The organism is Pseudomonas sp. FG86 (genome assembly GCF_057808775.1).
In genome coordinates, this window is record NZ_JBMDIS010000050.1 from 1 (window position 1) to 45,516 (window position 45,516).

Genomic DNA, 45,516 nt, shown 5'->3' on the forward strand with positions numbered 1-45,516 from the left:
TCTTACTGGGGCTGCTGCGCAGCCCAACGCGGGGCAAGCCCGCTCGCCACAAAAAATAGCCCGCCTCCCACAAAAATGCGGTCATCCAGCTGGAGCCCATAATCCTTAACAATCAATAAGTTATTTTGTTTTTTATATGAGGGGGCTTGCCCCCTCCCACAGCGGATCTTCATTGTTTTTGGGAATTTCATTCATGCAAGCCACCTTCGACTTCACCCACCAGCGCATCCTCGTCACCGGCGCCAGCAGCGGTATCGGCCGCGAAATCGCCCTGCAACTCATCAACAGCGGCGCCGAAGTGATTGCCCTTGGCCGCGACGCCCAAGCCCTGTCTCAACTCGGCTGCCAAACCCTGTGCCTGGACATCGCCGACAGCGCCGCCCTGGATACCGCGCTGCAAGACCTGCCGCCCCTGCACGGCCTGGTCAACTGTGCCGGTATTTCACGCCTGGAACCCGCCGCGGCCATCAGCGCCGACGCCTTCGACCAGGTGATGCAGGTCAACGCCCGTGCCGCGGCCCAGGTCGCCAGCCGCGTGGCGGCGAAGATGATCGCGGCGAAGATCGCCGGCAGTATCGTCAATGTGTCCAGCCAGGCGTCGCTGGTGGCGCTGGACGACCACCTCGGCTACTGCGCCTCCAAGGCCGCACTGGATGCGATCACCCGCGTGCAGTGCGCCGAATGGGGCTGCTTCGGTATTCGCGTCAACAGCGTCAACCCCACGGTGACGCTCACGCCAATGGCGACCATGGCCTGGTCCGAGCCGGCCAAGCGCGACCCGGCGCTGGCGGCGATCCCCTTGGGGCGGTTTGCGCAAACCGTGGAAGTGGCGTTGCCGGTGCTGTTCCTGTTGAGCCGCGCGGCCAGCATGATCAGCGGTGTCAGCCTGCCGATCGACGGTGGCTACACCAGCCGCTAGCCGTTCTCCAGCCGGCCGGCGATAACCACCTTGTCCCGTGGCTTGTATGGGTCTTCCAGGCGGTCGAGCAGCAGGCGTACCGCGCTGCTGCCGGCCAGGGAGGCGTCGTGGGCGACGCAGGCGATCGGCACGCCGAAGATATCGGCGAAGGGCAGCCGGTCGATGCCGCAGATGGTCAGGCTGTCATGGGGGATGTTGTGCATGCGCAGCGCACGCAGGGCGCCGAGGGTGATCAATTGGTTGAAGCCCATGATCGCGTCCGGCGCCGAATGTTCGGCGAGGTAGTCGAGGGTGTGCAGGTAGGATGGCATCAGCGTGTAGTCGCCGGCCTGCACCTCGACCTGCACCTGCGGGTGTTCGGCCAGCACTTCGCGCAGGCCCTTGAGGCGCTCGACGGTGATGCGTGAATGCTCGGGGCCGGTCAGCACCAGCAGGCGCTTGAGGTCAGGGGTCTGGCGCAACAGGTAATGCGCGGCCTGGATGCCGCTGTGGTAGTTGTCGAGCACCACACGGCTGAACGGGCTGTCGTGGATCGTGCGATCGAGCAGCACCACCGGGGTCTTGCCGTTGCCCAGGCGCTCCAGGTAGTCGGGTTGGTAGCTCGGCTCATCGGACACCGGCGACAGGATAATCCCCGCCACGCGGTAGCCGAGCAGGGTGTCCACCGCCTTGCTTTCCAGCTCTGCCAGCTCATCGGTGTCCACCAGCATGATCGTATAGCCGTGCTGTTTGGCCTCGCGGGAAATCGCCTTGATCATCTCGCTGTAGAACGGGTTGTCGACCGACGCCGTGATCACGCCGATGATCAGGCTTTCACTGCGCTTGAGCCCGCGGGCGAAGGCGTTGGGCACGTAGTCCAGCTCCCGCGCCACTTCGAGAATGCGCGCCAGGGTCGCGGGCTTGACCTGGTCGGGTTTGTTCAGCGCCCGAGACACCGTGATGGTCGTCATGTTGACCCGTTTGGCGATGTCGCTGATGGTGACGGACTTTTTCTTGTTCATCGGTAAGGCTGCAAAAGGAAACACCCGCAGGCTAGCATGCACGGCGGTGGTTGGTGACTCAAATCAACGGGTCCCAGCGTTGCGACCAGTCGCTTTCGGCCTTGACCACCTCACGCAGCAACCCCAGCGCCTGCTGCAATACGGCCGAATCCCGCGCTCGCGAGTACACCAGGAATGTCGGGAAGCTGAACTCCGGCGCCTTCGGCACGCGTTGCATCACGCCGCTGTCGAGGTAGCTCTGCACCACCCGCGTGCGGAAGTACCCCGCGCCGCCGTGCTCCAGGATGTACTGCAACGCCAGCGGCCCCAAGTTGAAACTCAAGGCGGCGCGGGCCTTGTCGGGCAGGGCGGCGTCATGCTGCTGGCGAAAACCCGGGCCCCAGTCGATATACACATACGGGTCCGGCTGACTCACCCGTTGCACCAGGATCAGTTTTTCCTCCAGCACCTGCTCCACCTGCAACCCCGGCCAGTATTGCGGCTGGAACACCAGCGCGGCGTCGAGTACGCCCAGCTCCAGCTGGCGCAACAGGTACTCGCCTTCGCGGATTTCGGTGCGCAGCGCATACCCGGGGATGTGTTCGCGCAGGGCCTGGGCCCAGCCGAGCATCAATGGGTTGCACAGGCTGACTTCGCCACCGATATGCAACACGTTGCGGTAGCCATCCGGCAACGGCAGATCGCGCCGCGCGGCTTCCCAGGTTTGCAGCAACTGGTTGGCATACACCACAAACGCCTCGCCATCGGCGGTCAGGCGCGCGCCGGCGCGGTTACGTACAAACAGCGTACTGCCCAGCTGGCTTTCCAGGTTTTTCACGCGGGCGGTGATGGCGGTCTGGGTGACGTGCAGTTTCTCGGCGGCGGCGGCGAGGCTGCCGCAGCGGGAGATTTCGAGGAAGGTGCGTGCCAGTTCGATGTCCATGAAGCCCCCAGGGATGAATGGGGGCCTATTGTAGTGGAATGCGATCAAGAACTGTGGGAGGGGGCTTGCTCCCGATTGCAGTGTGTCAGTTGACCGATCGGCTTCTGGCACACCCTCATCGGGAGCAAGCCTCCTCCCACAGTTGGATCTACGCTACTCCGGTGATCGGGGCTGGCAGATGATCGGTAGGGAATGCCTTGGCATATGCCTGGCAAACCCGCAACACCGTCTCATCGGCAAACCGCGCCGCCACCACGTGCAACCCCACCGGCAGGCCATTCGCCGCCAGCCCGCACGGCACCGACGCGGCTGGTTGCTGCGTCAGGTTGAAGGGGTAGGTGAAGGGCGTCCACTGCGTCCATGCCTGCATCCCGGAGCCTGGCGGTACGTCGTGCCCGGCCTCGAACGCGGTGATCGGCATCATCGGCGACACCAGCACATCGTAGTGCTGGTGGAACGCTGCCATCCTTGCCACCAGCGCCGCCCGGGCTTCGAGCGCGGCGTTGAAGTCCTCCAGGCTCAACTGCGCGCCGCGTTGCGCGATACGCAGCAGGCCGGGGTCCAGCAGCTGTTTTTGCGCATCGCTCATCGAGCCGGTCAGGCGGGCGGCGCCAGCCGCCCATAAAGTGCTGAACACCTCCAGCGGATCACTGAAACCCGGATCGATCTGCTCGACATGGGCGCCCAATTGCTCCAGGCCTCGAACCGCCTGGGCGACCAAGCTGGCCACCTGGGGATCGACGTTCACATAGCCGAACGTGGGGCTGTAGGCCACGCGCAGGCCCTTCAAGTCCATCGCCCCCGCCAACCATGGCGTGGTCCTCGGCGCGCCGATCAGGCCATCCCGCGCATCCGGCTGCGCCACGGTTTGCAGCATCAGTACGCTGTCTTCCACGGTGCGGGTCATCGGCCCCAGGTGGGACAAGATCGTCATGGAACTGGCCGGCCACTGCGGCACGTAGCCGAAGGTCGGCTTGATCCCGAACGTCCCGGTAAATGCACAGGGAATGCGGATCGAACCGCCCGCATCGCTGCCCTGGTGCAGCACGCCCAGGTTCAACGCCGCCGCCGCGCCCGCGCCGCCGGAAGACCCGCCCGCCGTGGTGCGCGTGTCCCACGGGTTGCGTGTGATGCCGTACAGCGAGTTGTCGGTGACGCCTTTCCAGCCGAATTCCGGGGTGGTGGTCTTGCCCAGCAGCACCGCGCCGGCCTTGCGCATAAAGGCCGGGAAGGGCGCGTCGACGTCCCACGGTCCCTCGGCGCTAGACGTACGCGAGCCCTTGCGGGTGGGCATGCCGATCGTCAGCGTGAGGTCCTTGATCGACGCCGGTACGCCGTCCAGCGCGCCGCAGGGTTCGCCCTTGAACCAACGTTCTTCCGAAGCCCGCGCTGCATGCAGCGCGCCCTCGGGGTCGACATGGCAGTAGGCGTTCACCACCGGGTTGTAGCGCTCGATGCGCAGCAGCGCGTCTTCGGTCACTTCAACCGGTGACAGGCTCTTATCGCGAAAATGCGCCAGCAGTTGCACCGCCGTCAGTTGGCCCATCTCACTCATGGCTGATCCCCCTGTGCCGCATTGACCATGGCGCGTAGCAACACCGCGCAGCCCGCTGCCAGGTCATCCGGCGCGGCGTTTTCGATTTCGTTGTGGCTGATGCCGCCTTCGCACGGCACGAAAATCATCCCGGCCGGGCCGAGTTCGGCGACAAAGATCGCGTCATGCCCGGCACCGCTGACGATGTCCATATGGCTCAGGCCCAAGGCGCTGGCGGCGTCGCGCACGGCGTTGACGCAGGCCGGGTGGAAGTCCAGGGGTGGGAAGTCGGCGGTGGGGGTCAACTCGTAGCTCAGGCCGTGTGTGGCGGCGGTGGTTTCGATCACGCCACGCACTTCATCGACCATGGCTTGCAGCTTGTCGGCATGCAGGTGGCGCAGGTCGATGGTCATCTGCACCTGGCCGGGAATCACATTACGCGAACCGGGGTGCAGGCTCAGGCAACCGACCGTGCCGCAGGCGTGGGGTTGTTGTTGATGGGCGATGCGGTTGACTGCGCTGACGACCTCGGCGGCGCCCACCAGGGCGTCCTTGCGCAGGTGCATGGGCGTCGGGCCCGCGTGGGCTTCGACGCCGGTGAGGGTCAGGTCGAACCACTTCTGGCCCAGGCAACCCATCACCACGCCAAGGGTAATGGCCTGGTCTTCCAGCACCGGGCCCTGTTCGATATGCGCTTCGAAATACGCACCGACCGGGTGACCCGACACCGCGCGGGCACCGGCATAGCCGATGCGCTGCAACTCGGCGCCCACCGACAGGCCTTGCTCGTCCTGCTTGTCGAGGGTGTCCTGCAAGTCGAACTTACCGGCAAATACCCCGGAGCCCATCATGCACGGCGGAAAGCGCGAGCCTTCTTCGTTGGTCCACACCACCACTTCAATCGGCGCTTGGGTTTCGATCTTCAGGTCATTCAGGGTGCGGATCACTTCAAGGCCCGCCATCACCCCGTAGCAACCATCAAACTTGCCACCGGTGGGCTGGGTGTCGATATGGCTGCCGGTCATCACCGGCGGCAGGGCGGGATTGCGGCCAGGGCGACGCGCGAAAATATTGCCGATGGCGTCGACACTGACGCTGCACCCACCCGCCTCGCACCATTGCACGAACAGGTCACGGGCCTGGCGATCCAGGTCGGTGAGGGCCAGGCGGCAGACGCCGCCCTTGACGGTGGCGCCGAGCTGGGCCAGGTCCATCAGCGATTGCCACAGGCGGTCGCGGTTGATCAGCGGGGCATTGCTCTGGAGCGGTTGGGCAAAGCTATTCATCTTCGTACTCCGGTCAGGCGCTCAGGGCCAGGTAGCGATTCTTGATTGTCGGGTCGGCGCGGAAGTCTGCAGCGCTGCCTTCGTACACCACGCGGCCTTGTTCGAGCACGTAATGGCGGTCGGCGAGCTTGTCGCAGACCATCAGGTTCTGTTCCACCAGCAGCACCGGCAGGCCGTCGTCCTTGACCTTGCGCAGGATCTTCACCAGCTCGTCGACGATCACCGGGGCCAGGCCTTCGGTGGGCTCGTCGAGGATCAGCAGCTTGGGGTCGTTAAGCAGGGCGCGGGCGATGGCGAGCATTTGTTGCTCGCCGCCGGACAAGGCGTGGCCGGCGTTTTTGCGCCGTTCCTTGAGGCGCGGGAACATGCCGTACACATCTTCCAGCTGCCAGCGGCTGGTCTTGCGCGTGGCGATGCGCAGGTTTTCCTCAACGCTGAGCAGGCGAAAGATCCCGCGGTTTTCCGGCACCAGCGCCAAGCCCTGGCGCGCGATTTCAAAGATCTTCTGCCCCACCAGCGCCTGGCCATTGAAGTGGATCTGGCCCTGGCGCGGGCAAATGATGCCGAGGATGCTGCGCAAGGTGGTGGTCTTGCCGGCGCCGTTGCGGCCCAGCAGGGTCACCAGTTCGCCGGGGTTGACCCTCAGCGACACGCCTTCGAGCACGTGGCTTTTGTCGTAGTAGGAATGGATATTCTCGACGATCAGCATCAGGCAGCCTCCCCCAGGTAAGCGGTGCGTACACGTTCATCGGCGCGCACGAACTCCGGCGTGCCTTCCACCAGGATCTGGCCGTGGCTCATCACGGTGATGCGTTGGCTGATGGACATGACGATGCTCATGTTGTGTTCGATCAACAGCACCGTATGGTCGCGGCCCAGGTCGCTGATCAGTTGGGTCATGATCGGGATATCGTCGATGCCCATGCCCGAAGTGGGTTCGTCGAGCATCAACAGTTTGGGTTTGGAGCAGATCGACATGCCCACTTCCAGCACCCGTTGCTGGCCGTGGGACAACTCGCCGGCCAAGGTCTCGGCGCGCGCGGTGAGTTGCAGGCGTTCGAGCACCTGGTCGGCCATCTCCCGGTGTTCGCGCTGGTTGTCGACGTGGCGCCAGAAGTTCAAGGCGCGCGCACCGTCGCGGCCTTGGGCGGCCAGGCGCAGGTTTTCGCGCACGCTGAGGTTCTGGAACAGGCTGGTGAGCTGGAACGAGCGCGCCATGCCCAGGCCGACACGGGCGTGGGCCGGTTTGCGCATCAGGGGGTGGCCGTCGAAGTGGATGGCCCCGGCGGTGGCCTGGCGTTCGCCGGTCAGGCAGTGGAACAGGCTGGTCTTGCCCGCGCCATTGGGGCCGATGATGGTATGGATGGTGCCGGCTTCGACCTTGAGGTTGACGCCGTTGACCGCATGGAACGCGCCGTAGGCCAGCTCCAGGTCCTTGGTTTCCAACAGGATGCTCATAGCCCTTGCTCCTTGGCGACGATGGCCGCTTTGCGACGGCCGCGCACTTTCTCGAACAGCGACGCCAGGCCGCCCCACAACCCCCCGCGCATGAAGATCACCACCAGGATCAGGATCACCCCCAGCAGCATCAGCCAGCGCGGCCACAAGTCGGAAAGGAAGTCCCCCAGCAGCACGATGGAGCCGGCACCCAGCAATGAACCGAACAGCGAGCCGGTACCGCCGACGATGGTCATGATCAGGATGTTCTCGGACATCGCCAGGTCGATGTTCGACAGCGGCACAAAGTGCAGCAACATGGCGTACAGCGCCCCGGCAATCCCGGTGACCGCGCCGGACAGCACGAACACCAGGATCTTGAAGTGGCGGGTGTCGTAGCCGATGGCCGAGGCACGGGTTTCGTTTTCGCGGATCGCCATCAGCGTGCTGCCGAACGGTGAGGCGATCACTCGGCGCGCGCCGATAAAGATCAGCAGGAACAGCACCGCGACGAAGGCGTAGAACGCTCGCGCGTCAGCCAATGACAGCAGCACGGTGTCACCGATACGGATCTCCGGGCGCGGCACGCTGAGCAGGCCGTTGTCGCCGCCGGTCCAGTCGCTCAAGGTGTAGGCAACGAAGTAGGCCATCTGGCTGAAGGCCAACGTCAGCATCACGAAGTAGATCCCGGTGCGCCGGATCGCCAGGGCGCCCACCAGCAACGCGAGGAAACCACCGGCGATGGCAGCCCCCAGCAGGGCGACGAACAGGCCCAGGTGCAAGTGGATCATCAGCAGCGCCGCGCAATAGGCGCCGGCCCCGAAGAAGATGCCTTGGCCAAACGACAACAGGCCGGTGTAGCCGAGCAACAGGTTGCAGGCCAGGGCCGCCATGGCAAAGATCAGGATCTCGGTGGCCAGGGTCGCCGAAGGTAGGATCAACGGCAGGCCGATCAACACCGCCAGCACCCACAGGAGCATGGCGCGTGACTGGGTCTTGGCAAACGGCAGGGGGTTTTTCTCGCTCATGTCAGGCTCTCCCGAACAGGCCGTAGGGGCGCACCAGAATCACCGCGGCCATGGCGCCGTAGATCATCAGGCTCGCACCCTGGGGCCAGAGTGTGGTCATCAGGCTTTGCACCACGCCCACCAGCAAACCGCCGACCAGCGCACCGCTGAAGGAACCCATGCCGCCGATGACCACCACCACAAAGGCGATCCCGAGAATTTCCGGCCCGACAAAGGGTTGGGCACCGCGCAACGGTGCGAACAGGACGCCCGCCATGCCCGCCAGGCCTACGCCTAAGGCAAAGGTCATGGAGAACAGCCGGAAGATATTGGTGCCCAGCAGCGACACGGTTTCGGTGCTCTCGCTGCCGGCGCGCACCAGGGCGCCAAAGCGCGTGCGTTCCAGCAGCAGCCACAGGCCCAGGCCGACCAGCCCGGAAAACAGGATGAGGAACAGGCGGTAGTAGGGGTAGACGAAATCACCCACCACCAGCACCCCACGCAGCAGTTCCGGCACGGCCACGCTCTTGCCCACCGGGCCCCAGATCATCACGCTGGCCTCCTGGATGATCAGCGCAATCCCTAGGGTCACCAGGATCTGGAACATGTGCGGCAGGTGATAAATCCGCTGGATCAATAATCGCTCGATCACCCACGCCAGCGCGGCCACCACCAGCGGCGCGAGCAGCAGCGCCAGCCAGAAGTTGCCGGTGAGGCTCACGGCGGTGTAGCAGATGTACGCGCCCAGCAGGAAGAACGCGCCGTGGGCGAAGTTGACGAAGTTGAGCAAGCCGAAAATGATCGTCAGCCCGACCGCGATCAGGAAGTAGATCATCCCCAGGCCAAGGCCATTGAGTATCTGGAACAGGTAAAGATTAAGCATGCACAAACCCTCGAACAGGTGGCCGCGCGAGCGGCCCTGCCGTGTACAACCGGTGATGTTTTAGCGGATCAGGCGAGCGTGCAGCCCGTGGCGTCCACCGGCGGGAACGACTGGCCGGCGCTGAGTACCTTGGCCAGGTCATCCTTGTCGGCCATCTCGCCAGCGGCCTTGCCAACCAGCAGGTAGTAATCCTTGATCACCTGGTGGTCGTCGGCGCGGATCGATTCCTTGCCGGTCGGGCCTTCGAAACTCAGGCCCTGCATGGCCTTGGCCACGGTCGGCCCGTCGAAGCTGCCGGTGGAAACAATGGTGTCGAGCATGACCTTGGTGCTGATGTAGTCGGCGGCCAGCGGGTAGGTGGGGTTGATGCCGTACTTGGCCTGGGTCAGCTTGACCAGTTCGCGGTTGAGCGGGGTATCGACCTGGTGCCAGTACTGCGCGCCGAGGTACACGCCTTCCAGCACGTCGCTGCCCAGCTCCTGGAACTGGTCGAGGCCGGCGGACCACACCAGCAGGATTTTCATGCGTTCCTTGATGCCGAAGTTCACCGCCTGGCGCAGGGTGTTGGACGACTGGCTGCCGAAGTTGAGCAGCACCAGCACGTCGGGCTTGGTCGAGATGGCGTTGGTCAGGTAGCCGGAGAATTCCTGCTCCTGCAACGAGTGATAGCTGTTGCCGACATGTTCCAGGCCGTGCTCCTTGAGCACGTTTTTGGCGCCTTCGAGCAACGCTTCACCGAACACGTACTGTGGGGTGATGGTGTACCAGCGCTTGGCGTCCGGCAGCAACTTGATCAACGGCACCAGGGTTTCGCGGATCGCGCCGTAGGTGGGCACCGACCAGCGGAACGTGGCGGCGTTGCAGTCCTTGCCGGTGACCTCATCGGCGCCCACCGGTGTCATGAACACGCCGCCGGCCTTGTCGACTTCCTTGGCCACCGCCAGGGCCGACGATGACAGCGTGCAGCCCTGGAAGAACCGCGCGCCGTCCTGCTGGATGGCTTCCTGGACCTTGCGCACGGCCTTGCCGGCGTTGCCTTCGGTATCGATGACTTTGTAGTTCAGCGGGCGGCCGAGGATTTCGCGATGTTGTTCCACCGCCAGGCGCGAACCCATGTCGGCAAATTTGCCATAGCTGGCAAAGGCGCCAGACATGGACTTGAGGCCGTAAAAGGTAAAGGGCTCGGCGGCAAATGCCGAACGCACACTCAGCGGGAGGCTGAGGGCGGCGGCTGCGGTGAGGCTGGCTTTCAATAACGTACGACGCTGCATGGGGTGACTCCCTGGTTTAGTTATTGGCAGGAGTAGCAATGGCGATACGGTGGAGCAGGGCCTGTGGGCAGGCCTGTTATTGGGGCGACGCGGTAGCTGGGTTGGAACAGGGTCAAACGCTGGGAGGAGGGTCTTAAGAGTGATCGAACTCCAGTAGAAAATGCGGGCTGACCTGGCCTTCGAGGGCGGTCATATGGTGTTCGGCGTCGCACATGTGTTCATGCATCAGGCTGCGCACCGCGCCTTCGTCGCCGGCACGAAAAGCGCTCAGCAGCTGCTTGTGATAGTCGAGGTTGGCCGCGTCGAACTGTTTGCGCTTGGGCTTGTAGGCTTTTTTCAGCACCACCAGGTCGCGCAGCAGGTCGTTGAGAAACTGCGCCATAAAGCTCAGCAACGGGTTAGGGCAGGCCTTGGCCAGCAGGTTATGGAACTCCAGTTCCGCCAGGCGCTGTTCGCGCTGGCCGGCTTCGCTGTCTTCCGGAGCGCTGCAAAAATCCACGTTGTCCTGCAGGGCCTGGTAATCGGCTTCACTCAGGCGCCCGAGTACCGACACTGCCAGTTCCACCTCGATCACCTTGCGCAGTTGATACACCTGCTCGCCATCCAGGTGCTGGAAGTGCAGGTAATTGCGTAAGGCGCGGCTGGCCGGTTCAGTGCCGGCCTGGTTCAGATACGCCCCGCCACTGGGGCCGGTGCGCGTACTCACCAGGCCCTCGACCTCCAGCGCCTTGAGCGCCTCACGGGCCGAGCCCTTGGAGCATTGGAAGCTTTCCATCAGCTCGCGCTCGGTGGGCAGGCGGTCGCCGGGCTTCAGCGCATCGGTGACGATGGAGCGCTTGACCGACTCGACAATCACATCGGACAGCTTCTGGCGTTTGCGGCGTAGCGGGCGAGTCAGCATGGGTTCGATTTATCGTATTAATGAGGATAAATAGCACTTAATAACGATTGGGCCGGGGCGTCAACGCGAGGTGTCGTTTCTGGTGCGAAGGGGTCGCAAACGGGTGCGGGGAAGCTCACTGCAAGGTGGCATCGGTGCACACCGTCGAACGGGGTGGCTTGGTGCCGTGCATCAGGTAGTCCCCGACCCAGCGGTTCACGCAGGCACTCACGCCGCTGAACGAAACCCCGTGGACATAGGCGTCCTTGAGCTGCACGCGACTGGCCGGGAAGGTGCGTTCAAAGGCCCAGGCGGCACCGGTGGACGGGGCATGGTCGTCGAATTCGGCTTGCACCATCAGCAGGCTGTCGAGCTGTGCCAGTGCCTTGTGCGGCAGCGGGGCGGCGGTTTTGCGTGGCCAGGTCGTGCATTGGCGAGCTTCGAGGGCACTGCCGGCGACGGGGTGCTTGGCGAGGGATTCGGACTCTTTCTGCTGCCACTGTTCTTCGCTGGAGTAGACCGAGTCATTGCACAGGATGGCGGTTTTTACCGAGTCGGCAGCCGACATGCGCAGCGGCCCCGGCTTCGGCACATTGGCCTGCAGCGGTTCGCGCACGCGCTGCAGCAGCAGGCTGAACATTGCCTTGGCCCGCTGTTCGATCTCGGCGTCGGGGCTGAATAGATACGCGCGTGCCCGAGCCTCCAGCGTCAGGTCATCGCTGTCGGGGGCTTCCCGCAGCCAGCGGCTGAGCACGTGGGCCCCCATCAAACCGGCGGGGTCGCTGTAGTAGCGGTTGTTGGAGCGCAGGGCCGTGCGCACACTGGGCAGCAGCTCCATGAAGACCCTGCGCACCGCCACCGGTGAATCGCCCAATTGGTAGAGCCCTGGGTAAAGGGCGGCGGGGGTGGCGACGAAGCGATCGAAGATCTTTTCCTTTTCGCTGGCCACGATAAAACTGGCGTGCTCGAAGGTGGACGTCCAGTTCAGGTTCGAGTCGAGCACCATGCGCCCGACATGGGCCGGGAACAGGCCGCCGTACCAGGCGCCGAGCCAGGTGCCGTAGGCGTTACCCAGGTAGTTGAAGCGCAGTTCGCCCAGTTGCTTGCGTACAAACTCCAGGTCGCGGGCCGTCTGCTCGGTGGTGATGTAGGGCGTCAGCGGATGGCTGGCGCAGGCTTGGGCGATCAACCGCGCGTTGTGGCGCACAGCGGCCAGGTTGGCCTCGCTGCGGTCTTCACTGACGTCCCCTTGCGGCACGATCTTGCGCTCGGACTGACACTCCAGGCGCGACCCTGGCAGGCTGCCCAGGCCCCGAGGGGTGACTTCGACCACGTCATAGGTGTCGGCCAGCTCGCGGTAGGTATCGCCCCAGTCGGGTTGCCGGGCGTAATGCTTCCACACCGTCGCCAGGTGCACGGCGAAGGCTCCGCCCGCATCGAGCCCCGGCCCGCCAGGGTTGGCAAACAGCGCGCCCTGGCGAGACAGCGGTTGCTTGGCGCCGACGCGCGTGATGTCAAAACTGATGCTGCCGCGCTCAGGGGCGGCGTGGTCGAGGGGCGCGGTGACGATGCCGCATTGGGTGCGTTCGATGACCTCCGGGTCCAGGCGTTCAAGCGCGGGCTGCGGGCAGTCGAGCAACCATTCGATACCGAAGGCGGAGGGCTGTGCCTGGGGGTGGCCGACGGAGGGTATGAGGGTGGCCATCAGGACCAGGCAACGGAAGGTGATGGCGCTGGCAGTGGTCAGGGATTTCATCTGCGGTCCTGGTCAGTCGGGAGAGTGACTTTTTTACCAAGGACCGCACGCTTAAAAATGTAGGAGGAAAAAACAGCGCGTGTATGAAATGCGAATTTTGTTTATCGGATGTCGGAGTGCCAGCCGCCCCCCAACGCTTTGTACAGCGCAATACTGGCCTGCAGGCGTGACAGCCGCAGTTGTACGTCCAGGTCCTGGGCCGTGTACAGAGTGCGCTGGGTTTCCAGCACCGTGAGCAGGTCTTCGGCGCCCGCCTGGTAACGGCTTTCGGCGATCTGGAAGGCGGTCTGCGCCTGTTGCAGCTCTTCGCGTTGCCATTGGCGTTGCTGGTCCAGGCGCGTGATGCTGCTGAGGGTTTTTTCCACATCGGCAAAGCCGTTGATGATTGCGCCGCGATAGGTTTGCAGCAGTTCATCCTGGCGCGCGCGGGCCTTGTCGCGTTCAGCCCTTAAACGGCCGTGGTTGAAAATCGGCCCGACCAGCCCGGCGGTCAGCGTGTAGTACGGGCTGCGCAGCATATCCGCGGCCTTGTAGGCGTCTGAGCCGAGCGTAGCGCCAAGGGTCACCTTGGGCAGCAAGGCCGCGCGGGCGATGGCCACATTGGCTTGCGCGGCGGCCAATTCGGCCTCGGCCTTGGCCAGGTCGGGGCGACGGCTCAGCAATTGGCTGGGCACACCCGCACCGATACTCGGCCAGGTCAGCGTCGCGAAAGACTCTGTGCCCAGGTCCAGGGCTTGCACGGGTTGGCCAAGCAGGGTCGCGAGGGTGATGCGCGACTCTTCGGCGACTTGCTGGATCAGCGGCAGTTGCCGTTGCTGGCTGGCGACCAGGCTTTTCTGTTGCGCCAGCTCCAGGGCGGTGGCAGAGCCGGCGTCGTAGCGAGTCTGCACCAGGGCCAGCACGTTGCGCGCATTGGCCAGGTTCAGCTCGGCGATCTGCTCGCGTTGGCGGGCGGCGAGGGTCTGGGCATAACGGTCGGCGACGTTGCCGAGCAGGGTCAATTCCACTGTGGCCTGGTCCGACTCGCTCGCGCGCAGGCTGTACAGCGCGCTGTCCCGGGCGGCGGCGCGGCCTCCCCAGAAGTCCACTTCATAACTGGCGGTGAAATTGGCGCCGAAGTTCTCCACGGTATCGTCGCTTTGCGAGGCATCCAGGTCCGGCCCACCCTGGCCGCGCAACAATTTCTGGCGGCTGGTGGTGAGGTTCAGATTCACCTCGGGCAGCAGCGGCGCACCGGCAATCACCGCCGTCGCCTGGGCCTGGCGCACCCGTGCCATGGCGGCGGCGACATCGAAACTGTCACGCCGGGCCTGGTCGATCAGGCGGTTGAGTTGCGGGCTGCCAAACTGGGTCCACCAGCGTTGGTCGATGGCCTGGGCGGCGTTTCGCTCGGCGTATTGCCAGGCAGCCGGTGCTGCGATACCGCTGTCCACGGCGGGGGCAGGGCCGGTGCAGGCGTTGAGCAACAGGCACAGGCTGATGACTGACACGTGCGGCAGGGGGGAGGGTTTATTCACTGGTCAATGCCTTAACCGGATCGAGCCGGGCAGCTTTACGGGCCGGCATAAAGCCGAAGACGACGCCGGTGACCAGCGCACAGCCAAACGCGCCGAGCACCGCCACCAGGGAAAACTGCACCGCGACCTGGGCCAGCAGCAACAGGCCGCCCACCAGCAGCGCCAGGGCGATACCACACAAGCCGCCGACCACCGAGAGCATCACCGCCTCGGTGAGGAACTGACGCAGGATGTCGCGCTGGCGTGCGCCGGTGGCCATGCGGATGCCGATTTCGCGGGTGCGCTCGCGCACCGTCATCAACATGATGTTCATCACGCCGATGCCGCCCACCAACAGGGAAATCGCCGCAATCGAACCGAGCATCAGCGACAGGGTGTTCTGGGTGTGGGCTTCGGCCTGGATCATCGCGGCGTTGTTGGTCAGTTCATAATCGCGCTTGCCGTTGTGCAGTTTCTGCATCAATTGGTCGATGGCCACTTCGGCGTCATGCACCTTGCGCGCATCGGCGGCGGCAATCACCACGTATTCGGGGTTGTAGCTGCCGAACAGGCGCACGCTGGCGGCGCTATAGGGAATCGCGATGCGGTCGTCACTGTCCTTGTTTCCGGAGGTGGCGCCTTTTTCCGCCAGCACGCCGACCACCTGGAATGGCACGTTTTCGATCAGGATGTACTGCCCGACCGGATTGACCTGGCCCTTGAACAGCTTTTCGCGGATGCGATGGCCGATCACCGCCACGGTGGCGGCGGCCTGTTCGTCGGCGGCGGTGAAGTAGCTGCCCTCGACCACGGGCCAGTTGAAGATCTCCGGGAAATTGGTGTCGTTGCCGCCCACATAAGCCATGTAGTCGACGTTGCCGTAACGCACCCCGGCCTCGGTGCCGTTGACCGGCATGATGCGCTTGACCTGGGGCAGGCTGGCCAGGGCCGCGACGTCGTTGAGGGTCACGATCCCCAGCGGTGTGCGTGGGTTGGGTGACGAGCCGCTCAGATACAGAATGTTGGAACCGAACGCGCCCATCTGCGCCATGACCTGGCGCTTGCTGCCTTCGCCGACCGCCAGCATCACCACCACCGAGGCCACGCCGATGATGATCCCGAGCAACGTCAGCGCGGTGCGGAAGCGGTTGATCCACATCACCCGCCATGCGGCTTGCACCGCGTCCAACAGTTCAGCCTTCCACGCGCCGTTGTGTTCGGCACCGTCGATCAAGCGTTGGCGCAGGTCCACGGCTTGCAATGCGTCGCGGCTGGCGGTGGCCGCGACGTAATGTTCATCGGCGGCAGAGTCGCTGATGATCAGGCCGTCGCGAATCTCGATGATGCGGTTGGCGCGCGCGGCCACTTCGCGATCGTGGGTGATCAGGATCACCACGTGGCCCTGGCTCGCCAGTTCGTCGAGCAGGGCCATGACCTCGGCGCCGCTGTGGCTGTCGAGGGCGCCGGTGGGTTCGTCGGCGAGGATGATATGCCCGCCGTTCATCAGTGCGCGGGCAATCGAGACGCGCTGTTGCTGGCCGCCGGACAGCTGGTGCGGACGGTTGCCGGTGCGCTCGGCCAGGCCCAGGCGCGTGAGCAGGGCGTTAGCGCGGGCGTGGCGTTCGGCGGCGCTGAGGCCGGCATAGATCGCCGGCATCTCGACGTTTTCCTGGGCCGTGCCCGACGGGATCAGGTGGTAGCCCTGGAACACAAAGCCGAACGCCTCGCGACGCAGCCAGGCCAGTTCGTCGCTGCCCAGGTGCGCGACGTTTTCCCCGGCGAACAGGTAGTCGCCTGTGCTGGGGCGGTCGAGGCAGCCGAGGATATTCATCAGCGTGGACTTGCCGGAACCGGAGGCGCCGACGATGGCGACGAACTCCCCGGCATGGATCGACAGGTCGATCCCGCGCAGCACGTCGACCTGCGGGCTATCGCCGCCGCCGTAGGATTTGCGGATGTGCTTGAGTTCGATCAGGGGCGTGGTCACGTCAACCCCCACTGCCGTCGAGCGGGCCGATCAGCAGGTGATCGCCTTCGTTGAGGCCGTCGAGCACCTCGACCCGCAAGCGATCGCTGAGGCCCAGGCGCACTTCGCGCTCCTCGATACGCCCCTTTTTCGTGACCACGCGCGCGATCTGCCTGTCGGCGCGCGACGTTCCCTGCAATGCCGCGACGGGCACGGTCAGCGCATCCCGTGCCTGGCCGGCGACAAAGAACACCTGGGTGGTCATTTCAGCCATCAGCGCGTTGTCGGGGTTATCCACATCCAGCAGCACCGTGTACAGCACAACGCGGCCGGTCCCGTTTTTGCTGGAGCTGGTCGGGCTGCCACTGCCCTGGGTCTCATTCAGCGGTTTGGGTGGAATCGGCAGGATTTGCCGCACGGTGCTGGTCCAGCGGCGGTTGCCGCCGCTCAGGGTGGTGAAATAGGCCGTCATGCCGGGTTTGACATGGCCGATATCGGCTTCCGAGACTTCAGCCCACACCGTCATCGGCGACAACTTGGCGATGCGCAGGATCAACGGCGTCTGCTGCTGCGCGTTGAGGGTCTGGCCGACGCGCGCATCCACGGCGACCACGGTGCCGGTCATCGGCGCATAGATGCGCGTATAACCCAACTCGGCTTCGTCACTGCGCAGGCTGGCCTGGGCCTGGAGAATCTGCGCCTGGAACATCGCGACCCGGGCCTGGGTGGCGCTCAGTTCGGCCTTGGCGGTTTGCACGTCTTCTTCGCGGGTGGCATTGCCGGCGGCCAGGCGCTGCTGGCGCTGGTACTTCTGCTGCGCCAGTGCGTGCTGGGCCTTCTGCTCCTGCAATTGGGCCTTGAGGTTTTCGATGGCGTAGCGGCTGGCGTCGAGCTTGGCCTTTTGCGTCGAAGGGTCGATCTCCACCAGCAACTGGCCTTCCTGGACCTGGTCGCCGGCCTCGACATGGATCTTGCGGATCTGCCCGGACGCCTGGGCGCCCACATCCACGTAGCGCCGCGGTTGCAGGGTGCCCAGGGCGGTGACGCTGTTTTCGATATTGCCGCGCGTGACGGTGACGGTCGTCAGGTTGTCGGCGCCCTGGGGCAGCACCTGCCAGGCGGCCACGGCGATGATGGGAAGCAGGCACGCGGCAGCGAGCAGGGCGCGTCGGGCGGGGCGAGGGCGTTTCATGCTTTGGTTCCAGCCAGGGAAGTTCGGGCCGCGATTGCGGGGAGCTGACAGTTAAACGAGGGAATTGCCCGAAGATTTAGGCGGTTACACACGCAAATAGCGCTGTGGCGAGTAAAAAAATCGCCGATGGGTGCAAGACTTCTTTAAAAGTAGATGAGAATTACTATAAATTGCACGCAGCCAAACTGCCATTACTGAATGGCCTGTATTTGTGTAGGAGCGAGCGTGCTCGCGAAGAGCTCAAGGACGCCGCGTTCACTCTGGTTTCCCGCGTTATCGTTGACGTACTTCGCGAGCACGCTCGCTCCTACAGCACCTAATGCCGCCGCCCGTAGGCCGGGAGTCATGTTGGAAAACTACTATCGTGAGCTGGTGTGTTTCCTCAACGCCAAGCTGGGCAACCGCCAGGTGGCCGAAGATGTGGTGCATGACGCTTATGTGCGGGTGTTGGAGCGGACCAGCGAGACGCCCATCGACCAGCCTCGAGCCTTCCTGTACCGCACGGCGTTGAACCTGGTCATCGACGGGCACCGGCGCAATGCGCTGCGCCAGGTCGAGCCGCTGGACGTGCTGGACCATGAAGAACGGTTTTCCAGCTACGCGCCCCACACCAGCCATGATCAGGCCCAGCGCCTGGAGTTGCTCGAACGGGCGCTGGCCGAATTACCCGCGCCGTGCCGCCACAGCTTCCTGCTGCGCAAACTCGAGGGTTTGTCCCATTCGCAAATCGCCGAACGCCTGGGTATTTCACGCAGCCTGGTGGAAAAACACATCGTCAATGCCATGAAGCACTGCCGGGTCCGGATGCGCGAGTGGGACGCGCACTGATCGGCGATCGGTTAAATTTTATTTCATTGTCCTCGTTTCCTATCAACACATGACCTGTTGTGCAGGTCTTGAAGGTATTCCCGCCCCACCGCCACGGGGCTTATCCAGAGGACACTGGAATGACACAGGCAATTGCTTCGCCCGCGGTTCACGACCTGATCGGTATCGGTTTCGGCCCTTCGAACCTGGCGCTGGCCATCGCCCTGCAGGAGCGTGAAAAGACGCAGGGCAAACTGGACGTGCTGTTTCTCGACAAACAGGCTGATTACCGCTGGCACGGCAATACCCTGGTGACCCAGAGCGAACTGCAGATTTCGTTCCTCAAGGACCTGGTGACCCTGCGCAACCCCACCAGCCCGTACTCCTTCGTCAACTACCTCAAGGCCCATGACCGCCTGGTGGACTTCATCAACCTGGGCACCTTCTACCCGTGCCGCATGGAGTTCAACGACTACCTGCGCTGGGTCGCCGGGCAGTTCCAGGCCGTGGGCCGCTACGGAGAGGAAGTGCTGGCCATCGAGCCGATCCTGCATCAACAACAGGTCGAGGCGCTGCGGGTGATTTCCCGCGATGCCCAGGGTGAGCAGCATGTGCGTACCACCCGTGCGGTCGTGGTCAGCGCCGGTGGCACGCCGCGGGTGCCGGAGGTGTTCAAGGCCCTTAAGGATGATGGCCGGGTGTTCCACCATTCCCAGTATTTGTCGCGCTTGGCCCAGCAGCCCTGTGTCGACGGCAAGGCGATGCGGATCGCGGTGATCGGCGGCGGCCAGAGTGCGGCCGAAGCCTTCATCGACTTGAATGACAGCTTCCCGTCGGTGCAGGTCGACATGATCCTGCGCGGCTCGGCACTCAAGCCGGCCGATGACAGCCCGTTCGTCAACGAAGTGTTCTCGCCGGCCTTCACCGACCTGGTGTTCCAGCAGGCCGGCACCGAGCGTGAACGCCTGCTCGCCGAGTACCAGAACACCAACTATTCGGTGGTGGACCTGGACCTGATCGAACGCATCTACGGCATCTTCTACCGCCAGAAAGTCTCCGGCATTGCGCGCCATGCGTTCCGCACCATGACCGTGGTCGAGAAGGCCACCCCCGGTCCGTTGGGCATCGAACTGGCCCTGCGCAACAACGCCACCGGCGAAACCAGCGTCAGCCACTACGACGCGGTGATCCTGGCCACCGGCTACGAGCGCCAGATGCATCGCGAATTGCTGGCGCCGCTGGAGGAGTATCTGGGTGACTTTGAAGTGGCGCGCGACTACCGCCTCGTCACCGATGAGCGCTGCAAGGCCGGCATCTACATCCAGGGCTTCAGCCAGGCCAGCCATGGCTTGAGCGATACGTTGCTGTCGGTGCTGCCGATTCGTGCGGATGAGATTGCAGCGTCGCTGTTCGAGCATGATCGTCATCGTGGCCAGGGCCGCTCGGTGCAGGACCGGCTGCTCGCCGCCGCCAGCTGACCCCCTTGCAGGAGCGAGCTTGCTCGCGGAAACCGTCGACGATAACGCGGGCATTCTGGGTTGACGCGGTGGTCTTGCGTTCTTCGCGAGCGAGCTCGCTCCTACAGGTGGTACTGGCAACACGGTTGGGTGACTGATACTGTATAAAAAACCAGTATCGGTAGCCCTCCATGCAATTGATCGAAAAACTCAGCATCCTCGCCGACGCCGCCAAGTACGATGCCTCGTGCGCCAGCAGTGGCGCGCCCAAGCGTAGCTCGGAGGGCAAGGCGGGGCTGGGTTCCACCGATGGCATGGGCATCTGCCACAGCTACACGCCGGATGGGCGCTGTGTGTCGCTGCTCAAGGTGTTGCTCACCAACTTCTGCCTCTACGACTGCCAATACTGCGTCAATCGCCGCTCCAGCGACGTGCCGCGGGCACGCTTCAGCCCGGAGGAGGTGGTCACGCTCACGTTGGATTTCTATCGGCGCAATTGCGTCAGCGGGCTGTTCCTCAGCTCGGGCATCATCCGCTCGGCGGACTACACCATGGAGCAGCTCGTGCGGGTGGCCAAGCTGCTGCGCGAAGAACATGACTTTCGCGGCTATATCCACCTCAAGACCATTCCCGAAGCCGACCCGGCGTTGATCGCCGAGGCCGGGCGGTATGCTGATCGCCTCAGTGTGAATATTGAATTGCCCACCGATGCCAGCCTGCAAACCCTGGCGCCGGAGAAGCAGATCGTCTCGATCAAGCAGGCCATGCAGACCATCTACACCGGCGAACAGACCGTGCTCAACGAACCCCGTGCCCCGCGCTTCGCGCCGGCCGGGCAGAGCACGCAGATGATCGTCGGCGCCGACGACACCGACGACAGCACCATCCTCCACGGGGCCGAGGCGTTGTATGGCAATTTCAAGCTGCGCCGCGTGTATTACTCGGCGTTCAGCCCCATCCCCAACAGCCCGAAAAGCGTGCCCCTGGCCGCGCCGCCGTTGATGCGCGAGCACCGTTTGTACCAGGCGGATTTCCTGCTGCGCAGCTACGGCTTCAGCGCCAATGAACTGTTCGAAGGCCCTGGCCACCTGGCCCTGGATATCGACCCCAAGCTGGCCTGGGCCCTGGAACACCGCGACGTCTTCCCCCTGGACCTGAACCGTGCCGAAGCGACCCTGATCGCCCGTATCCCCGGTATCGGCCTGCGCACCACCCAGCGCCTGGTGGACCTGCGCCGTGAACGCAAGATCCGTTTCGAAGACCTGGCCCGCATGCGCTGCGTGCTGGCCAAGGCCAAGCCATTTTTCATCACCAGCGACTACCACCCGCAACAGGCTGAAAGCACCAGCGTGCTGCTGCGTGAACAACTGCGTGACCGTCCGCAGCCGCAACAAATGGGGTTGTGGGGATGATCAGCCTGGAATGCGGCAACCTGTTCAGTACCTGGCGCGAACAGGCGCGTTGGCTGCTCAGCCATCAGGTCGATCCCAGCCAGGTGAGTTGGGGCGAGGCTGAAGTGGCGGACCTGTTCGCCACCGACGAACCGATCCCCGAGGGGCTGGGGCCGTTCCAGGCGCGGATTCCCAAGGCATTGCTCGAACTGCTGGAAGCCGCCGCCTGTTACCACGGCGAGCAGCGCTGGAGCCTGCTGTATGAGGTGCTGTGGCGGGTCAGCCATGGCGACCGCACGGCAATGCTCGCGGGGGACAAACTGGGCAGCGAACTGCAACGGCGAATCAAGCAGGTCAGCCGCGAGGCTCATCACCTGCATGCGTTCGTGCGGTTTATCGCGGTACCCCAGGAGGCCGGGGCCGAGCTGCCGGAGTACGTGGCCTGGCATGAGCCGGCCCATGACATTCTCCGCAGCGCCAGTCAGCACTTTATCGGGCGCATGGGCCGCCATCGCTGGATGATCGCGACACCGTTGGATGGGGTTTACTACGATGGCGAGCAACTGATCCATCAACGCCAGTGCCCAGAGGCGTGGCAGCAGTTGGCGCAGAATGTCGAGGACCCCCACAGTGCCATGTGGTTGACCTATTACAGCCACATCTTCAACCCGGCGCGGTTGAACCCCAAGGTGATGGAAGGGCATTTGCCAAGCCGGTTCTGGAAGAACTTGCCGGAGGGCAAGTTGATCCCGGGGTTGATCAGCGAGGCGCGGACGGGGAAGCAGAAGGATGGGCAGGCGAGCCTGATTGGGGCAAAGCCGGGTAAGCGCATCTCCAGCGGGCACGCTTAAAAAATGTGGCAGGGAGCTTGTTGTGGCGAGCAGGCTTGCCCTGCGTTGGGCTGCGCAGCAGCCCCATTAAAAACACCGCGTAGTTTCATCGTTTCAGATAAAACTTCCTGGGGCTGCTGCGCAGCCCAACGCAGGGCAAGCCTGCTCGCCACATACAACAGGGCTTGATCCTTATGCCAGTTCAGTGGCGGTGTTCTTGACGATTGCGAGTTCGGGATGTGCCACGAGTTTGTCGATGTGCAACTCATCATTGTTCAACCAGGTCTCGGTCAGCACCCGGTAATGCTCCATATCCCGGCAGCGCATGCGCAGGCTGTAGTCGAACGGCCCGCTGATCAGCTGGCATTCGAACACCTGCGGGCAGGCCTTGACGCAGGCTTCGAAAGCCTTTTGCGCCGAGCGCCCGCTCTGGTTGGACAAGGCCACGAGCACCAGCAGAGACAGCCCTGGCGAGACCATCTGCACATCGATGATCGCCCCATACCCGCGGATCACCCCACGTCGCTCCAGCTTGCGCACCCGCTCCAGGCAGGGCCGGGGAGTGAGGTGGACCAGTGACGAGAGCTTTTCGTAGGTGATACGCCCCTGATGCCGCAGCACGTCGATGATTGCCTCATCGATGCGATCCAGCGCAGGGGAAGAATGGGGTCCGTTGGCCTTGGTATCCATGGGTTTCACTTCAAACGATTGGAAAGAAATTGCTGCAAGCGTTCGCTGTTGGGGTGGTCGAGGATCTCGGCGCCGCCTTGTTCTTCGACCCGGCCCTGATGCAAGAACAGCACTTGGCTGGACACCTGGCGGGCAAAGCCCATTTCGTGGGTGACCATCAACATGGTACGACCTTCCTCAGCCAACGTCTGTATGACTTTGAGGACCTCTCCTACAAGTTCAGGGTCGAGGGCCGAGGTCGGTTCATCGAACAGGATGATTTCCGGCTCCATCGCCAGGGCCCGGGCGATGGCCACGCGCTGCTGTTGACCGCCAGACAGGAACGCCGGGTATTGATCCGCCACCCGGCCAGGCAGGCCGACCTTGTCCAGGTACAGGCGCGCGCGATTTTCCGCCTCGGCGGCGCTCACGCCCAGCACCCGGCGCGGGGCCATGGTGATGTTTTCCAGCACGGTCATGTGGCTCCACAGGTTGAAATGCTGGAACACCATGGCCAGGCGCGTGCGCAGGTTCTGCAATTGCTCCTGGTGCGGTGCGCGGGTACCGGCGCGGCCCTGGCGCATTTCGATGCTGATGCCGTCCAGGGTGATGACCCCGGCATCTGGTTGTTCGAGGAAGTTGATGCAACGCAGCATGGTGCTTTTGCCCGAGCCGCTGGCGCCGATCAGGCTGATCACATCGCCGTTGCGTGCGTTGAGGGACACGCCCTTGAGCACTTCGTGTTCGCCGTAGCGTTTATGGATGCCTTCGACCTGCAGCTTGACGGCAGCCGTGGCCGTTCGTGTAGCGGGGACATCGACAGGATAAGTGGCCAGGGCCTGCGCGGACTGATTCATGGGTTAGCCTCGGGTAGGAACAAGAAAACGCATCCAGCGACGTTCGGCCAGTCGAAACAGGCCCACCAGTGCAAAGGACAGCAGCATGTAGAGCAGGGCAGCGATACCGAAGGCCTGGAACGTCAGGAACGTTTCGGCATTCGCATCGCGGGCCACCTTGAGGATGTCGGCGACGGTGGCGGTGAACGCCAGCGATGTAGCGTGCAGCATCAGGATCATTTCATTGCTGTAGGCCGGCAACGCGCGGCGCAACGCGGCCGGTACCACCACAAACAGGTTCAGGCGCCAGCCATGCAGGCCATAGGCGCGTGCCGCTTCGAGTTCGCCGTGGGGAATATTACGGATCGCCCCGGCGAAGATTTCCACGGTGTAGGCGCAGGTGTTGAGCACGAAGGCCAGCAGGGTGCAGTTCAAGGCATTGCGGAAAAACTGGTTGAGCAGGGCGTTGTCCTGCACCACCTCCAGGCTGTACAGCCCGGTGTAGCAAATCAACAGTTGGATATACAGCGGCGTGCCCCGGAACAGGTAGGTGTACACCTCCACTGGCCAGCGCAGCCAGACGTGTTCCGAGACGCGGGCCAGTGCCAGGGGGATCGACAGGACAAAGCCGAACACCACCGAGATAATGAACAGCCACAGGGTCATGGCGACGCCGGACAAACCCGCGCCATCGCTGAACAGGTAGGCCAGGCCGTATTGCTGGAACAGTTCGATCATCGCGCCATCCCCTTGATGCCGAGGTTGTAGCGCCGCTCGAGGCGCTTGAAGATGCGGTTGGAGAGGGTGGTGATCACCAGGTAGACCAGGCCGGCGAGGATCAGGAAGTACAACGGCTCATTGGTGGTCTTGCCGGCGTTTTGCGCGGCCTTGACCAGGTCCGACAGGCCGATGATCGACACCAGCGCCGTGGACTTGAGCAGCACCAGCCAGTTATTGCCCAGGCCCGGCAGGGCGAAGCGCATCAACTGCGGGAACAGCACCAGGCGAAACCGCTGCCAGCGGCTCAGGCCATAGGCGGTCGCGGCTTCCAGTTGGCCGACCGGCACGCTGAGGATCGCGCCACGGAAGTTTTCGGTGAAATACGCGCCATAAATAAACCCCAGGGTGATCACCCCAGCGGTGAACGGGTCGATTTCGAAGTAGTTCCAGCCGAATACTTCGCTCAGGTCGTTGAGCCACAGTTGCAAGCTGTAGAAGATCAGCAGGATCAGCACCAGGTCCGGCACGCTGCGGATCAGCGTGGTGTAGAGCGTCGCCGGCACGCGCAGCCAGTTGGCGCTGGAGAGCTTGGCACCGGCGGCGACCAGGCCCAGGGTGAGGCTCAGGGCCAGCGCCAGGAGCGCCAGCTTGAGCGTCATCCAGGCACCCTGGGCCAGCATCGGGCCGTAGCCTTGCAAGTTGAGGAGTTCGTTCATGGGGGGATCTCTAAAGGAACGACGCCCTTTTGTAGGAGCGAGCTTGCTCGCGAAGAACTCAAGGGCACCGCGTTAAACCGGATTCGCTGCGTTACCGTTTACGACCTTCGCGAGCAAGCTAGCTCCTACAAGGGCTTTGGCCGGTGGGGCTTACTCGTTGTAGATGTCTTGATCACCGAAGTATTTCTTCTGGATCTGCGCGTAGGTGCCGTCTGCCTGTACAGCGGCGATGCCCTTGTTGATCAGCGCACGCAAGTCCTGGTCGTTCTTGCGCAGGCCCATGGCGATGTCCAGGGGCAGGGTCGGGTCCTTGAAGGCCGGGCCGGTCTTGAAGTCGGCGCCTTCAGGCTTGGACAGGAAGTTGAGCTGGGCTTCGAGCTTGTCGGTCAGGGTGGCGTCGAGGCGGCCGTTCTGCAGGTCGGCGTAGTTCTGTTCCTGGGACTGGTATGCCTTGATCTGCGCGCCGAGCTTGGCCAGTTGGGCACGGGCATAGGCTTCTTGCAGCGAGCCTTGCAGCACACCGACTTGCTTGCCTTTCAACGATTCCGGCGTGTCGCCGAACTCGGCGCTTTTACGGGTGATGACCGAGGTCGGGCTGAGGAACAGGCGGTCGGTGAAGTCGATGACTTTCTCGCGCGCCGGGGTCACCGCCATGGACGACATGATCGCGTCGAACTTGCGCGCACGCAGGGCCGGGATCATGCCGTCGAATTCGTTGTGCACCCAGGTGCATTTGACTTCGAGCTTGGCGCAGATGGCGTTGCCCAACTCGATATCGAAACCTTGCAGGCTGCCATCGGCGGCCACGGATTCAAACGGGGGGTACTCGGGGAATACGCCAAAGCGGATTTCTTTCCAATCCTGGGCGTGGGCGGTGGTGGCGCACAGTGGCAACAGCAACGCAGCGAAGAGTGATCGCAGTGGAGTCATGTGTAAGTCCCTATATTTTGTAATTGATGTCAGGGCAGTCAAAAGGTGAATCGAGTCTTTATTGTTTAGTGCAGCTTTGTGGTCATTCGGCTTCTTGTGGGGAGCCCACTTGTTGTGGCGAGCGGGCTTGTCCCGCGTTGGGCTGCGTAGCAGCCCCAAGCCATTCTCCGCGTTTTTACAGACACGACGCGGCGTTTTTATTGGGGCTGCTGCGCAGCCCAACGCGGGGCAAGCCCGCTCGCCACAGAGAATGCTTCATGGTGGTGCGTTTTTTGTGTCGTTTACCCCGTGCTCAAAGCGCAAATTGCGCTGTTAAAACAAGCAATGCAGCGGAATCGGCTGTAGCACCCTATGAATCGGCTTTTCAGTCCTGGAAATCCGGCCTGCCCTGGGCGCAAAGCGGCAGGCCAGAGCGGTCTCAGGCGCGCTTTTTGTGCTGTGCACGAGGTTGTTGGGCCAGGCGCGCGAACAGGTCTTTCGGGTCGGCCAGGTCGGGTACCAGTTCCAGCTCGCTGCCGACATCCAGCGCCTTGGCGACGTCGAGCACGTAGCGCAGGGCGGAGTAGTCTTCGATGGCAAACCCCACCGAGTCGAACAGGGTGACCTGGCGCGCATTTTCACGGCCGGGCTGCTGGCCGTTGATCACCTGCCACAACTCGGTCACCGGCGAGTCTTCCGGCATGTGCTGGATTTCACCTTCGATGCGGCTTTGCGGTTCGTATTCGACGATCACCCGGGCGCGCTCGACGATGCGTCGGTCCAGCTCAGTCTTGCCTGGGCAGTCGCCGCCCACGGCATTAAGGTGCATGCCGGGTTCGATCATCTCGTCGGTGAGGATGGTGGCGTAGGCTTTGTCGGCGGTGACGGTGGTGACGATATCCGCACCTTTGACGGCCTCGGCCACGCTGCCGGCCAGGATCACCTTGATTGCCGGGAACGCCTTGAGGTTGGTGGCCAGCTTGGCGGTGGCCCTGGCGTCGATGTCGAACAGGCGGATCTCGTTGATGCCGAGCATCGCGTGGAAGGCCAGGGCCTGGAATTCGCTCTGGGAGCCGTTGCCGATCAACGCCATGCTGCGGCTGTTGTCGCGGGCCAGGTAGCGGGCCACCAGGGCTGAGGTGGCGGCGGTACGAATCGCGGTGGTCAGGGTCATCTCCGCCAGCAGCACCGGTTTACCGGTGTCCACGTCGCCCAGGGCTCCAAAGGCCATCACGGTAAGCATGCCGGCCAGGGTGTTCTTCGGGTGGCCGTTGACGTATTTGAAGGCGTACAGCGAGGCGTCGGACACCGGCATCAACTCGATCACGCCATCTGGCGAGTGGTTGGCCAGGCGTGCGCATTTCTCGAAGTCCTGCCAGCGCAGGTAGTCGGCGCGGATGTACTCGGCCATCTCGGTGATGCAGGTTTGCAGGCCTTTTTGCGAAACCAGGTAGCTGAGGTCGTTGACGTCGATATAACGGGTCATGGCAAGACTCCTTATTGAAATGAGGGACGGGCGGGCAGATGCACTTCTGCCAGCATGCAGCGGGCACTGCCGCCGCCGATGCGTTCGATGTTGTCGATGTTCACCACCACCGGCCGTGTGTGGCGCTCCACATGCTGGCGCTGGGCCGGTTGCAGCGCGCTCCAGGCACTGGCAGACATCACCAGCAGCGGCTGGCCGTCGCGGTCGTGGACTTCGAGCATGTTGCCGGCGAATGCCTCGAGCTGGTCGAAGTCGAGGCCGAGGATGTCTTTGCCGGTGTCGCGCAGCGAGCGTTCCAGGGCCTGGCGTTCGTTGGCATCGGGCAGCGCTTGCAGGCACACCACCGCGAGGTCGCGGCCGACACTCATCATCACGTTGCTGTGGTAGATCGGCGCATGGTGCCGGTCGACGGCGTGGAACACGCAGAGTTGATAGTCGAGACGTTCGGCGAACTGGCGCAGGGCGGCGTGGTGGGTGCGCCCGGAATGGCAGGCGTAGCTGATACGGTGCTGACGGTCGAGCACCATGCTGCCGGTGCCTTCGAGGAAGATGTTTTGTTGTTCGAGGTGGCTGAGGTCGATGGTGTCCTTGATCGCAAAGCGCTGCTCCAGCACTTGCAGCACACCCTTGTTGCGCTCCAGTCGGCGGTTCTGGCCTTCCATCGGGTACAGCACCAGGCTGCCATCGGCGTGGCTGCTCCACCAGTTATTGGGAAAGATCGAGTCGGGGGTGTGGGGCGCCGGGGTGTCCTGCACCACCAGTACTTCCACGCCGTGCTGGCGCAGGGTGTCGACGTAGCCGTCGAACTCTTCCAGCGCTTTCTGCTGTGCACCGAGCGGGTCGAGGGGCGCACGTTGGAAGCGGTTGTTGATCGCGGTGTCCGGGTTGAAGGCAAAGCGCGCCGGGCGAATCATCAGGACGGTGTTGGTGGTTTGCATGGGTGCACGAATCCATGGGGTGAGCTGTGGGGCTATTTTGTGGCTTGTGCGGTATGAATCCCGGCTGAAACAACGGGGCGGCTCAGCCGGGAAAGCTGAAAAGGGGGGTAGGGCAGCCGAATCGGCTGCCGGGGGGTGGAATGCGGTCAAAATGTGGGAGTGGGCGGTGCGACGATTCGACTGGCCCCCGATAGCAATCTTTCGGTTACAGGTTATCTGACTGGCACACCGCTATCAGGGGCAAGGCCCCTCCCACATTGGTACAGTGGCGACTGTTATAACGCCGTCAGCCAGGAGGAACCATGTCTACCGTCGTTCGTCTCGCCCAATCCGCCGATGCCGAAGGGATCAGCCAGGTCATCCTCGCGGCTTTGCACAGCAGCAATGCGCGGGATTATCCGGTGGAGGTGATTGCGCGGGTGGCCAGCAACTTCACGCCGGATGCGGTGCTGGACCTGCTCAAGCGCCGTGTGGTGCTGGTGGCGGTGCAGGACTCGGTGATCGTCGCCACGGCGGCCTTGGATGGAAATGTGGTGCGCTCGGTGTTCGTCAACCCGGCACTGCACGGGCAGGGCATTGGTCGGCTGCTGATGATTGAAATCGAACTGCGCGCGCGGGACGCGGGGGTGACGACGCTGAGTGTGCCGTCCTCGCTGACCGCCGAGCCGTTCTACACCAAGCTGGGCTTTCACACGGTACGCGATGTCTACCACGGCAATGAGCGCACGTTGGTGATGGAAAAGGCGCTGTTGTCGCGCCATCCCATCGGGCCATATCGCGACCGCCAGCATCGGGCGCAGGTGGTGGCGTTATGGCAGGAGGCGTTTGGTTATGACACGGCGCATAACCTGCCGACCTTGGCGATCGATAAGAAACTGGCGGTCAATGACGGGCTGTTTTTCGTGGCGACGGACAAAAAAACCGTGATCGGGACGATTCTTGCCGGCTACGACGGCCATCGCGGCTGGCTGTACTCGGTGGCCGTGCACGCCGACTATCGGCGTCATGGCCTGGGTTCCTCGCTGGTGCGGCATGCGGAACAGGCACTGACGGCCCTGGGCTGCATGAAGATCAACCTGCAGATCACCAGTGGCAATGATGCGGTGGCGGGGTTTTACGAGGCGCTGGGGTATGGGGTGGAGCCGAGGATCAGCATGGGCAAGAAGATTGTCGAGAATATCCCGAAGGATTCTTGAATACACTGGAGAGCAAATGTGGGAGGGGGCTTGCCCCCGATGGCGGAGTGTCAGCCCGTACAGTTTTAACTGATGCACCGCCATCGGGGGCAAGCCCCCTCCCACAGGGTATTGCAGTGTTGCTGGCTTAGACTTTTACGATCCAACCCTCTGGCGCTTCGACGTCGCCGGTCTGCACACCAGTCAGCTCTTTGTAGAGCTTCTGGGTGATCGGGCCGACTTCGGTCTCGCTGTAGAACACGTGCAGCTTGCCGTTGTACTGGATACCGCCGATCGGCGAGATCACGGCGGCAGTCCCGCAGGCGCCGGCTTCCTTGAAGTCCGACAGTTTGTCGATGAACACTTCGCCCTCGATCACTTCCAGGCCCAGGCGGGTCTTGGCCAGTTCGATCAGCGACAGGCGGGTGATGCCTGGCAGCACCGAAGGCGACTTCGGTGTGATGAACTTGTTGTCGTGGGTGATCCCGAAGAAGTTGGCCGAGCCGACTTCCTCGATTTTCGAGTGGGTCATCGGGTCCAGGTAGATCGCGTCGGCAAAACCGGATTTCTTCGCTTCCGAGCCCGGCATCAGGCTGGCGGCGTAGTTGCCACCGACCTTGGCGGCCCCGGTGCCCTGTGGCGCGGCGCGGTCGAAGGTGGAGATCTGGAAGTTGTGCGGCACCAGGCCGCCCTTGAAGTAGGCGCCGACCGGGATGCAGAACACCGAGAAGATGAACTCCGGCGCGGTACGCACGCCGATGTTGTCACCGGTACCGATCACGAACGGGCGCAGGTACAGCGCGCCGCCGCTGCCGTACGGCGGGATGAACCGCTCGTTGGCCTTGACCACTTGTTTGCACGCGTCGATGAACGCGTCGGTCGGGACGTGCGGCATCAGCAGGCGCGCGCAACTGCGCTGCATGCGCGCGGCGTTCTGGTCCGGACGGAACAGGTTGATCGAGCCGTCCTTGCAGCGGTAGGCCTTGAGGCCTTCGAAGCACTGCTGACCGTAGTGCAGGGCCGTGGAGCCCTCGCTGATGTGCAGCACGTTGTCGTCGGTCAGGGTGCCGGCTTGCCATTCGCCGTTTTTCCAGACCTGGAGAAACCGCTTGTCGGTCTTGATGTAGTCAAAACCCAGCTTGTCCCAATTGATGCTTTCGTTACCCATGACACCCTCTATCTTTGGTCAAGTCGGTTTTTTTCTGAATGGGCGCAACAATACTGCATTCTTGGCTTGTGTGGGAGCCACTGGGTGGACGCCTTCAGCCTCTGTATTGACCGATCCACCGCTATCGGGGGCAAGCCCCCTCCCACATTTGGCATGCATTCCCCTGTGGGAGGGGCTTGCCCCCGATGGCCTCACTGCGGTTTTACAGGTGCAACGCGTGGCCCAATGCCCGCAGTGCCGCTTCCTGCACCGCCTCACCGAGCGTCGGATGGGCATGGATAGTGCCCGCCACGTCTTCCAGGCGCGCGCCCATTTCCAGGCTCACGCCGAACGCGGCGGACAGCTCGGACACGCCGGCACCGACCGCTTGCCAGCCGACAATCAGATGATTGTCCCGTCGTGCCACCACCCGCACGAAGCCGGTTTTCGACTCCAGGGTCATCGCGCGGCCGTTGGCGGCAAACGGGAAACTCGACACGATGCAGTCCAGGCCGGCGGCCTTGGCTTCATCGGGCGTCTTGCCGACCACCACCAGTTCCGGGTCGGTAAAGCACACCGCCGGGATCGCCGCCGGGTTGAATTCGCGGTGTTGACCGCTGATCAGTTCCGCGACCATCTCGCCCTGGGCCATGGCCCGGTGCGCCAGCATCGGCTCGCCGCTCAGGTCGCCGATCGCCCACACATTGTGCATGCTGGTCTGGCAACGGTTGTTGATCCTGATCGCCGCGCCATTCATCTCCAGGTCCAGCGCCTCGAGGTTCCAACCCTGGGTATTGGGTTTGCGACCGACGGCGACCAATACCTGGTCGGTCACCAGTGACAAGGTGTCGCCATTCGGGTCGCGCACTTGCAGGTGGTTGTGTTCGAAGCCGGTGACGCTGTGCTTGAGGTAGAGCTTCACTCCCAGTTGCTTGAGGGACTCAGCCACCGGTTGGGTCAGTTCGGCGTCATAGGCGGGCAGGATGCGCTCCTGCGCCTCCACCACGCTGACTTCGGCGCCGAGCTTGCGGTAGGCAATGCCCAGCTCCAGGCCGATATAGCCACCGCCCACCACAATAAGGCGCTTGGGCACGCGGGTCGGCGCCAGGGCTTCGGTGGAGGAGATGATCGGCCCGCCAATCGGCAGCATCGGCAGGTTGACGCTTTTCGAGCCGGTGGCCAGCAACAGGTGTTCGCACTGGATACGCTGGTCGCCGACGTCGACGGTCTTGCCGTCCACCACCTTGGCCCAGCCGTGGATCACCTGCACCTTGTGTTTCTTCAGCAGCGCGGCAACGCCAGTGGTCAGGCGATCGACAATGCCGTCTTTCCATTCCACGCTTTTGCGGATGTCCAGGGTCGGCACATCCACTTCGATGCCCAACTGGGAACCCTGGCTGTGGTGGATGGTTTGCTGGAATTGTTCGGCCACATGGATCAGGGCCTTGGACGGAATGCAGCCGATATTCAGGCAAGTACCGCCCAATGCCTGGCCTTCGACCAGAATGGTCGGGATGCCCAACTGGCCGGCGCGAATGGCGGCCACATAACCGCCGGGGCCGCCGCCGATAATCAGTAGGGTGGTATGCAGTGTTTGAGTCATGCCCTTACTCCAGGAACAGGCTGGCGGGTTGTTCGAGCAAGCCGCGAATGGCCTGGATGAATTGTGCCGCGTCCATGCCATCGACCACTCGGTGATCGAAGGAGCTGGAGAGGTTCATCATCTTGCGGATCACGATTTGGCCCTTGATCACCATCGGCCGTTCGACGATGCGGTTGACGCCGACGATGGCCACTTCCGGCAGGTTCAGCACCGGGGTGCTGACGATACCGCCCAAGGCACCCAGGCTGGTCAGGGTAATGGTCGACCCCGACAGTTCGTCGCGGCTGGCCTTGCCATTGCGCGCGGCGGTGGCCAGGCGCGCGATTTCCTCGGCATTGCCCCACAGGCTGCGCGCCTCGGCGTGACGCACCACCGGCACCATCAGCCCCACATCGCTCTGCGTCGCGACGCCCACGTGTACGGCGCCAAGGCGGGTGATGACCTGGGCTTCGTCGTCGTACCGCGCATTGATCTGCGGGAACTCCCGCAATGCCACGACCATGGCGCGCACGATGAATGGCAGCAGGGTCAGCTTGCCGCGTGTCGCACCGTGCTTCTCATTGAGGTGTACACGCAATTCGTCCAGGGCGGTGACGTCGATCTCTTCCACATAGCTGAAATGCGCGGCGCGGCGGGTGGCATCCTGCATGCGCTGGGCGATCTTGCGGCGCATGCCGATCACCGGGATCTGTTCTTCGTCGTTGCGTTCGGCGTAGGGGTTGGCGGCAGCGGACGCTTTCAGCGAACCCTGCAGCAAGTAGGCGTCCAGGTCTTCGTGCAGGATCCGGCCGGCAGGGCCCGTGCCCTGGACCAGGCGCAGCTGGATACCCGCATCCAACGCATGCTTGCGCACGGCGGGGGAGGCCAGTGGGCGTTCATTGGCATCGCGAGCCACGGGGGCGTGTGGCGCCACGGCCGGCTTGGCTGCCGGCTTGCTTTCCACCACCGGGGCCGCCTTGGCTTCAACCACCGGCGCGGCTTTCACCGGTGCCGCGGTGGCCGACGCATCCTTGGTATTGCCTGCGCCTTCCACTTCAATGCTGATCAAGACACTGCCCACGGCCATGACTTCACCCGGCTCGCCGCCGAGGGCAATCACCCTGCCATGGACCGGCGAGGGAATATCCACCATCGCCTTGTCGGTCATCACATCCGCCAGCACCTGGTCTTCGACCACCATATCGCCGACCTTCACATGCCAGGCCGACAGTTCAACTTCCGCAATGCCTTCGCCAATGTCCGGCATCTTGATAACGTGCGTGCCCATTCAGACCTCCATGACCCGTTTCAACGCCGCGCCCACTCGGGACGGACCTGGGAAATACGCCCATTCCTGCGCGTGCGGGTAGGGGGTGTCCCAACCGGTGACGCGTTCGATCGGCGCTTCCAGGTGGTGGAAGCAATGTTCCTGCACCAGCGCCACCAATTCGGCGCCGAAGCCGCAGGTACGGGTGGCTTCATGCACCACCACGCAACGGCCGGTCTTTTTCACCGACTTGACGATGGTTTCCAGGTCCAGCGGCCACAGGCTGCGCAGGTCGATGACCTCGGCGTCGATGCCGGTCTCCTCGGCGGCGACTTGCGACACATACACGGTGGTGCCGTAGGTCAGCACGGTCACGGCCGAGCCTGGGCGCACGATGGCGGCCACATCCAGCGGCACGGTGTAGTAACCGTCCGGCACTTGTGCCTGCGGGTGTTTCGACCACGGCGTGACCGGGCGGTCGTGGTGGCCATCGAACGGGCCGTTGTACAGGCGCTTGGGCTCCAGGAAGATCACCGGGTCATCGTTTTCGATCGAGGCAATCAGCAGGCCCTTGGCGTCATACGGGTTGGACGGCATCACCGTGCGCAGGCCGCAGACCTGGGTGAACACCGCTTCGATGCTCTGGCTGTGGGTCTGGCCGCCGTAGATACCGCCGCCGCAGGGCATGCGCATGGTCAGCGGTGCGGTGAACTGGCCGGCCGAGCGATAACGCAGGCGCGCGGCTTCCGAGATGATCTGGTCGGTGGCGGGGTAGACGTAGTCGGCGAACTGGATTTCTGCCACCGGGCGCAGGCCGTAGGCACCCATGCCCACCGCCACGCCGATAATGCCGCTTTCCGAGATCGGTGCGTCGAACACCCGCGAACTGCCGTATTTGCTCTGCAGGCCTTCGGTGCAACGGAACACGCCGCCGAAATAACCGACGTCCTGGCCGAATACCACCACGTTATCGTCACGCTCAAGCATCACATCCATGGCCGAGCGCAGGGCCTGGATCATGGTCATGGTGGTGGTGGTCATGGCGGTTTCCAATTCGATGCTGTTGTTGTGATCGTTCATGTCAGACCCCCAGCTCTTGACGCTGGCGCTTCAAGTGCTCCGGCATCTCTTTATAGACGTCTTCGAACATGGTCGAGGCGCTCGGAATCTGGCCACCGGCGAGGGTGCCGTACTGTTCGGCTTCTTTCTGCGCGGCGATCACCTCGGCTTCAAGTTCGGCACTGACCGCCGCGTGTTCCTCTTCGGACCACTGGCCAATCTTGATCAGGTGCTGCTTGAGGCGGGCAATCGGGTCACCCAGGGGGAAGTGGCTCCAGTCGTCGGCAGGGCGGTACTTGGACGGATCATCCGACGTGGAATGCGGGCCGGCGCGATAGGTAACCCATTCGATCAGGGTTGGCCCGAGGTTGCGGCGCGCACGCTCGGCAGCCCAGGCGGAGGCGGCATACACCGCGATAAAGTCGTTGCCATCCACGCGCAGGGAGGCGATGCCGCAACCGACGCCGCGTCCGGCGAAGGTGGTGGCTTCACCGCCGGCAATCGCCTGGAAGGTGGAGATCGCCCACTGGTTGTTGACCACGTTGAGAATCACCGGCGCGCGGTACACGTGGGCGAAGGTGAGCGCGGTGTGGAAGTCCGATTCGGCGGTGGCGCCGTCTCCGATCCAGGCGGAGGCGATCTTGGTATCGCCCTTGATTGCCGAGGCCATGCCCCAGCCCACGCCCTGTACGAATTGGGTGGCGAGGTTACCGGAAATAGTGAAGAAACCTGCGTCCTTGACCGAGTACATGATCGGCAGTTGGCGGCCCTTGAGCGGATCGCGCTCGTTGGACAGCAGTTGGCAGATCAGGTCCACCAGCGGTACGTCGCGGGCCATCAGGATGCTTTGCTGGCGGTAGGTGGGGAAGCACATGTCGTCGATGTTCAAGGCCAGGGCCTGGGCGCTGCCGATGGCTTCTTCGCCGAGGCTCTGCATGTAGAACGACATTTTCTTCTGACGCTGGGCGACCACCATGCGGTTGTCGAAGATCCGCGTCTTGAGCATGGCGCGCATGCCGCGCCGAAGGACCTCGACAGGCACCCCTTCGGCCCATGGGCCCAGGGCCTGGCCCTGGTCGTCGAGCACGCGGATCAGGCCCTTGGCCAGGTCGGCGGTGTCGGCGGGTTCTACGTCGATGGCGGGTTTGCGCACCAGGCCGGCGTCGGTCAGGCGCAGGTAGGTAAAGTCGGTCTTGCAGCCTGGGCGGCCCGAGGGTTCGGGAACGTGCAGGCGCAGTGGTGCATACGGCTGGTTCATGGCTTTCTACGCTCGATCTTGTGAATTTCTTGTAGTGGGCGCGCTAGCTGACAGTCAGTCTTCGGGTAGAAGAAATCTTGTCCTACAACAATCATAGGCTCGGCGTAGAAGAATATTTATCTCTGTTTCGTTGCGCTCCGGCTCATTTGCGGATAAAAAAACTGCATAAACATAATAAACAGGTGATTTTGTCTCATGCGCAAACTGGACCGTACCGATATCGGCATTCTCAACGCCCTGCAGGAGAATGCGCGCATCACCAACGCCGACCTCGCCCGTTCGGTCAACCTGTCACCCACGCCGTGCTTCAACCGGGTCAAGGCGATGGAGGAACTGGGCCTGATCCGTGACCAGGTCACCCTGCTGGATGCCGATTTGCTGGGGCTGCACGTGAACGTGTTTATCCACGTCAGCCTGGAAAAACAGAACGAGATGGCCTTGCAGCAATTCGAAGGGGCGATTTCCGACCGGCCCGAGGTGATGGAGTGCTATTTGATGGCCGGTGACCCCGACTATTTGATCCGCGTGCTGGTGCCAACGATCCAGTCACTGGAGCGCTTCATGATGGACTTCCTGACCAAAGTGCCGGGGGTGGCGAATATTCGCTCAAGCTTTGCGCTCAAACAGGTGCGTTACAAGACCGCGTTGCCACTGCCACCGGATGGGTTGATGGTCTGATACCAACAGGTGATAAGACTCACCACTTTGATAGTTAGCTAGATAACTAAAGTAGTTGTTTTATTATTTCCAGCTATAAATAAAAAATTGCTTAATCAGTCACGTATTTTTCACATCCGTTTCAACACATTAGCACCCATCAGGCCGTGAAGTCCGCGGCCCAGGAAAGGGGTGAGCCGCGATGTCCATGAGAGCCTTGAAGTTGAACTTTCGTACCACGTTATGTTTTGGCGTGGTGTGCCTTCTACTGTTGATACAAGGGGCCATGACGCTGATAAAAGTCGACAAAGTTTATTCGTCGACTGTCGATATAGAAACTAACTGGCTGCCCAGTATTCGCCTGGGCGGTGAGATAGATGCGGCGTTTTACAAGCTGCGTCTTGATCTGCGTCGTTTTGCCATGGAAAGCGACCACCAGGACCCCGCGTCCCTTGAGAAACTCAAAAGCATTCGTGCCGCCGCGCTTGAAGTTGCCGAGCGCTATGCACCGTTAGTGTCGGGCCCCGAGGAAGAAGCCAAGTACAAGCAGGCAATGAGCGGGATCAAGAACTACGTCCAGAAAACCGATGAGTTTCTTGCGCAAGTCTCCACCTTGTCCCCTGAGCAGATGTCGACTTACTTGCGTGACGTCAACGGGCCTATTGCGCTTGAAGTGCAACGCTCCATCAGCGAACTGATCGAGTTGAATGCCCGCGGCTCCAGCCAGGCGGTGCAAGTTGCCTCCGGTGAGTATCAAGCTGCGCGTCTGTTTACCTGGCTACTGATGATCGGCTCAGTGCTGCTCACCCTCGTGGTTGCGCGTTTGTTTACCCGCAGCATTATCATGCCGGTACGTGAATTGTTGGTGTCGACCGGCAAAATTGCCGACGGCGATTTGCGTGTCGCCATCGCCGTCAACGGCAATGACGAGTTGACCGAGTTACAACGCTCGACCGCGTCCATGCAAATGAACCTGAAAAGCACCTTGCAGCATATTTCTGAGGCGTCCGGGCAGTTGGCCTCGGCTGCGGAAGAGATGAGCGCCATTACCCGCGAGTCCAGTGCAGGGATTGAACGCCAAAGCATGGAGACGGATCAGGCGGCCACGGCGGTTAACGAGATGACGGCGGCGGTGGAAGAAGTGGCGCGCAATGCGGTTTCGGCTTCCCAGTCGACGCAAGACTCCCAGCGCTCGGCCAAAGTTGGCCATGAGCGGGTGACGCAAACCATCGCCTCGATCGAGAAACTCAGCGCCACGGTGCAGCAGACCGGTATCGAAGTCGAAGGGTTGGCCAAGCAGGCGCAGGACATCGCCCGGGTGGTTGAAGTCATTCGCTCGATTGCCGAGCAAACCAACCTGCTGGCCTTGAACGCGGCCATTGAAGCCGCCAGGGCAGGGGAGCAGGGGCGGGGCTTTGCGGTGGTGGCCGACGAAGTGCGGGCACTGGCCCATAGAACGCAAACCTCGACCCAGGAAATCGAGCAGATGATTGCGAAAATCCAGACGTGCTCCAGTGACGCGGTGTCTTCCATGGCCCTCAACCGCAACGAAGCGCTGGACTCGTTGAAGATCGCCCATGAAGCGGGCCTGGCCATTACTCAGATCACCGAGGCCATCACGGATATCAATGACCGTAACCTGTTGATTGCGACCGCCTCCGAGGAGCAGGCCCACGTGGCCCGGTCCGTGGACCAGAACCTGATCAGTATTCGCGATCTTTCCATCCAGAGTTCGTCGGCGGCCGGTCAGACCTCGATCGCCAGCCAAGAGCTGTCGAGGCTGGCGGTGGACCTCAAGCAGATCGTGTCGAAATTTGCCGTAGCCTGATCACACCTGCGAAATACCCCCGGAGCATGCAACGGCATGGACGCCACGCAGGATGGCTTTAGAGCTGATTCAACGGAATCTTCAGGTACACCACCCCATTCCCCTCCGCTGGCGGCATATTGCCCGCTCGCACATTCACCTGGATCGCCGGCAACAACAGCGTGGGCATCCCAAGGCCCGCATCGCGCTGGGTACGCATCGCCACAAACGCCGCTTCGTCCACCCCGTCATGCACATGAATATTCCCCGCGCGCTGCTCGGCCACGGTGGTCAGGCATTGGGCCGCGCGGCCCTCGGGCGGGTAGTCATGGCACACGTACAGCCGGGTCTGGGGTGGGAAGGCCAGGAGTTTGCGCATCGACGCATACAACTGGCGCGCATCGCCGCCGGGGAAGTCACAGCGGGCGGTGCCGACATCCGGCATGAACAGGGTGTCGCCCACTAGGATCAACTGGTCGTCGATCAGGTAGGCCATGTCCGCTGGCGTATGCCCGGGGACGTGCAGGGCCTGGGCCTTCAGAGAGCCGATATGGAACACCTCATCCGGCGCAAACAGGTGATCGAACTGCGAACCGTCGACGCGAAATTCCGGCTCCAGATTGAACAGGTTCTTGAACACGTCCTGCACCTTGCTGATGCACTGGCCAATGGCGATCTTGCCGCCCAGTATCCGCCGCAAGTACGGCGCGGCAGACAGATGGTCCGCATGGGCGTGGGTCTCCAGCAGCCACTGCACCTGCAGGTGATGTTCGCGCACAAAAGCAATCACCTTATCGGCCTGGGCGGTGTCGGTGCGTCCGGACGCCGGGTCGTAGTTGAGCACCGAGTCGACGATGGCGCAGGCGCTGCCATCGGTTTCATAGACGACGTAGGTGTAGGTCGACGATGCCTCGTCCAGAAAGGCTTGAATCAACGCTGGCATGGCGGCTGTCCCCGGTGAGGAAAAAAGTGATTACAATCAGTTTACATTTACACATAATGTTTTGAGCTTAAGTGAGAGAAAGGACCCGCGGCAAATGGAATCTACTCTGAGTGAAGGCGAAGTCGCCCAGTTGCGCGCGTCGGCGTCCAAGGCGTGTTCCTTGCTCAAGGCCCTGGCCAACGAGGATCGCTTGTTGATCCTGTGCCAGTTGACCCAGGGGGAGCGCAATGTCGGCGAGCTGGAAACCATGACCGGTGTGCGCCAGCCCACGCTGTCACAACAGTTGGGCATCCTGCGCGACGAAGGGCTGGTGTCGACCCGCCGCGAAGGTAAATACATCTTCTACGGCCTGGCCAGCCACGAAGTGATCCAAGTGATGAAGACCTTGTCCGGTCTTTACTGCGGCGCGGTCATGAAAAGCTGGGCGTGAGGCCATACGGCAGCGACCCTTGTGTGCATGACGATAAGAAAGGCGATCGACCATGAATGACCAACACTGGGGACCGACCATCAGTGGCGATATCGTTGTCACCGGCGGTTCGGCAGGCATTGGCCTGCTCAAGGGCCGTGAGTGGCAGACCCGTCTGACCAAGGTGGATTGAATGCTGCTGGCCAGTCTTTTGGGGATGTTGATGGGCCTGGTCATGGGCCTGACCGGTGCCGGTGGTGGCATCCTCGGGGTGCCGGCGTTGGTACTGGGCCTGGGGTTGAGCATGACCCAGGCCGCGCCGGTGTCGTTGCTTGCCGTGGGCGCGGCGGCGGCGGTCGGGGCGATCGATGGGTTGCGCCACGGCCTGGTCCGTTATCGCGCCGCGTTGTTGATCGCCTTGCTCGGTGCGCTGTTTTCACCCTTGGGCGTATTTCTCGCCCACCAAATGCCCGAGCCACTGCTGATGGGCCTGTTCAGTGCGCTGATGGTGCTGGTGGCCTGGCGCATGCTGCAGCGCGAAAAGGTCGAGACCGGCCCGAGTGACCATGGCGCCGCGTCCTGGGGCCAGAAAAACTGCATGCTCGACCAGCAGACCGGGCGCCTGGCCTGGACCGCCAAATGCAGCGCGACCTTGGCCGCGTTGGGCGCGGTGACCGGTGCCGTGTCGGGCCTGCTTGGGGTCGGCGGTGGCTTTCTGATCGTGCCGGCGTTCAAGCAACTGACCGATGTGCAGATGCGTGGCATCGTCGCCACCTCGTTGATGGTGATCAGCCTGATCTCGTTGATCGGTGTGGCGGGCGCCATGCAGGCCGGTGTGAGCATCGAAGCGGTGGGCTGGGTGTTTATCGGCGCGAGCATCGTCGGCATGCTCATCGGCCGGCGCCTGTGTGCGCATATCCCTGCGCGTACCTTGCAAGTGGGGTTCGCCAGCCTGTGTGTCCTGGTGGCCCTCGGCATGTTGGTCAAGGCCGGTCTTACGTCCTAAGTGCCGGGCCTGTCTCCGGGCCCGTCTTACGCCCCATTTGCCGGGCTCCCCCGGCCCGCCCAAAGCACCCACAAATCACGGCCAAGGCAGCGTAGGCCGGGGCCTGGCATCTTTCGATAATCGCCTCCGACATCACGTCCCTGTTGCGGAGCGCACCATGCATAACAATAAGAACCTCCCCCTGCGTCTGTTACCTGCTTTTATTCTCAGCCTCGGGCTCAGCCCGTTCGCCGATGCGGAAATCATGCTGTATGACAAAGACGACACGACCTTTTCCACCGATGGCTACATCAACGCCTTCTACGTCAACAGCAAGGTGGACCGCGCCGGAGACCAATACGATCGGCGCCAGGCGCGGGTGAAGATGGGCTTCTTGCCCAACTACCTGGGCTTCAACATGAGCAAGCAGGCTGACGACCTCAAGCTCGGCGCCCGCGCATCGTTCTGGGTGACCATCAACGACAGCGAAACCAATGGCACCGACACCGCCATCGACGTGCGCCAGTTCTACGGCACCGTGGCCAACCCGGAGTGGGGCGAGGTGCTGATCGGCAAGGATTTCGGCCTGTTCGCGCGCTCCAATATCCTGCTCGATGAGCTGCTCGCGGGCTACGGCCAGGTCAGCGACAGCCTCGGCCTGGTGGATGGCGGCGGGGTGTCGTTCGGCAATATCGGCAGCGGCTACCCGTACCCATTCCCCACCTCGCAGATCACCTACCGCACCCCGGTGATGGATGGCCTACGCATTGCCGTGGGCATCCTCGACCCGGTGGATACCAACGACAGCAGCCCCCAAGGCAAGGCCTACCAGAAGAACCCGCGCACCGAGAGCGAGGTCACCTACCAGTTCGACCTCGGCGGGGCGAAAATCTACAGCTGGCTCAACGGCAGCTACCAGACCTCCGACAACACCGACTCGACCGTGGCGTCCGTCACCTCCAAGGGCCTGGGCTATGGCGTGCAGGCGAAAATGGGCGGCCTGTCCCTGACCGGCTCGGGCTTCCAGGCCAAGGGCATCAACCCGTTCTTCACCAACAATGCCGGCGAGGCGACCCTGCGTAATGTCGACAGCAACGGCTACCTGCTCCAGGGCTCGTACAAGCTGGGCAAGAACCGCCTGGCGTTGTCCTATGGCAAGACCCAGGACGACGGCAACGGCGTGGTGGGCAGCGGCGCGGATTATGAGACCCGGGGCATTGCACTGTTCCACGACGTGAATGCCAACCTGAAGCTGGTGGCCGAGTACAACCAGTTCCAGATCAAGGGGCATGACACCCGCGCGCAGAATGAAGACACCGACACCTTCGCCGTCGGAGCCGTGCTCACCTGGTAACCCCTGCACTGCAATCCAACTGGAGGGGCGGTGCGATACCGTGAAACTTCATCCCATCGCATCCCCCCACCCAGTACCCAAGTAGCATAGGTCCCGCCCCCCGCCCTTCGTACACTCATGCCTCAGAGGGGGAACCAACGATGCACAACAGTGAAGGCGTAGTCAGTGCCATGTCCCAGGCGATCGATGCCAGGCAGGCCGCCGAGGAATTGGCCGAGCAACTGCTGCATCCATACCTGGGCTTCGTGCTGTTTTTCTGCTCAGCCTCCTACGATCTACAGGCCCTGGGCCAGGCCCTGCAACAGTGCTTCGGCAGCGTACGGGTGGTGGGCTGCACCAGTGCCGGCGAGATCACGCCTGAAGGCTATGGCCGTAATTGCGTCACGGCAATAGGCTTTAACCACGCGCACTTTTCCATCGCCACCGAATTGATCGACCAGGTGGAACACTTCAGCCTGATCGACGCCCAGCAGATGGTCGAACGTCTCGTGGGCGGCTGTCGCAGCAACACCCTGGCGCCGATCAAGGGCAATACCTTCGCCCTGACCTTGCTCGATGGTTTGTCCAGTCGTGAAGAAATGGTGCTCGCCGCCCTCAGTGCCGCGCTTGGCGACATTCCGCACTTCGGCGGTTCGGCCGGTGACGACAACTTCCTCACCCACACTCACGTGTACTTCAACGGCGCCTTCCACAGTGGTGCGGCGGTGGTGGTGCTGGTCAATACCTGGCTGGATTTCGAGGTCTTCACCACTCACCACATTCTGCCGCGCAGCGAAAAGCTGGTGGTGACCGGCGCCGACAGCCCGTCGCGCCGCGTCTTCGAACTCAACGCCGAACCCGCCGCCGAAGAATACGCGCGGCATATCGGCGTGGCCGTGGCCGACCTCGACCACCGTATCTTCGCTGCCCACCCGCTGGCGGTGCGTATCCATGACCAGTACTACGTGCGGGCGATCCAGCAGGTGCATGACGACCTGAGCCTGAGTTTCTACTGTGCGGTGGAAAACGGCATCGTGCTCACCGTGATGAAGCCGGGGCCGATCCTGCCGAACCTGGAAAACCTGTTCGACGGCCTGCAATCGCGTCTTGGCGACTTGCTGCTGACCATTGGTTGCGACTGCTTCCTGCGGCGCCTGGAGCTGGAAGACAGCGACAACCTCGAACAAATCGGCTGCTTTCTGCGTGACCATCGGGTGATGGGGTTCAACACCTACGGAGAACAGTTCAATGGCATGCATATCAACCAAACCTTCACCGGCGTCGCCATTGCCCGAGGTCGAGCTCCTGGATCGCACTGAACTGTTGGCCGAGGTGGCGCGACTGCGCCAGGACAACCACAAGCTGGCGCGGATCAATGCGGCGTTGATCGAGCGTATCGAGTCCGGCGTGACCCAGGGCAATGACCCGTACACCACCTTCCAGCATTCGGTGGTGCTGGCCGAACAAGTGCGCGAGCGCACCGACGCACTGAACCAGGCGATGGCCGAACTGCGCGCCAGCAACCATTTGTTGATCAACGCCCGGCTGCGCGCCGAAACGCTGCGGCGGGAACAGGCCGCCGCGCAAAAAGCCCAGGAAAGCGAGCGCTGGATTCGCCTGATCACCGACCATGTGCCGGCCCTGATCGGCTACCTGAATGCCGACCTGGTGTATGAGTTCACCAACAAAGTCTACGAAGAATGGTACTGCTGGCCACGGGGCATGATGCTCGGGCAGAGCCTGCGCGAAGTGCACAGCGAACAGCACTGCCAGCGCCTGGATGCGTATGTCGCTCGCGCGCTGGCGGGGGAGAGCGTGACCTTCGAATTCGCTGAAACCAATATCAAGAACCAGGAGCGCTACATGCTGCGCTCCTACGTGCCCAACCGCCTGGCCAATGGCGAAGTGGTGGGGATTTTCGTGCTGATCCGCGACATCACCGAACGCCGCCGCACCGCCGAAGCCTTGCATCAGGCTTACCTGCATCTGGAGCAGCGCGTCGCCCAGCGCACCTCGGAGCTGACCTCGCTCAACGACCAACTGCTGCGCGAGATCGACGAGCGCCGCCGGGTGGAGTCACGCCTGCGTGAAGCCAAGCTGGAGGCGGAACAGGCCAACCTGTCGAAAACCAAATTCCTCGCCGCCGTCAGCCACGACCTGCTGCAACCGCTGAACGCCGCGCGGCTGTTCACCGGTGCCTTGCTCGAACGCCGCGAGCCCCAGGCCAATGAAACCCTGGTGCGCAACGTGAGCAATTCCCTGGAAGACGTGGAAAACCTGCTGGGTACCCTGGTGGATATCTCCAAGCTGGACGCCGGGGTGATCAAGGCCGATATCGCCCCGTTTGCCTTGAGCGAGTTGCTCGACAACCTGGCTGTGGAATACACCGAACTGGCCCGCAGCGAAGGTTTGGCGTTGCACTTTATCGGCTGTTCGGCGCTGGTGCGCAGCGATATCCAGCTGCTTGCGCGTATCCTGCGCAACCTGTTGAGCAATGCGATTCGCTACACCTATCAGGGGCGCATCGTGCTCGGTTGCCGGCGTCAGCACCAGCGTTTGTCGATCCAGGTGTGGGACAGCGGCATGGGCATTGCCGAGGAGCGCCTGGAGGAGATTTTCCAGGAGTTCAAGCGCGGTGATGTGCAGCGGCGCGATCAGGACCGCGGGTTGGGCCTGGGGCTGGCGATCGTGGAGAAGATCGCCGGGATACTCGGCCATCGCATCACCGTCAAATCCTGGCCGGGCAAGGGCTCGATGTTCTCGGTGGAGGTGCCGTTAAGCGCCACTGCTCCGCGTTCATTGCCCATGCCGGCGATGACCGAGCCGATGCTCGAACGCCTGCAAGGCGCGCGGGTGTGGGTGCTGGATAACGATGCGGCCATTTGCGCGGGCATGCGCACCTTGCTCGAAGGCTGGGGGTGCAGCGTGATCACCGCACTGTCGGAGCAGGACCTGGCGCGCCAGGTGGATAACTACCATGCCGAGGCGGACCTGTTGATCGCCGACTACCACCTGGACGATGAGCAGAACGGTGTCGACGCCGTGGCACGCATCAACGCCCGGCGCGCCAGCCCGATCCCGGCGATGATGATCACCGCCAACTACAACAACGAGCTGAAGCTACAGATCCGCGAACTGGGGCACACCTTGATGCATAAGCCGGTGCGGCCGATGAAGCTCAAGACTGCCATGAGCCACCTGCTCGGCAAGTGAACCCCGAAACCCCATCAAATGCAGATCAAAATGTGGGAGGGGGCAAGCCCCCTGGTGTTGTGTCAGGAAGCTCAGGAGTACGAGGCCGGTGCGGGCCACCTGCCCGGCAAGCGAACCCCGAAATCCCATCAAATGCAGATCAACCTGTGGGAGGGGGCTTGCCCCCGATAGCGGTGTGTCAGTCAACTTTTATGTCACTGACCCACTGCCATCGGGGGCAAGCCCCCTCCCACCTTTGATTGGTGTTGTGTCAGGAAGATCAGTGGTGTGGGTACGAGGCCGGTGCGGGCTACCTGCTCGGCAAGTGAACCCCGAAACCCATCAAATGCAGATCAACCTGTGGGAGGGGGCTTGCCCCCGATAGCGGTGTGT

General features: G+C 62.8%; 40 protein-coding genes. 13 read left to right on the forward strand and 27 right to left on the reverse strand.

The window, feature by feature from the left end:
• Positions 1-193: 193 nt before the first annotated feature.
• Positions 194-919, forward strand: coding sequence for an SDR family oxidoreductase (locus ACODSV_RS24880; RefSeq protein WP_150095398.1), 726 nt, complete (start codon positions 194-196; stop codon positions 917-919).
• On the opposite strand, the gene ACODSV_RS24885 is transcribed toward ACODSV_RS24880, so the two are convergent.
• From ACODSV_RS24885 to ACODSV_RS24950, 14 genes are all read right to left on the reverse strand, one after another.
• Positions 916-1,920 carry a LacI family DNA-binding transcriptional regulator gene (locus ACODSV_RS24885; RefSeq protein WP_024076366.1) on the reverse strand — a complete coding sequence of 335 codons (1,005 nt, stop codon included), beginning with the start codon at positions 1,918-1,920 and terminating at the stop codon, positions 916-918. The genes ACODSV_RS24880 and ACODSV_RS24885 overlap by 4 nt on opposite strands.
• Before the next feature lie 58 nt (positions 1,921-1,978).
• Positions 1,979-2,842 carry a LysR family transcriptional regulator gene (locus ACODSV_RS24890; RefSeq protein ID WP_024076365.1) on the reverse strand — a complete coding sequence of 288 codons (864 nt, stop codon included), beginning with the start codon at positions 2,840-2,842 and terminating at the stop codon, positions 1,979-1,981.
• A gap of 148 nt (positions 2,843-2,990) precedes the next feature.
• On the reverse strand, positions 2,991-4,397 hold the full coding sequence (locus ACODSV_RS24895) for an amidase (protein WP_150056336.1): 1,407 nt from the start codon (positions 4,395-4,397) through the stop codon (positions 2,991-2,993).
• Positions 4,394-5,662 carry a Zn-dependent hydrolase gene (locus ACODSV_RS24900; RefSeq protein ID WP_454844120.1) on the reverse strand — a complete coding sequence of 423 codons (1,269 nt, stop codon included), beginning with the start codon at positions 5,660-5,662 and terminating at the stop codon, positions 4,394-4,396. Before ACODSV_RS24900 ends, ACODSV_RS24895 begins: the two co-directional genes overlap by 4 nt.
• Positions 5,663-5,675: 13 nt before the next feature.
• The gene (locus ACODSV_RS24905; RefSeq protein WP_150055583.1) at positions 5,676-6,371 is read right to left on the reverse strand and encodes an ABC transporter ATP-binding protein; all 696 of its coding nucleotides are present in this window, start codon (positions 6,369-6,371) and stop codon (positions 5,676-5,678) included.
• Positions 6,371-7,120, reverse strand: a complete 750-nt coding sequence (locus tag ACODSV_RS24910) for an ABC transporter ATP-binding protein (RefSeq protein WP_024076361.1) — start codon at positions 7,118-7,120, stop codon at positions 6,371-6,373. Before ACODSV_RS24910 ends, ACODSV_RS24905 begins: the two co-directional genes overlap by 1 nt.
• Positions 7,117-8,127, reverse strand: coding sequence for a branched-chain amino acid ABC transporter permease (locus ACODSV_RS24915; protein ID WP_024076360.1), 1,011 nt, complete (start codon positions 8,125-8,127; stop codon positions 7,117-7,119). Before ACODSV_RS24915 ends, ACODSV_RS24910 begins: the two co-directional genes overlap by 4 nt.
• Before the next feature lies 1 nt (position 8,128).
• On the reverse strand, positions 8,129-8,989 hold the full coding sequence (locus tag ACODSV_RS24920; protein WP_024076359.1) for a branched-chain amino acid ABC transporter permease: 861 nt from the start codon (positions 8,987-8,989) through the stop codon (positions 8,129-8,131).
• Positions 8,990-9,057: 68 nt separating this feature from the next.
• On the reverse strand, positions 9,058-10,260 hold the full coding sequence (locus ACODSV_RS24925; RefSeq protein WP_150055584.1) for an ABC transporter substrate-binding protein: 1,203 nt from the start codon (positions 10,258-10,260) through the stop codon (positions 9,058-9,060).
• Positions 10,261-10,393: 133 nt separating this feature from the next.
• Positions 10,394-11,161: a FadR/GntR family transcriptional regulator gene (locus ACODSV_RS24930; protein ID WP_024076357.1), complete on the reverse strand. Its 768-nt coding sequence runs from the start codon at positions 11,159-11,161 to the stop codon at positions 10,394-10,396.
• A 115-nt stretch (positions 11,162-11,276) separates the two neighbouring features.
• On the reverse strand, positions 11,277-12,896 hold the full coding sequence (locus ACODSV_RS24935; RefSeq protein WP_150055585.1) for an alpha/beta fold hydrolase: 1,620 nt from the start codon (positions 12,894-12,896) through the stop codon (positions 11,277-11,279).
• A gap of 101 nt (positions 12,897-12,997) precedes the next feature.
• Positions 12,998-14,413 (reverse strand): efflux transporter outer membrane subunit, encoded by a 1,416-nt coding sequence (locus ACODSV_RS24940; RefSeq protein WP_024076355.1) that lies wholly within the window; start codon positions 14,411-14,413, stop codon positions 12,998-13,000.
• Positions 14,406-16,379, reverse strand: a complete 1,974-nt coding sequence (locus ACODSV_RS24945) for a MacB family efflux pump subunit (protein ID WP_454844119.1) — start codon at positions 16,377-16,379, stop codon at positions 14,406-14,408. The genes ACODSV_RS24940 and ACODSV_RS24945 overlap by 8 nt, the downstream gene beginning before the upstream one ends.
• 1 nt (position 16,380) lies before the next feature.
• Positions 16,381-17,550, reverse strand: coding sequence for an efflux RND transporter periplasmic adaptor subunit (locus tag ACODSV_RS24950; protein WP_024076353.1), 1,170 nt, complete (start codon positions 17,548-17,550; stop codon positions 16,381-16,383).
• Positions 17,551-17,895: 345 nt separating this feature from the next.
• Between ACODSV_RS24950 and ACODSV_RS24955 the strand changes: the two genes are divergently transcribed.
• The 4 genes from ACODSV_RS24955 to ACODSV_RS24970 all read left to right on the forward strand — a co-directional run bounded on the left by ACODSV_RS24955 (position 17,896) and on the right by ACODSV_RS24970 (position 22,056).
• On the forward strand, positions 17,896-18,378 hold the full coding sequence (locus ACODSV_RS24955; RefSeq protein WP_024076351.1) for a sigma-70 family RNA polymerase sigma factor: 483 nt from the start codon (positions 17,896-17,898) through the stop codon (positions 18,376-18,378).
• A gap of 119 nt (positions 18,379-18,497) precedes the next feature.
• Positions 18,498-19,835 carry a lysine N(6)-hydroxylase/L-ornithine N(5)-oxygenase family protein gene (locus ACODSV_RS24960; protein WP_069076592.1) on the forward strand — a complete coding sequence of 446 codons (1,338 nt, stop codon included), beginning with the start codon at positions 18,498-18,500 and terminating at the stop codon, positions 19,833-19,835.
• A 170-nt stretch (positions 19,836-20,005) separates the two neighbouring features.
• A complete protein-coding gene (locus ACODSV_RS24965; protein ID WP_024076349.1) occupies positions 20,006-21,226 on the forward strand; it encodes a putative DNA modification/repair radical SAM protein in 1,221 nt (406 codons plus the stop codon).
• Positions 21,223-22,056, forward strand: coding sequence for a TIGR03915 family putative DNA repair protein (locus tag ACODSV_RS24970; RefSeq protein ID WP_150056056.1), 834 nt, complete (start codon positions 21,223-21,225; stop codon positions 22,054-22,056). The genes ACODSV_RS24965 and ACODSV_RS24970 overlap by 4 nt, the downstream gene beginning before the upstream one ends.
• A 171-nt stretch (positions 22,057-22,227) precedes the next feature.
• On the opposite strand, the gene ACODSV_RS24975 is transcribed toward ACODSV_RS24970, so the two are convergent.
• The 7 genes from ACODSV_RS24975 to ctlX form a co-directional block, all read right to left on the reverse strand.
• Positions 22,228-22,725: an Lrp/AsnC family transcriptional regulator gene (locus ACODSV_RS24975; protein ID WP_041160970.1), complete on the reverse strand. Its 498-nt coding sequence runs from the start codon at positions 22,723-22,725 to the stop codon at positions 22,228-22,230.
• Between the two features lie 5 nt (positions 22,726-22,730).
• Positions 22,731-23,561, reverse strand: coding sequence for an ABC transporter ATP-binding protein (locus tag ACODSV_RS24980; RefSeq protein ID WP_454844118.1), 831 nt, complete (start codon positions 23,559-23,561; stop codon positions 22,731-22,733).
• Positions 23,562-23,564: 3 nt separating this feature from the next.
• Positions 23,565-24,278, reverse strand: a complete 714-nt coding sequence (locus ACODSV_RS24985) for an ABC transporter permease (protein WP_024076345.1) — start codon at positions 24,276-24,278, stop codon at positions 23,565-23,567.
• Positions 24,275-24,976: an ABC transporter permease gene (locus ACODSV_RS24990; RefSeq protein WP_024076344.1), complete on the reverse strand. Its 702-nt coding sequence runs from the start codon at positions 24,974-24,976 to the stop codon at positions 24,275-24,277. Before ACODSV_RS24990 ends, ACODSV_RS24985 begins: the two co-directional genes overlap by 4 nt.
• A 150-nt stretch (positions 24,977-25,126) precedes the next feature.
• Positions 25,127-25,906, reverse strand: a complete 780-nt coding sequence (locus tag ACODSV_RS24995; RefSeq protein WP_024076343.1) for an ABC transporter substrate-binding protein — start codon at positions 25,904-25,906, stop codon at positions 25,127-25,129.
• A 418-nt stretch (positions 25,907-26,324) separates the two neighbouring features.
• The gene (gene ocd, locus ACODSV_RS25000) at positions 26,325-27,371 is read right to left on the reverse strand and encodes an ornithine cyclodeaminase (RefSeq protein ID WP_069076569.1); all 1,047 of its coding nucleotides are present in this window, start codon (positions 27,369-27,371) and stop codon (positions 26,325-26,327) included.
• 11 nt (positions 27,372-27,382) lie between these two features.
• On the reverse strand, positions 27,383-28,309 hold the full coding sequence (gene ctlX, locus ACODSV_RS25005) for a citrulline utilization hydrolase CtlX (protein ID WP_024076341.1): 927 nt from the start codon (positions 28,307-28,309) through the stop codon (positions 27,383-27,385).
• A 302-nt stretch (positions 28,310-28,611) separates the two neighbouring features.
• Here ctlX and ACODSV_RS25010 point away from each other — a divergent pair, with 302 nt between their 5' ends.
• Positions 28,612-29,505 (forward strand): GNAT family acetyltransferase, encoded by an 894-nt coding sequence (locus tag ACODSV_RS25010; RefSeq protein ID WP_150095619.1) that lies wholly within the window; start codon positions 28,612-28,614, stop codon positions 29,503-29,505.
• 127 nt (positions 29,506-29,632) lie between these two features.
• Here the strand turns inward: ACODSV_RS25010 and ACODSV_RS25015 are convergent, their stop codons facing one another.
• From ACODSV_RS25015 to ACODSV_RS25035, 5 genes are all read right to left on the reverse strand, one after another.
• Positions 29,633-30,652 (reverse strand): branched-chain amino acid aminotransferase, encoded by a 1,020-nt coding sequence (locus ACODSV_RS25015; RefSeq protein ID WP_024076339.1) that lies wholly within the window; start codon positions 30,650-30,652, stop codon positions 29,633-29,635.
• Positions 30,653-30,854: 202 nt separating this feature from the next.
• On the reverse strand, positions 30,855-32,234 hold the full coding sequence (gene lpdA / locus ACODSV_RS25020; protein WP_150095183.1) for a dihydrolipoyl dehydrogenase: 1,380 nt from the start codon (positions 32,232-32,234) through the stop codon (positions 30,855-30,857).
• 4 nt (positions 32,235-32,238) lie between these two features.
• Entirely contained in the window at positions 32,239-33,501 is a 1,263-nt protein-coding gene (locus ACODSV_RS25025; RefSeq protein WP_150055653.1) for a dihydrolipoamide acetyltransferase family protein, read from the reverse strand.
• Positions 33,502-34,560, reverse strand: a complete 1,059-nt coding sequence (locus ACODSV_RS25030) for an alpha-ketoacid dehydrogenase subunit beta (protein ID WP_024076336.1) — start codon at positions 34,558-34,560, stop codon at positions 33,502-33,504.
• A 1-nt stretch (position 34,561) separates the two neighbouring features.
• On the reverse strand, positions 34,562-35,797 hold the full coding sequence (locus ACODSV_RS25035; protein WP_150095184.1) for a 3-methyl-2-oxobutanoate dehydrogenase (2-methylpropanoyl-transferring) subunit alpha: 1,236 nt from the start codon (positions 35,795-35,797) through the stop codon (positions 34,562-34,564).
• Positions 35,798-35,992: 195 nt separating this feature from the next.
• Here ACODSV_RS25035 and ACODSV_RS25040 point away from each other — a divergent pair, with 195 nt between their 5' ends.
• Positions 35,993-36,475 (forward strand): Lrp/AsnC family transcriptional regulator, encoded by a 483-nt coding sequence (locus ACODSV_RS25040; protein ID WP_150055655.1) that lies wholly within the window; start codon positions 35,993-35,995, stop codon positions 36,473-36,475.
• A 187-nt stretch (positions 36,476-36,662) separates the two neighbouring features.
• On the forward strand, positions 36,663-38,282 hold the full coding sequence (locus ACODSV_RS25045) for a methyl-accepting chemotaxis protein (RefSeq protein WP_371858352.1): 1,620 nt from the start codon (positions 36,663-36,665) through the stop codon (positions 38,280-38,282).
• Positions 38,283-38,340: 58 nt separating this feature from the next.
• Here ACODSV_RS25045 and ACODSV_RS25050 read toward each other — a convergent pair whose 3' ends face one another.
• Positions 38,341-39,204: an MBL fold metallo-hydrolase gene (locus ACODSV_RS25050; protein WP_024076333.1), complete on the reverse strand. Its 864-nt coding sequence runs from the start codon at positions 39,202-39,204 to the stop codon at positions 38,341-38,343.
• A 94-nt stretch (positions 39,205-39,298) separates the two neighbouring features.
• Here ACODSV_RS25050 and ACODSV_RS25055 point away from each other — a divergent pair, with 94 nt between their 5' ends.
• From ACODSV_RS25055 to ACODSV_RS25075, 5 genes are all read left to right on the forward strand, one after another.
• Complete coding sequence (locus ACODSV_RS25055) at positions 39,299-39,634, forward strand: ArsR/SmtB family transcription factor (RefSeq protein ID WP_024076332.1); 336 nt, start codon at positions 39,299-39,301, stop codon at positions 39,632-39,634.
• 172 nt (positions 39,635-39,806) lie between these two features.
• Entirely contained in the window at positions 39,807-40,619 is an 813-nt protein-coding gene (locus ACODSV_RS25060; protein WP_024076330.1) for a sulfite exporter TauE/SafE family protein, read from the forward strand.
• 157 nt (positions 40,620-40,776) lie between these two features.
• A complete protein-coding gene (locus ACODSV_RS25065; RefSeq protein WP_069076573.1) occupies positions 40,777-41,952 on the forward strand; it encodes a porin in 1,176 nt (391 codons plus the stop codon).
• 140 nt (positions 41,953-42,092) lie between these two features.
• A complete protein-coding gene (gene nosP / locus ACODSV_RS25070; RefSeq protein ID WP_150055656.1) occupies positions 42,093-43,250 on the forward strand; it encodes a nitric oxide-sensing protein NosP in 1,158 nt (385 codons plus the stop codon).
• Positions 43,180-45,144: a PAS domain-containing hybrid sensor histidine kinase/response regulator gene (locus ACODSV_RS25075; protein ID WP_024076327.1), complete on the forward strand. Its 1,965-nt coding sequence runs from the start codon at positions 43,180-43,182 to the stop codon at positions 45,142-45,144. Before nosP ends, ACODSV_RS25075 begins: the two co-directional genes overlap by 71 nt.
• The last annotated feature ends 372 nt before the right edge of the window (positions 45,145-45,516 follow it).

Bases quoted from the DNA above. Each gene is read 5' to 3' on its own strand.
- ACODSV_RS25040 (WP_150055655.1), top strand. From the start codon at position 35,993: ATGCGCAAACTGGACCGTACCGATATCGGCATTCTCAACGCCCTGCAG.
- ACODSV_RS24980 (WP_454844118.1), bottom strand. From the start codon at position 23,561: ATGAATCAGTCCGCGCAGGCCCTGGCCACTTATCCTGTCGATGTCCCC.
- ACODSV_RS24965 (WP_024076349.1), top strand. From the start codon at position 20,006: ATGCAATTGATCGAAAAACTCAGCATCCTCGCCGACGCCGCCAAGTAC.
- ACODSV_RS25025 (WP_150055653.1), bottom strand. From the start codon at position 33,501: ATGGGCACGCACGTTATCAAGATGCCGGACATTGGCGAAGGCATTGCG.
- ACODSV_RS24935 (WP_150055585.1), bottom strand. From the start codon at position 12,896: ATGAAATCCCTGACCACTGCCAGCGCCATCACCTTCCGTTGCCTGGTC.
- ACODSV_RS24915 (WP_024076360.1), bottom strand. From the start codon at position 8,127: ATGAGCGAGAAAAACCCCCTGCCGTTTGCCAAGACCCAGTCACGCGCC.
- ctlX (WP_024076341.1), bottom strand. From the start codon at position 28,309: ATGCAAACCACCAACACCGTCCTGATGATTCGCCCGGCGCGCTTTGCC.
- ACODSV_RS24900 (WP_454844120.1), bottom strand. From the start codon at position 5,662: ATGAATAGCTTTGCCCAACCGCTCCAGAGCAATGCCCCGCTGATCAAC.
- ocd (WP_069076569.1), bottom strand. From the start codon at position 27,371: ATGACCCGTTATATCGACGTCAACGACCTCAGCTACCTGGTTTCGCAA.
- ACODSV_RS24890 (WP_024076365.1), bottom strand. From the start codon at position 2,842: ATGGACATCGAACTGGCACGCACCTTCCTCGAAATCTCCCGCTGCGGC.
- ACODSV_RS25055 (WP_024076332.1), top strand. From the start codon at position 39,299: ATGGAATCTACTCTGAGTGAAGGCGAAGTCGCCCAGTTGCGCGCGTCG.
- ACODSV_RS24925 (WP_150055584.1), bottom strand. From the start codon at position 10,260: ATGCAGCGTCGTACGTTATTGAAAGCCAGCCTCACCGCAGCCGCCGCC.
- ACODSV_RS24990 (WP_024076344.1), bottom strand. From the start codon at position 24,976: ATGAACGAACTCCTCAACTTGCAAGGCTACGGCCCGATGCTGGCCCAG.
- ACODSV_RS24930 (WP_024076357.1), bottom strand. From the start codon at position 11,161: ATGCTGACTCGCCCGCTACGCCGCAAACGCCAGAAGCTGTCCGATGTG.
- ACODSV_RS25050 (WP_024076333.1), bottom strand. From the start codon at position 39,204: ATGCCAGCGTTGATTCAAGCCTTTCTGGACGAGGCATCGTCGACCTAC.
- ACODSV_RS24920 (WP_024076359.1), bottom strand. From the start codon at position 8,989: ATGCTTAATCTTTACCTGTTCCAGATACTCAATGGCCTTGGCCTGGGG.
- ACODSV_RS24975 (WP_041160970.1), bottom strand. From the start codon at position 22,725: ATGGATACCAAGGCCAACGGACCCCATTCTTCCCCTGCGCTGGATCGC.
- ACODSV_RS25035 (WP_150095184.1), bottom strand. From the start codon at position 35,797: ATGAACCAGCCGTATGCACCACTGCGCCTGCACGTTCCCGAACCCTCG.
- ACODSV_RS24955 (WP_024076351.1), top strand. From the start codon at position 17,896: ATGTTGGAAAACTACTATCGTGAGCTGGTGTGTTTCCTCAACGCCAAG.
- ACODSV_RS24905 (WP_150055583.1), bottom strand. From the start codon at position 6,371: ATGCTGATCGTCGAGAATATCCATTCCTACTACGACAAAAGCCACGTG.
- ACODSV_RS25030 (WP_024076336.1), bottom strand. From the start codon at position 34,560: ATGAACGATCACAACAACAGCATCGAATTGGAAACCGCCATGACCACC.
- ACODSV_RS24985 (WP_024076345.1), bottom strand. From the start codon at position 24,278: ATGATCGAACTGTTCCAGCAATACGGCCTGGCCTACCTGTTCAGCGAT.
- ACODSV_RS24950 (WP_024076353.1), bottom strand. From the start codon at position 17,550: ATGAAACGCCCTCGCCCCGCCCGACGCGCCCTGCTCGCTGCCGCGTGC.
- ACODSV_RS24895 (WP_150056336.1), bottom strand. From the start codon at position 4,397: ATGAGTGAGATGGGCCAACTGACGGCGGTGCAACTGCTGGCGCATTTT.
- ACODSV_RS25060 (WP_024076330.1), top strand. From the start codon at position 39,807: ATGCTGCTGGCCAGTCTTTTGGGGATGTTGATGGGCCTGGTCATGGGC.
- ACODSV_RS24910 (WP_024076361.1), bottom strand. From the start codon at position 7,120: ATGAGCATCCTGTTGGAAACCAAGGACCTGGAGCTGGCCTACGGCGCG.
- ACODSV_RS25075 (WP_024076327.1), top strand. From the start codon at position 43,180: ATGGCATGCATATCAACCAAACCTTCACCGGCGTCGCCATTGCCCGAG.
- ACODSV_RS25015 (WP_024076339.1), bottom strand. From the start codon at position 30,652: ATGGGTAACGAAAGCATCAATTGGGACAAGCTGGGTTTTGACTACATC.
- ACODSV_RS25045 (WP_371858352.1), top strand. From the start codon at position 36,663: ATGAGAGCCTTGAAGTTGAACTTTCGTACCACGTTATGTTTTGGCGTG.
- ACODSV_RS24885 (WP_024076366.1), bottom strand. From the start codon at position 1,920: ATGAACAAGAAAAAGTCCGTCACCATCAGCGACATCGCCAAACGGGTC.
- nosP (WP_150055656.1), top strand. From the start codon at position 42,093: ATGCACAACAGTGAAGGCGTAGTCAGTGCCATGTCCCAGGCGATCGAT.
- ACODSV_RS25065 (WP_069076573.1), top strand. From the start codon at position 40,777: ATGCATAACAATAAGAACCTCCCCCTGCGTCTGTTACCTGCTTTTATT.
- ACODSV_RS24995 (WP_024076343.1), bottom strand. From the start codon at position 25,906: ATGACTCCACTGCGATCACTCTTCGCTGCGTTGCTGTTGCCACTGTGC.
- ACODSV_RS24970 (WP_150056056.1), top strand. From the start codon at position 21,223: ATGATCAGCCTGGAATGCGGCAACCTGTTCAGTACCTGGCGCGAACAG.
- ACODSV_RS25010 (WP_150095619.1), top strand. From the start codon at position 28,612: ATGTCTACCGTCGTTCGTCTCGCCCAATCCGCCGATGCCGAAGGGATC.
- ACODSV_RS24960 (WP_069076592.1), top strand. From the start codon at position 18,498: ATGACACAGGCAATTGCTTCGCCCGCGGTTCACGACCTGATCGGTATC.
- lpdA (WP_150095183.1), bottom strand. From the start codon at position 32,234: ATGACTCAAACACTGCATACCACCCTACTGATTATCGGCGGCGGCCCC.
- ACODSV_RS24880 (WP_150095398.1), top strand. From the start codon at position 194: ATGCAAGCCACCTTCGACTTCACCCACCAGCGCATCCTCGTCACCGGC.